Origin of the sequence: Chitinilyticum piscinae (genome assembly GCF_015223195.1) — a bacterium.
Lineage (GTDB): Bacteria > Pseudomonadota > Gammaproteobacteria > Burkholderiales > Chitinibacteraceae > Chitinilyticum > Chitinilyticum piscinae.
In genome coordinates this window covers 169377-220318 of the sequence record NZ_JADFUA010000006.1, presented here as the reverse complement: position 1 = coordinate 220318, position 50942 = coordinate 169377, and the positions used below count along the sequence as shown (strand labels likewise).

General features: G+C 61.2%; 53 protein-coding genes and 4 tRNA genes (1 of these 57 only partly in view). 27 read left to right on the top strand and 30 right to left on the bottom strand.

What is annotated here, in order from left to right; all coding sequences use genetic code 11:
* Nucleotides 1-187 precede the first annotated feature (187 nt).
* From INR99_RS12075 to INR99_RS12035, 8 genes are all read left to right on the top strand, one after another.
* On the top strand, nt 188-682 hold the full coding sequence (locus tag INR99_RS12075) for a hypothetical protein (RefSeq protein ID WP_194116586.1): 495 nt from the start codon (nt 188-190) through the stop codon (nt 680-682).
* A 374-nt stretch (nt 683-1056) separates the two neighbouring features.
* Complete coding sequence (locus tag INR99_RS12070; RefSeq protein ID WP_194116585.1) at nt 1057-1554, top strand: type III secretion system chaperone family protein; 498 nt, start codon at nt 1057-1059, stop codon at nt 1552-1554.
* A gap of 8 nt (nt 1555-1562) precedes the next feature.
* The gene (locus INR99_RS12060; protein ID WP_228098274.1) at nt 1563-2276 is read left to right on the top strand and encodes a hypothetical protein; all 714 of its coding nucleotides are present in this window, start codon (nt 1563-1565) and stop codon (nt 2274-2276) included.
* Between the two features lie 14 nt (nt 2277-2290).
* Nucleotides 2291-3115 carry a hypothetical protein gene (locus tag INR99_RS12055; protein ID WP_194116582.1) on the top strand — a complete coding sequence of 275 codons (825 nt, stop codon included), beginning with the start codon at nt 2291-2293 and terminating at the stop codon, nt 3113-3115.
* A 50-nt stretch (nt 3116-3165) separates the two neighbouring features.
* A complete protein-coding gene (locus INR99_RS12050) occupies nt 3166-4317 on the top strand; it encodes a hypothetical protein (RefSeq protein ID WP_194116581.1) in 1152 nt (383 codons plus the stop codon).
* Between the two features lie 81 nt (nt 4318-4398).
* Nucleotides 4399-5025: a hypothetical protein gene (locus tag INR99_RS12045; RefSeq protein WP_194116580.1), complete on the top strand. Its 627-nt coding sequence runs from the start codon at nt 4399-4401 to the stop codon at nt 5023-5025.
* Nucleotides 5026-5384: 359 nt separating this feature from the next.
* Nucleotides 5385-5915 (top strand): tetratricopeptide repeat protein, encoded by a 531-nt coding sequence (locus INR99_RS12040; protein WP_194116579.1) that lies wholly within the window; start codon nt 5385-5387, stop codon nt 5913-5915.
* A gap of 123 nt (nt 5916-6038) precedes the next feature.
* Nucleotides 6039-6536 (top strand): DUF4265 domain-containing protein, encoded by a 498-nt coding sequence (locus tag INR99_RS12035; RefSeq protein WP_194116578.1) that lies wholly within the window; start codon nt 6039-6041, stop codon nt 6534-6536.
* A 53-nt stretch (nt 6537-6589) separates the two neighbouring features.
* Here INR99_RS12035 and INR99_RS12030 read toward each other — a convergent pair whose 3' ends face one another.
* The 5 genes from INR99_RS12030 to INR99_RS12010 form a co-directional block, all read right to left on the bottom strand.
* Nucleotides 6590-7270 (bottom strand): Fe2+-dependent dioxygenase, encoded by a 681-nt coding sequence (locus INR99_RS12030; RefSeq protein WP_194116577.1) that lies wholly within the window; start codon nt 7268-7270, stop codon nt 6590-6592.
* A gap of 80 nt (nt 7271-7350) precedes the next feature.
* Nucleotides 7351-9501: a TonB-dependent receptor gene (locus INR99_RS12025; RefSeq protein WP_194116576.1), complete on the bottom strand. Its 2151-nt coding sequence runs from the start codon at nt 9499-9501 to the stop codon at nt 7351-7353.
* Nucleotides 9502-9575: 74 nt separating this feature from the next.
* The gene (locus INR99_RS12020) at nt 9576-9989 is read right to left on the bottom strand and encodes an ExbD/TolR family protein (RefSeq protein WP_194116575.1); all 414 of its coding nucleotides are present in this window, start codon (nt 9987-9989) and stop codon (nt 9576-9578) included.
* The gene (locus tag INR99_RS12015; RefSeq protein WP_194116574.1) at nt 9976-10647 is read right to left on the bottom strand and encodes a MotA/TolQ/ExbB proton channel family protein; all 672 of its coding nucleotides are present in this window, start codon (nt 10645-10647) and stop codon (nt 9976-9978) included. The genes INR99_RS12020 and INR99_RS12015 overlap by 14 nt, the downstream gene beginning before the upstream one ends.
* Before the next feature lie 4 nt (nt 10648-10651).
* Nucleotides 10652-11356: an energy transducer TonB gene (locus tag INR99_RS12010; protein ID WP_194116573.1), complete on the bottom strand. Its 705-nt coding sequence runs from the start codon at nt 11354-11356 to the stop codon at nt 10652-10654.
* Between the two features lie 345 nt (nt 11357-11701).
* Between INR99_RS12010 and purB the strand changes: the two genes are divergently transcribed.
* The 3 genes from purB to INR99_RS11995 all read left to right on the top strand — a co-directional run bounded on the left by purB (nt 11702) and on the right by INR99_RS11995 (nt 15234).
* Entirely contained in the window at nt 11702-13072 is a 1371-nt protein-coding gene (gene purB / locus INR99_RS12005) for an adenylosuccinate lyase (protein ID WP_194116572.1), read from the top strand.
* A gap of 207 nt (nt 13073-13279) precedes the next feature.
* On the top strand, nt 13280-14728 hold the full coding sequence (locus INR99_RS12000; RefSeq protein ID WP_194116571.1) for a YdgA family protein: 1449 nt from the start codon (nt 13280-13282) through the stop codon (nt 14726-14728).
* Between the two features lie 338 nt (nt 14729-15066).
* On the top strand, nt 15067-15234 hold the full coding sequence (locus INR99_RS11995; RefSeq protein WP_194116570.1) for a hypothetical protein: 168 nt from the start codon (nt 15067-15069) through the stop codon (nt 15232-15234).
* A gap of 98 nt (nt 15235-15332) precedes the next feature.
* On the opposite strand, the gene INR99_RS11990 is transcribed toward INR99_RS11995, so the two are convergent.
* From INR99_RS11990 to nth, 4 genes are all read right to left on the bottom strand, one after another.
* Nucleotides 15333-16703: a peptide MFS transporter gene (locus tag INR99_RS11990; protein WP_194116569.1), complete on the bottom strand. Its 1371-nt coding sequence runs from the start codon at nt 16701-16703 to the stop codon at nt 15333-15335.
* A gap of 71 nt (nt 16704-16774) precedes the next feature.
* Nucleotides 16775-17515, bottom strand: a complete 741-nt coding sequence (gene pxpA / locus INR99_RS11985) for a 5-oxoprolinase subunit PxpA (RefSeq protein WP_194116568.1) — start codon at nt 17513-17515, stop codon at nt 16775-16777.
* 170 nt (nt 17516-17685) lie between these two features.
* Nucleotides 17686-19443 (bottom strand): diguanylate cyclase domain-containing protein, encoded by a 1758-nt coding sequence (locus INR99_RS11980; RefSeq protein ID WP_194116567.1) that lies wholly within the window; start codon nt 19441-19443, stop codon nt 17686-17688.
* An 82-nt stretch (nt 19444-19525) separates the two neighbouring features.
* A complete protein-coding gene (gene nth, locus INR99_RS11975) occupies nt 19526-20176 on the bottom strand; it encodes an endonuclease III (RefSeq protein ID WP_194116566.1) in 651 nt (216 codons plus the stop codon).
* Nucleotides 20177-20260: 84 nt separating this feature from the next.
* Here nth and INR99_RS11970 point away from each other — a divergent pair, with 84 nt between their 5' ends.
* Complete coding sequence (locus INR99_RS11970; protein ID WP_194116565.1) at nt 20261-20824, top strand: DUF1415 domain-containing protein; 564 nt, start codon at nt 20261-20263, stop codon at nt 20822-20824.
* A gap of 44 nt (nt 20825-20868) precedes the next feature.
* On the opposite strand, the gene INR99_RS11965 is transcribed toward INR99_RS11970, so the two are convergent.
* From INR99_RS11965 to folD, 9 genes are all read right to left on the bottom strand, one after another.
* Entirely contained in the window at nt 20869-21591 is a 723-nt protein-coding gene (locus tag INR99_RS11965) for an electron transport complex subunit E (RefSeq protein WP_228098272.1), read from the bottom strand.
* A gap of 13 nt (nt 21592-21604) precedes the next feature.
* On the bottom strand, nt 21605-22231 hold the full coding sequence (gene rsxG / locus INR99_RS11960; protein ID WP_194116564.1) for an electron transport complex subunit RsxG: 627 nt from the start codon (nt 22229-22231) through the stop codon (nt 21605-21607).
* Nucleotides 22228-23268 carry an RnfABCDGE type electron transport complex subunit D gene (locus INR99_RS11955; protein ID WP_194116563.1) on the bottom strand — a complete coding sequence of 347 codons (1041 nt, stop codon included), beginning with the start codon at nt 23266-23268 and terminating at the stop codon, nt 22228-22230. The genes rsxG and INR99_RS11955 overlap by 4 nt, the downstream gene beginning before the upstream one ends.
* 10 nt (nt 23269-23278) lie before the next feature.
* The gene (locus INR99_RS11950; protein WP_194116562.1) at nt 23279-23821 is read right to left on the bottom strand and encodes an RBBP9/YdeN family alpha/beta hydrolase; all 543 of its coding nucleotides are present in this window, start codon (nt 23819-23821) and stop codon (nt 23279-23281) included.
* A complete protein-coding gene (gene rsxC, locus INR99_RS11945) occupies nt 23818-26070 on the bottom strand; it encodes an electron transport complex subunit RsxC (RefSeq protein ID WP_194116561.1) in 2253 nt (750 codons plus the stop codon). Before rsxC ends, INR99_RS11950 begins: the two co-directional genes overlap by 4 nt.
* Entirely contained in the window at nt 26067-26624 is a 558-nt protein-coding gene (gene rsxB / locus INR99_RS11940; RefSeq protein ID WP_194116560.1) for an electron transport complex subunit RsxB, read from the bottom strand. The genes rsxC and rsxB overlap by 4 nt, the downstream gene beginning before the upstream one ends.
* A complete protein-coding gene (rsxA, locus tag INR99_RS11935; protein ID WP_194116559.1) occupies nt 26625-27206 on the bottom strand; it encodes an electron transport complex subunit RsxA in 582 nt (193 codons plus the stop codon). It lies immediately after the preceding gene.
* A gap of 135 nt (nt 27207-27341) precedes the next feature.
* Nucleotides 27342-28370 (bottom strand): quinone-dependent dihydroorotate dehydrogenase, encoded by a 1029-nt coding sequence (locus tag INR99_RS11930; protein ID WP_194116558.1) that lies wholly within the window; start codon nt 28368-28370, stop codon nt 27342-27344.
* 2 nt (nt 28371-28372) lie between these two features.
* Nucleotides 28373-29227, bottom strand: a complete 855-nt coding sequence (gene folD / locus INR99_RS11925) for a bifunctional methylenetetrahydrofolate dehydrogenase/methenyltetrahydrofolate cyclohydrolase FolD (RefSeq protein ID WP_194116557.1) — start codon at nt 29225-29227, stop codon at nt 28373-28375.
* Between the two features lie 135 nt (nt 29228-29362).
* On the opposite strand from folD, the gene INR99_RS11920 reads away from it, so the two are divergent.
* From INR99_RS11920 to INR99_RS11910, 3 genes are all read left to right on the top strand, one after another.
* Nucleotides 29363-29439, top strand: a tRNA-Pro gene (locus tag INR99_RS11920).
* Between the two features lie 22 nt (nt 29440-29461).
* Nucleotides 29462-29538, top strand: a tRNA-Arg gene (locus INR99_RS11915).
* Between the two features lie 58 nt (nt 29539-29596).
* Nucleotides 29597-29672, top strand: a tRNA-His gene (locus INR99_RS11910).
* A 115-nt stretch (nt 29673-29787) separates the two neighbouring features.
* On the opposite strand, the gene INR99_RS11905 is transcribed toward INR99_RS11910, so the two are convergent.
* Complete coding sequence (locus INR99_RS11905; protein ID WP_228098271.1) at nt 29788-30699, bottom strand: MBL fold metallo-hydrolase; 912 nt, start codon at nt 30697-30699, stop codon at nt 29788-29790.
* Between the two features lie 134 nt (nt 30700-30833).
* Between INR99_RS11905 and INR99_RS11900 the strand changes: the two genes are divergently transcribed.
* The 4 genes from INR99_RS11900 to INR99_RS11885 all read left to right on the top strand — a co-directional run bounded on the left by INR99_RS11900 (nt 30834) and on the right by INR99_RS11885 (nt 34429).
* Nucleotides 30834-31739 carry a LysR family transcriptional regulator gene (locus INR99_RS11900; protein WP_194116555.1) on the top strand — a complete coding sequence of 302 codons (906 nt, stop codon included), beginning with the start codon at nt 30834-30836 and terminating at the stop codon, nt 31737-31739.
* A gap of 92 nt (nt 31740-31831) precedes the next feature.
* Nucleotides 31832-32254 carry a hypothetical protein gene (locus tag INR99_RS11895; protein WP_194116554.1) on the top strand — a complete coding sequence of 141 codons (423 nt, stop codon included), beginning with the start codon at nt 31832-31834 and terminating at the stop codon, nt 32252-32254.
* A 12-nt stretch (nt 32255-32266) separates the two neighbouring features.
* Nucleotides 32267-33793, top strand: coding sequence for an exodeoxyribonuclease I (gene sbcB / locus INR99_RS11890; RefSeq protein ID WP_228098270.1), 1527 nt, complete (start codon nt 32267-32269; stop codon nt 33791-33793).
* A 27-nt stretch (nt 33794-33820) separates the two neighbouring features.
* The gene (locus tag INR99_RS11885; protein WP_194116553.1) at nt 33821-34429 is read left to right on the top strand and encodes a hypothetical protein; all 609 of its coding nucleotides are present in this window, start codon (nt 33821-33823) and stop codon (nt 34427-34429) included.
* Nucleotides 34430-34488: 59 nt separating this feature from the next.
* On the opposite strand, the gene INR99_RS11880 is transcribed toward INR99_RS11885, so the two are convergent.
* The 8 genes from INR99_RS11880 to rfaE2 all read right to left on the bottom strand — a co-directional run bounded on the left by INR99_RS11880 (nt 34489) and on the right by rfaE2 (nt 41186).
* Nucleotides 34489-34983, bottom strand: a complete 495-nt coding sequence (locus tag INR99_RS11880; RefSeq protein WP_194116552.1) for a hypothetical protein — start codon at nt 34981-34983, stop codon at nt 34489-34491.
* Nucleotides 34984-35027: 44 nt separating this feature from the next.
* Nucleotides 35028-35819, bottom strand: coding sequence for an alpha/beta hydrolase (locus INR99_RS11875; RefSeq protein ID WP_228098269.1), 792 nt, complete (start codon nt 35817-35819; stop codon nt 35028-35030).
* Nucleotides 35816-36514: a hypothetical protein gene (locus INR99_RS11870; protein ID WP_194116551.1), complete on the bottom strand. Its 699-nt coding sequence runs from the start codon at nt 36512-36514 to the stop codon at nt 35816-35818. Before INR99_RS11870 ends, INR99_RS11875 begins: the two co-directional genes overlap by 4 nt.
* On the bottom strand, nt 36511-37581 hold the full coding sequence (locus INR99_RS11865) for a glycoside hydrolase family 18 protein (protein ID WP_194116550.1): 1071 nt from the start codon (nt 37579-37581) through the stop codon (nt 36511-36513). Before INR99_RS11865 ends, INR99_RS11870 begins: the two co-directional genes overlap by 4 nt.
* A 106-nt stretch (nt 37582-37687) precedes the next feature.
* Nucleotides 37688-38038 (bottom strand): RidA family protein, encoded by a 351-nt coding sequence (locus tag INR99_RS11860; protein ID WP_194116549.1) that lies wholly within the window; start codon nt 38036-38038, stop codon nt 37688-37690.
* Between the two features lie 64 nt (nt 38039-38102).
* A complete protein-coding gene (locus tag INR99_RS11855) occupies nt 38103-39296 on the bottom strand; it encodes a DesA family fatty acid desaturase (RefSeq protein WP_194116548.1) in 1194 nt (397 codons plus the stop codon).
* An 82-nt stretch (nt 39297-39378) separates the two neighbouring features.
* Nucleotides 39379-40695 carry a mechanosensitive ion channel family protein gene (locus INR99_RS11850; RefSeq protein WP_194116547.1) on the bottom strand — a complete coding sequence of 439 codons (1317 nt, stop codon included), beginning with the start codon at nt 40693-40695 and terminating at the stop codon, nt 39379-39381.
* A complete protein-coding gene (rfaE2, locus tag INR99_RS11845) occupies nt 40692-41186 on the bottom strand; it encodes a D-glycero-beta-D-manno-heptose 1-phosphate adenylyltransferase (RefSeq protein WP_194116546.1) in 495 nt (164 codons plus the stop codon). The genes INR99_RS11850 and rfaE2 overlap by 4 nt, the downstream gene beginning before the upstream one ends.
* Before the next feature lie 123 nt (nt 41187-41309).
* Between rfaE2 and INR99_RS11840 the strand changes: the two genes are divergently transcribed.
* Nucleotides 41310-42059, top strand: coding sequence for a competence/damage-inducible protein A (locus INR99_RS11840; protein ID WP_194116545.1), 750 nt, complete (start codon nt 41310-41312; stop codon nt 42057-42059).
* Nucleotides 42060-42109: 50 nt separating this feature from the next.
* On the opposite strand, the gene INR99_RS11835 is transcribed toward INR99_RS11840, so the two are convergent.
* Nucleotides 42110-42184, bottom strand: a tRNA-Gly gene (locus INR99_RS11835).
* Nucleotides 42185-42321: 137 nt separating this feature from the next.
* A complete protein-coding gene (locus INR99_RS11830; RefSeq protein ID WP_194116544.1) occupies nt 42322-43482 on the bottom strand; it encodes an iron-containing alcohol dehydrogenase in 1161 nt (386 codons plus the stop codon).
* A gap of 160 nt (nt 43483-43642) precedes the next feature.
* Here INR99_RS11830 and INR99_RS11825 point away from each other — a divergent pair, with 160 nt between their 5' ends.
* From INR99_RS11825 to INR99_RS11815, 3 genes are all read left to right on the top strand, one after another.
* Nucleotides 43643-44602 carry a substrate-binding domain-containing protein gene (locus INR99_RS11825; protein WP_194116543.1) on the top strand — a complete coding sequence of 320 codons (960 nt, stop codon included), beginning with the start codon at nt 43643-43645 and terminating at the stop codon, nt 44600-44602.
* Between the two features lie 79 nt (nt 44603-44681).
* Nucleotides 44682-45131, top strand: coding sequence for a LexA family protein (locus INR99_RS11820; protein ID WP_194116542.1), 450 nt, complete (start codon nt 44682-44684; stop codon nt 45129-45131).
* Nucleotides 45128-46393, top strand: a complete 1266-nt coding sequence (locus INR99_RS11815) for a Y-family DNA polymerase (protein WP_194116541.1) — start codon at nt 45128-45130, stop codon at nt 46391-46393. The genes INR99_RS11820 and INR99_RS11815 overlap by 4 nt, the downstream gene beginning before the upstream one ends.
* Before the next feature lie 35 nt (nt 46394-46428).
* Here the strand turns inward: INR99_RS11815 and INR99_RS11810 are convergent, their stop codons facing one another.
* Entirely contained in the window at nt 46429-47328 is a 900-nt protein-coding gene (locus INR99_RS11810) for an energy-coupling factor ABC transporter permease (RefSeq protein ID WP_194116540.1), read from the bottom strand.
* Between the two features lie 295 nt (nt 47329-47623).
* Here INR99_RS11810 and INR99_RS11805 point away from each other — a divergent pair, with 295 nt between their 5' ends.
* The 4 genes in view from INR99_RS11805 to INR99_RS11790 are tightly spaced (at most 12 nt apart) and all read left to right on the top strand, a layout consistent with a single transcriptional unit that may run on beyond the window.
* On the top strand, nt 47624-47929 hold the full coding sequence (locus INR99_RS11805) for a hypothetical protein (protein ID WP_194116539.1): 306 nt from the start codon (nt 47624-47626) through the stop codon (nt 47927-47929).
* Complete coding sequence (locus INR99_RS11800; RefSeq protein ID WP_194116538.1) at nt 47926-49836, top strand: molybdopterin oxidoreductase family protein; 1911 nt, start codon at nt 47926-47928, stop codon at nt 49834-49836. The genes INR99_RS11805 and INR99_RS11800 overlap by 4 nt, the downstream gene beginning before the upstream one ends.
* Before the next feature lie 12 nt (nt 49837-49848).
* A complete protein-coding gene (locus INR99_RS11795) occupies nt 49849-50925 on the top strand; it encodes a 4Fe-4S dicluster domain-containing protein (protein ID WP_228098266.1) in 1077 nt (358 codons plus the stop codon).
* Nucleotides 50925-50942 carry the start of an FAD/NAD(P)-binding protein gene (locus tag INR99_RS11790; protein ID WP_194116537.1) on the top strand. Its footprint extends 861 nt past the window's final position, so only the first 18 of its 879 coding nucleotides appear in the window; it begins with the start codon at nt 50925-50927; its stop codon lies off the right edge, out of view. Before INR99_RS11795 ends, INR99_RS11790 begins: the two co-directional genes overlap by 1 nt.

Below are 50942 nucleotides of genomic sequence, written 5' to 3'. Positions count from 1 at the left end.
CGCGCCCGTGCAAACGGAGATTCATTGGCCTGACCTGGAGATCGACATGCAGAGCGTACCCAAAACCGAACGTGCCAGATAGAGTCGCCAACTGCGGATGGGTAAATTATGATCCGAGACCAGACAATTAGCTCACATCACTTTCAGTATTGGTATTCTTGGATTAACCATCTGGGGATTTTTTAAATTGCTACAGTTACTCTGGACTGCTTTCTCGCAAATCAATCCAACGATCGGAGCAGGAATTATTGCTGCAGCGGCTACTGTGGTTGTATCGGTAGCCTCAATACTAGTAGCAAAACGTCTTGAATTTCGAGCAATTGTTGCGAAAGAACATCGAGAAAAGAAAACTCCATTTTATGAGGACATGGTTAAATTCATTTTCCGCATAACCTTCTCGGACAAGCTTGGCTTACCTCCGCTTAGCGAGGAAGACATGATTAAGCAAATGGCTTCGTTTACTGAAAATTTAGTTGTCTGGGGAGCTGACGATGTAATAGATGCTTGGTTCAAATTCAGAAACAACAGCATAAAAGGTGAGTCCTCTGGGATTACCATCATGTTTGACATCGAAAACTTACTACTGGCAATACGCCAAGATCTTGGGCACCCCAACAAAGGCCTGACAAAAGGAAAAATTCTCGGTCTATTCATCAACGACATTCACGATCATATCAAGTAAGTCACCAAAAAATTGAATGATTGTGCGATCAGTAAGACGGAAACTAGTAATCAAGCTAAGCAGTGAGCAAATCGGCATTCAGATACAGTGCATCCAGCCCGATTCGCATTTTGTGAAAGATCTGGGGCTTAGCTGAGAAAGTTACCCCCGCCAGATACATGTCGCGCCTTGGCGGCAACGGTCAAGTGCCCCCCTGCCTTTTCCAGTGCGCGGCGTAGCCGCCTGTGACCTGGCTCACACACGGTAGCGACATACCACTGCGCACAAAACCAACAAACCTTGTCAGCTTCAACCAGCCAAGGTATAAGCTTCAGCCTTGCCCGTATCCAGCTACGCCAGTGGCGCCTTTTTTGCACGACTGCCAAGGTTCGTTCATGCGATCAGTCCTCCTCGCCTCCCTCTGCATCCTCGCCATCCTGCCCGGCCAGGCTCTGCCCGAAGAAGCAACCGGCATCACGCCGCGCATGTTCATGGCAGAGGCCATCGAACGGGCGATTGGGCCCGACAAGGACGCGGTTACCCAGGAAGAAGACGCGCAGGGGCAACCGGTCATTCTGGTCAACCGCAAAAGCATGCCCTATCAGATCACGCTGCGCGGCTGCAAGGCGCAGCAATATTGCAAGCAGGCAGAATTTACCGCCCGCTGGCCCGCCAGCAAGGCGGTGACGCTGAACGTGGTCAACGAACACAACCTGCTCAAGGGCCGCTATGGCCGCATGCAGCTGGACAAGCAGCAACGCCCGGTGCTGCAGGCCTACTTCCCGCTCTACCCCATGATGGGCCCGGATGACATCAGCACACTGCTCTGGCACTGGCATAACGAGCTGAAGGATGCCAATTGGGTGGTGACAACCATCCTGCCCAAAGAGTAAGCCGCACCATGATCGAGCACATCCGCTACGCGCAACCTTTTCTGCGCATCTATCCGCCCGACGAGCAGGTCTTTGCCGAGCCAGTGGCGCGACAACGCCAGCATCTGATGCCGCTCGTCTCGGTCGATCTTTCGGCGGTCAATCCAGGCTGGCAAGGCTGGCTGCACGTGGTCAATCCGTATGAACCTCTGGATGGCCAGGTGGGTGATCAGACTGGCGAGTATCACAGCGGTTACGTGCAGAACAACTGGCTGGCATTTTGCGTTGATGACGCGCAGCGCTATCACTGGCTGGGTGACTGGCGCTATTTCCTGCTGGAATGCGATTTGAGCACCGACGATACCGGGCAGGCGAGCTTGCGCAATTTCCAGCAGCAACTGGCCCACCACTACGCCAAAACCGAGCGGGGCTACCAAGACCGCAAAGCCAAATATCTGGCCAAGGGCTGTCTGCCCTGCCCGTGGTCGGACGAGCCCTTCCCGCTCGTCGAGCAACTGGGCGGCACGGCGGCCTACGACAACTGGTGCTGCATGGGCCGGCGCGAAGCAGTCCCGGTGAATATCGACGACCGTGATGATGTGTATCCGATGACACCGGACGGTGAACGCTTCCAGTTCGTCTGCAGCGTCGACGCCAGCCATTACGGTGACTACGGGGCACTGATTCTGCTCTTCTATCACCCGGGCCTGCGCATTGCGCTGCAAACGTTCAACTGGTCATAAACCGGAGGCTGAGCTTGGATAATCCCTTGTGGGGCAATTTTCCGGATCTCGCCATTTTTCGCCAGCGCGAAAAACTGCACGGCTACTCGCTGGAAGACATGCGCCCCAGCCTGAGTCAGGGCTTGCCCTATCCGCCGGTTTTCGTCAGCCGCTTTCCCCGGTTGGCCGAATTGCTGGATCGGGCGCGCGTAACGGATTTTGTGCTGGATGACCAGCACAAAGAGATCAGGCTACTGGCATGGACAACGCACAGCGGGGCCTGGGTATGCTGGACGTGCTGCCCTCCACAGGACATTGCCCTCCCCGATAAGGATTTGCTCTCGCCCGAACAACAGCTGCTTCTTGAGGTTCTCGGTGGTATCCGCTTGTGCCCGGGCATCGTCAACGCGGGCGAACTGGATGGCAGCCCGGCCGACAATTTCGCGCTCAATCAGGATTTTGTCTTTTTTGCTTCCGATACTCCGCTCGATACGCTGCTATGGGTTGAAGACTATGACGATGCCTTCGCCAATCAGGACGACCGCGGCAATGACGGCGAAACCGTGCAGAACTACACCCGTTTTGCTGACGGCAGCTGGCTGGTGTTGGCGCATGCCGCCGATGGCGGCGAAGTGCTCTGCCATCGCGAGACAGGACACTTGCTGGTCTTCTCTGGCAGCCACTGCAATCCACGCTTGCAGCCACACCCGGTATATCGCTGGACAGCCCGCTACAACGGCCAGAGCACGGACTACCTGCTGCAAATCGAGGGCATTGCCAGCTGGCACGACTGGGTTGAAGCGCTGGCCACACAGTGGCTGGTAGCAACCCAAGCAGGAATATCACCTGGACAGGGCTGATCGACACCTGGATCACCATTCGCCTATTCGATACGCCATGGAAATTGAGTATGTTTGAACATGAAACAAGACAGCCACTATCCCTCACCGGTCCCGATAGCCATACCCTAATCAGGGAAGCTGGGCTGGGTTCGCTGACCATAGCCCCGGCAGAGCAATGCAAACACCGCTGTGATTTGCGCGTGAATGCCGATGACCCAATCAACTGGGATTGCTTGACCCCCTTCACCGTACCCGCCGGTTCTCCCTGGCCACGCTGGTTGAACTATGTTGGCAGCGATACCGGCGTGTTTGCCTGGGCAGAACAGCGCGTCATCGAATCACTGAGCTGGACTCCAACACGCTCGTGCGAGATTGATGCCAGTGCGGCAAACATTCAGCGGCTTTCAATTCATTTGTCCAAAGGGATTGCGCTGCGCATCAGGTTGCCAGCCGCCACCTATCTCCACCTCAGCGGTGATCTGAGTCAATTCACGGCGATCAACGCTGCCGAATATAGCGGTTCCCTGGCGTTGGCCCCCGACACAGACCGCCAAGGACCTCCACAGGTGATACCGCTTCTGGACAATTTTCTCTCCTTGCGCGACTTGACTCTTTTCAATGAACCATTGCGCCAGCCACTTGATGCAGCTAGCGCTCTGAAGCTGCCTCAGTTAAGCCGATTATCCCTGTATGGCGCGATCGCCAATTTGGGCGAGCTGGCCAAGTTAACTGGACTGGAAAGTCTGCAATTGCGTTTTATGAATGATCTCAGCGAGCTACCGGCGCCAGAAAGCTGGCCGAAGCTCACCAATCTACTGGCTTGGAATGTCGACGAAGTCGCTGGCAAAGCGCTGCGGGCATGGCATCGACGCCACCTGAAAGCGGTTGGCGAACAAGCATGCATTTCACTCAGCGCCACGCAGCTGCGGAAGCCGGACTGGTTTGTAACCGAATATGGCCTGCCTTTTGCGGATTGGACACCCAAGAATGCCAAGGCGGCTACCAAAGCCTACCGGATCGCTCAGGCGGCCATAGCCAAAGCCAAGCAAGCCGCCGAGATCGAACAAGCCCTGATTGTCTTCGGGCAGGTGCTCAATAAACTACCGGGGCTGGAAACTTGCGAACGTGATGACGCCTATAGCGCTTTTTGCATGCTGGCTGCGCATACCGAGGTTAATGATGACATCGAAGACATTTTCGGCTCGGTTTGCGATTTTTAGCCCCGCACGCATGCCGGGCGATGAGCATGCTCTCTCGGCCCCACCATCTGCGTAATCGCCAGCCATCCGGAACGTGCCTGCATGAACCACACAACACCAATCGGTCTTCTGCTGCCGTTTGCGAGGGCCAAAGTCCTGACAGATGCCCTCGCCTGGCATCCTCTGGTGCGCACGCTGGATGCACTGGTACTGGACGACACCGGTACGTCGGAACATCACCTGCTGCTGCGTCATCCGGCGCTGGCAGGGTGCGTCCTCTATCTGGTGCATGACGGCGAGAGCCGGCTGGTCGCGGAGAGCCCGGCTCAGTGGCAAACACTGCTGGCGCAGGCAATCGCGGCGGGGTGTGCGCTGGTTGAGCTACACCCCGCCCAGGCTCCCCTCGCACCCGATCAGCCGGCACTCCAAGCCCTGTTGCAGGGCGCCGAGCACCACGATAACGACAGCACCCTGCTGACGACACTGTTACCGTCGCTGGATTTGGAGCAGGCTGATCAGGGCTGGCTGAATACGCTGGCCACCAACGAGGATTTTTATCTGGGCGAAGCACTGGCACGCACCATCTGCCTGCGCCCTGCCCCAGAACTGCTACCGCTGGCCGAGCGCTGTCGTCAGCATCCACACCCGCAAGTTGCCCAAGCCGGACAGTTGGCGGTACGCGCGGTGCGCAAGGCGATGCATCAGGAGGACAGCAACAAATACCCGTAAGCCTATACAGCTAAACAGCTTTTTTTCACAAAGAATACATAAGCATACCCATACAAACGCCACTTCATCCCGCTAACTTCACAACAAAGCCCCCTTGATCCCGCAGACACAACAGCATCTGGGCCAAGCAGGGCGGGCAACTGGTATCCGTGCCTGCCACCATTCGATGCCATGACGATGGTGTCTGCACCAAAGCACCACGCCCAGCGAGAATCGGGAGCGAGATTGGAGTCGGCGCTGGAGAACTGTGTTGACGGCCACAGCGGAATGATCGAATTGCGCGGGCCTTTCATACAAGGCTTGTCAGCGTAGCCAGCCCGTGTAACAGTCCGCCTCTCTTTCAATTTCCCCTGATTCCCATGCTGCGCCAACTTGCCCTGCTCACCGCGTTCCCCGTTCTGCTGCTCACCAGCTCCGCGTTTGCCGCCCCTGGCGATGCGGAACTGGAGAAAGGCATGGACGCTTCATTCAAGGAAGGCAATTCAGCCAAGGCCCTGAAGTATTTCCAGGCCAGTGTCGCCAAAGGCAATGCGCTGGCGATGACGTATCTCGGCCAGATGTACGAGCATGGCCAGGCCGGCAAGGTCGACACCACCAAGGCGCTGAGCCTGTATCTGGCCGCGGCCGAACAGCAGGAATCCGAGGGCTACGTACTGCTGGGCTATTTTTTCCATGAAGGGCGCCCGCCAGTGAAGAAAAACTGGGCGATAAGCTGGGCATTGGCCAACAGCGTACCACCGCGCGAGGGCTATTCCACCAGTCTGCGCGATGCGGTCAACTGGCAAGCCAGCGAAGCCGAACAGCAGGCTGGCAAGCTCCTGATCGAGCGTTTCCGCCAGGAAGGTGTGCGGGCCGTGCTGCGCTCCTATCTGCCAGCCGGGGTGAAATAGAAAGGGAAAGCAAGCCTTGGGCATCATCCTTGCTCAGCAGGAACAGGCCTTGTGCTTTGCCGCGCAATTCACCGCACCGGCGTTGAAGTTGCAGGTCTACCCAGATGGCTTCTGGGGTCAAACGTGAAAGACTCGCCCTCTTTTCAGACCGTACGGATCATCGCCTTACTGGCCACGCCGGCCGAAGTGGAAAGCCTGCCGGCCAGCGTAGCAGGTGCTGGCGAATACCGGATCGAATGCGTGCCGTTCTTCTGCTACAACCTCTCCTACGGTGACGTGGTGTGCTGTAGCAGCGATGACGATGGGGAAGGCCTGTTTCTGAATCGCATTGTGCGAAAGTCCGGCCACCGGACACTGCGCATCCGCTTCGCCGGTACCGCTGGGCTGGCACATACCCAGGCGCAGTCATTACAAGATGAATTGCTTGCCGACGGCTTGCGGGTCGAACGCTTCGCACCAAGACTGCTGGCGATCGATGTACCTCCTTCCTATCCCTTTGACGCTCTTTGCGAACGGCTGAACAGTCTGGCGGCCGGACTGACAACGCTTGACTGGGAATGTAACTGGGAATGCGCAGACCCCGATCCGGAAGTTGGAATAGACGGAGCAGAACTCTACTGAAGGAGCCCATTAAATCACGTCTGCCTGCTTACCGGCCTCTGGCCGCAGCCGCGCTACACCTCGCCCCAGCGGCGCAGCAGGTTGTGGTACACCCCGGTCAGCTGCACGGCCAGCGGCGTATCGCCCTGCTCGGTACGCAACTGGCGGATCGCGCAATCGAGCTCGAACAGCTGCTGGCGCTCGCCCACGTCGCGCACCATGCTCTGCAGCCACATGAACGAGGCCACGCGCGTGCCGCGCGTCACCGGCTCAACCCGGTGCAGGCTGGACGAGGGGTACAGGATCATGTCCCCGGCCGGCAGCTTCACTTCGTGCAGACCGTAGGTATCTTCGATGATGAGCTCGCCACCGTCATATTCTTCGGGCTCGGCAAAGAACAGCGTCGCCGACAGGTCGCTGCGCACCCATTCGCCGGTGGCGGTCACGCGACGAAAGGCGTTGTCGACATGATTGCCAAAGGTTTGCCCCGGCCCGTAGCGGTTGAACAACGGCGGGAAAATGCGCTTGGGCAGCGCGGCCGAGAAAAACAGCTCGTTTTTCTCCAGCGCAGCCAGAATCACCGCACGCACGGCCTCGGCCTGCGGGTCATCATTGGGCAGCTGTTCGTTCTGCTTCACCTTGGCCGACTGGCTGCCGGCGGTGATGCGTCCGTCGACCCAGCCTGCCCGATCCAGTCGTGTCCGGCAAGCGCGGACGGTTTCGGCGTCGAGGACACCGGGAATATGCAGCAGCATGGCAACTCCATCGGGCGGGCATGCCGGCCTACCGGCATACCCATACCCCTATCAACCCCAAGGGCTTTTGGTTAAAAGGTTCAGAAGGAATACTTCGCCGTCAGTCGCGCCGAACGGCCGGTTCCCGGAACGGCAAAACCACGATACAGACCTTCGTAATGGTCTTGGTCAAACAGGTTATAGATATTGAGCTGCAGCGAGACATCCCGATGCGTCCACTCGGCCATCAGGTCAGTGCGAACATAGGATGGCAGGTAAGTGAGATTTTCCTTACTGGTGTAGCGCTTGCCGACCGCAGTAAATCCACCGCCAATTTTCCAGTTACTGTCGACTTGATAAGTCGTCCAAAGATTTCCCGTATATTTCGGCGCATTGTCCGGCATATTGCCTTCCCACTGCGGATCATCCTGAGGGCCAACCTTATCGAGCACCGGATCCATCAAGGCCACGCCACCAAAGAGTTGCCATTGACGGGTCAGACGACCGGCCGCCTCCAGCTCGATACCATCGGTATGGCGTTTGCCAGACAACAGATATGGCTGAGGCTCACCGCCCGGCTCAATGTCGGTGACTCGCTCATTGGTTTTTTCACTGCGAAAAATGGCAGTCCGCAACGCCAGGTCACCATCAAGCAAATCCCATTTGGCGCCAATTTCGAAGTTGCGGTTTTTCTCCGGCGGCGTATTGGTACCACGGGCATCGAGTGAATATGCCTCGGCCGATGGGTTGAATGAGGTGCCATAGGAGGCGTAGTAGGATTGCACGGCATCGGGCTGATATAGGAAGCCTGCGCGATAGCTCCAGACTTTATCCTTTCTGTCTCTAGCGGTTGCCTCGGGCTGCTGATCAAACTCGATACTCAGTTTGTCCCAACGGGCACCGAGAATTACTTTGAAAACGGGCGACAACTGGATGGTATCCTGCGCGTAAAAGGCCAGCGTATCGGCACTCAGATCGGAATAGCCGGATACGTGCACCGCATCGCAGCTGTAGGACTGAAAGGGGTCAGGATTGCCATAGGTAGCCGATGGCAGCTCGCAATCCGACTTGCGCGCAGTCGTCAACAGGCTTTCGCGGCTAACCTCCATACCCGCCAACAGCTGATGCCGGACTGCACCGGTATCGATACTGCCGCTAAGCTCGGTGATATTGGCCAGAATATCCTGATCGCGCATGCGCAGCTTGCGGTTGCGCTTGATTTCGGTCGCATCCGTCAGAACGCCTCCGGTGCTATCAAGATTCAGGCGCGGTGCCGATGACGACAGATCCAGCTCGTATTCGCCATAGCGGGTCATATTGCGCAGCAATACACCCGGCGCGATGTCGTAACTGATGTCTGCAGTAAACACATCCGACTTGGTTTTCTCATAATCGAACTTGTTCAGGCCATAAAAGCGGTTGGCCGGCCCCAAGGGCTTGTCCTCATAGTAAGGAACTCCGTAATCCGGAACATTGTCTTCTTCGTAGTGCAGGTAGGACAGATTGATGCGTGCCTTCTCGCCAGCCTTGATGGCAAGGCTTGGTGCCACACCCCAGCGATTCATCTCCGCACCTTCACGGAAGCTGCCGGCTTCCTGCCCCATGATATTCAGGCGTGCGGCGACGTTCTCGCTCAGCTTGCGGTTCAGATCGGCCTCGATGCGGTAATAGTCATCAGTACCAAGGGTTGCACTGATTTCATGCCAGTTGCTGAAGAACGGGGTCTTGCTGACCTGATTGATCACACCACCGGTCGAGCCACGACCATAGAGCATCGACGCCGAACCACGCAGGACTTCGACGCGATCGAGATTGAAGGTATCGCGGTTGTATTGCGCCGCATCACGGAAATTGTCCAGATAGAGGTCATTCGAGGTATTGAAACCCCGCAGCCGCACCCCGTCACCACTGGCTCCGCCTTCGGCCGCATTGAAGGTTACGCCAACCGCATTGCGAAGCGCATCCTTGAGGGTATTGGCATCCTGATCCTGCATCAGCTGCTGGGTGATCGACGTGACCGACTGCGGTACATCACGCGGTGCCTCCTTGCTGCGGCCTACGCTCACGGTCGGTGCGCTGTAGGTGTGGGCAGTACCCTGCGGATCCCGGACGACCTCACCGGTGACTTGCACCGTATCGAGAACCGCGTCTTCCGCCTGCACCTGGGCGGCGACCACACCAAACAGTGCCATTGCCGCCGGCAAGCGCGCCAGATGCCGGATCACCACTTTTTTATTGCCACTACTTCTCATTATCGTTTTCTCTCCAGAGTAAAAAAAGGCGGGGAATCTCCCCGCCCGTTTCATTCGGTACAGGACAGCGTCACTCAAGCGCCTCCGGCGGTCATCAGTCCGATCCGGCTCAGGCCGGCGCGTTGGGCCGCCGCCATGGCCTGGGCTACCGCGTCATAACGGGCCGCCTTGTCGGCAAACACATGGATTTCGGTGAGTGGATCGCGCTTGAATACCTCGGCAAAGCGTGCATCCAGTTCGGTTTGCAGCACCGCCTGCCCATCCCACTGCAGAGCCCCATCAGCGGCAATCGCCAGCCGGATTGTCTGCTTCTGCGCCAGTTGCTTCGCAGCGGTAGCCCTAGGCAATTCGACCTTGACGGCGTGATGCATCACCGGTGCTGTAATAATGAAGACCACCAGCAGCACCAGCATCACGTCGACCAGCGGCGTGGTATTAATTTCCGCCATCGGAGCCTGTTCCGGTCCGCCGAAACTACCGAACGCCATGATGAGCCTCCGTCAGCAACTGAGCATGCAGGTCGTGGGTAAAGCCATCCAGCTCCTGTCCAAAACGGCGGTTGATTCGCACGAAGGCGTTGTAAGCCACCACCGCCGGAATTGCGACTGCCAGCCCGGCAGCCGTCGCAACCAAGGCCTCGCCGATCGGCCCGGCCACGGTATCCAGCGAAGCATTGCCCGCAGCTGCAATCCCCAGCAGCGCGTGGTAGATCCCCCAGACCGTGCCGAACAAGCCCACAAAGGGCGCCACCGAACCAATCGTGGCCAGCCAGGTCAGCCCGCGTTCGAGCTGGCCGGTTTCCTGCTGCAGATGATTACGCAGCTTGCGCACCAGATAATCGTCCAGCGATACCGATTTGCCGAGGCTGCCGGCCTGATGGGAGGTGTAGTGCTGCAACCCCTCGCCACCGGCGCACGCGATGCGCGCAGCAGGCGAATCATGTTCGGCGGCCAGCCGGGTGGCGGCCTGCCAGTCGGCAGCCTCCCAAAACAGGCGCGTGAAGCGACGCTGCCGGCGCCCGGTCAGCAGCGAATGCCGCACGCGCAGCACAATCACGAACCAGCTGATTACCGACATCAGCACCAGCAGAAAAAACGTCGACACCAGTACCGGATCACCGGACTGCAGGACCAGGGCGAGATTCATCGTCTTAAGCCTTTTTGATGGAAAAATTCACCGGCACCAGTACGGTACCGGGCACAGCCTCATCACCGACACGCGCCGGCACGAAGCGCCAGCGGCGCACTGTTGCCTGGGCAACCGCATCCAGCCGGGGAAAACCACTGCTGCGCGCCAGCTCGACACTGGCTGCGTCACCCTGCGCGCTAACCTCGACCCGCAGCATCACTACCCCTTCCTCACCCAGCGACAGCGAAGCCGGGGGGTACGGGGGACGGGGATTGTTCAGATAATTGGCGTGAAAACTTGGCGCCACACGCTCGGCGACCGGACGAGCATCGCCTGCGGCAGCCGGTGCAGCAGGCGCCCTGTCCGTCAATGGACGTGCCGCTTCTGCCACCGGCGCCTCGGCGCGCTGCACGGTCAGGCTGGCAAGGCTGTTCTGATTGACGGCCTCGCGAGCCATGGCCGCCGGTTGCCGCGGCTGAATGGATGCTTCGCGAGCCTTGAGTTGCGGTTTCACGACCGGCTTGACGGCAGGCAAGGGCAGGGGCGCAGGCGGACGCGGGGCCTCCTGCCCCATTGCCAGCAGCATGGGCACGATAGGTTGCGGCGGCAGCGACTGCGGAGCCAGCCGCAGATGGGTCAGGGCATACAGCGCAGCGGCATGCAGCCCTGCGATTAGCAACAGGCAACCCGCATTCGCCGGAAGAGATGTTCTGTTATTGAGAATCATACTCGAATGCTATCAGCAACCATTCTCATTTACAATCAAAACTTACAAGACAAAACGCGCACTCGGCTTCAAGAGAACGTCGCATCACCGGCCGGGCGCACTCCATGTCTGTGGCATACCCATGCCAATAGCAACCGCAACGTCAATCCAGTAAGGCTCTGCTGGCACATACCTTCAGGCTTGCCGCCTGCGTCGGTTCTGCAGCCACCGCTACCGGCAGCAGACTTGAGCGAGAGGACCATTCATCCCGTGCAGGCGCCATGCAACCTGCACCATCCCTGTCCCGCCTGCGGTTTTCAGGTAGAATTCCGCTTTTGTTCTGCCTTGTTCTGGACTTGAGTCGCCATGGATCTTTCCGCACTGACCGCGCTGTCCCCGCTGGATGGCCGCTATGAGAAGCAGCTTGCCGAGCTGCGCCCGCACTTCAGCGAATTCGCGCTGATCAAGAACCGCGTTGCCGTTGAAGTGGCCTGGCTGAAAGCACTCGCAGCCGAGCCGGCCATTGCTGAAGTGAAGCCCTTCTCCGCCGCGACCATTGCCGAACTGGATGCGGTTGTAGCTCAGTTCAGCCCGGAACATGCGCTGGAAGTCAAAACCATCGAGCGCACCACCAACCACGACGTGAAGGCAGTCGAGTACTGGCTGAAAGAACGCCTGTCCGGCAATACCGAAGTTTCCGCCGCAAGCGAATTCATCCACTTCGCCTGCACCTCGGAAGACATCAACAACCTCAGCCACGCGCTGATGCTCAAGGGTGCACGCGAACAGGCACTGCTGCCGCAACTCGCGGGCATCATTGCCAAGGTGAAGGAGCTGGCGCACGAACTGGCCGACGCCCCGATGATGAGCCGCACCCACGGCCAGCCGGCAACCCCGACCACCATGGGCAAGGAACTGGCCAACGTGGCCTACCGCCTGGAACGCCAGTTCAAGCGCATCGAACAGGTCGAGCTGCTGGGCAAGATCAATGGCGCCGTGGGCAACTACAACGCCCACCTGTCGGCCTACCCGGGCTTTGACTGGGAAGGCTTCGCCCGCCGCTTCGTGGAAAGCCTCGGCATCACCTTCAACCCGTACACCATCCAGATCGAGCCGCACGATTACATGAGCGAGCTCTACGACAACTTCGCGCGCGTGAACACCATCCTGGTCGACTTCAACCGCGACGTCTGGGGCTACATCTCGCTGGGCTTCTTCAAGCAGAAGGTCAAGGAAGGCGAAGTCGGCTCGTCCACCATGCCGCACAAGGTCAACCCGATCGACTTCGAGAATTCCGAAGGCAATCTGGGCATCGCCAATGCGATCCTGACCCACCTGAGCCAGAAGCTGCCGATCTCGCGCTGGCAGCGTGACCTGACCGATTCGACCGTGCTGCGCAATATGGGTGTCGGTCTGGGTTACTCGCTGCTGGGTTACGTGTCCTGCCTGAAGGGCCTGAACAAGCTGCTGGCCGACCGCAATGCCATGCTGAAAGATCTGGACGCCAACTGGGAAGTCCTGGCCGAACCGATCCAGACCGTCATGCGCCGCTATGCGGTAGCCAACCCCTACGAACAGCTGAAGGCGCTGACCCGCGGCAAGAGCGGCATCACCCGCGAAACGCTGGCCGTCTTCATCGACGGGCTGGACATCCCGGCCGACGAGAAAGTCCGCCTGAAGGAACTGACTCCAGCTACCTATCTGGGTATTGCCGAGGAACTCGCGCGCCGCATCTGAGTCTGACGGCATACCTGCCCGGATGATTCATCCTGACGAGGCACAGCAGCAAAACGGGAAAAAGCGCCACAGCGGCATTTCTCCTGTTTTGCTCTGTGCCTCAAGTCTTATATGCTATCGCTGTTGCCGTGCATGCCGTGCTGCACGCGCAAGCGCCCACCGGGCGCTGATCTGCCTTACCACCGCACTACCTGGAGCACTGAACGAGTGAAACGCAAACTGTTGATCGCTGCAGGCAGCACCGCCGCGGCACTGGCCATCGCCTACCTCGGCGGCAGCTGGTACGCCGGCCAGTCCATCCAGGCCACCATGAAGAAGCAGCACGACTGGATCGCCAGCCTGCCCTACTTCATCGTCAAGAATCACAGCTACACGCCGGGCTGGTTCAGCTCGACGGAAAGCACCACCCTGCAGCTCGATCCCGGCATGTATGCCTTCCTGATCGAGCGCGAAGGCCAGCAACTACCCAAGCTGGAATTCACCTTCATCAACCACATCCAGCACGGCCCGCTGCCACTCCTGGGGCGCTTCAATCCCACGCCGTACAAGGCCGTGGTGACGACCGAAATCAAGTACAGCCCGGAAACCGAAAAGCTGCTCAAGCAGTTCTTCGGCGACAAGGCGCCGATCGAGATCGAAAACCGCATTGCCTTCAATGACGACGGCGTGATGAAAATCCGCATCCCCGACTTTGACTACTCGGAAGCCGTATCCGGCTTCAAGGCCAAATGGGGCGGGCTGGATGCCACGCTGGATTACGGCGGCGATTTCAATCGCGTGAAATTCGAGGCCGCCGCGCCGCTGCTGGAAAGTCAGGCCAAAAATGTCTTCGAGGCCAGCCTCAAGGATGTCAAGGTCGTCTTCGACAACAGCCGGGGCAAGACCGGTGTGATGCTGGGCACCTCCAGCGCCAGTGTCGGGGCCTTCGACCTCAAACTGCTGGAGGGCGCTCCGATGCAGTTGCGTCTGGAGCAGCTCACCTACGCCGGCCTGATCAAGGAAAATGGCGACTTCATCGACGCCACCGCCGACATCGGCCTGCAAAAGCTGGTGCTGGACGAGCAGCCCTATGGTCCGGCCATCCTGCAGACCGAAGCCACACACCTGCATGGCCCAACCCTGGCCAAGGTTGCAGACTCCTTCACGGCCTTGCAGAAAAAACAGCTGCCCCGCGAGAAATTTACCGAAGAAGTGATGAAGCTGGCGCAAACCGAAGGGATGCCGCTGCTCACCCACGACCCGCATCTGGCCATCCGCAAACTGGAGGTCAAGATGCCCGACGGGGCACTGCGCTTTGCCGGCGGCGTCGGGCTGAAGGGCTTCAAGCCCGAAGACCTGAACAATGGCGTGCAGTTCTTCCAGCGCCTGGAGGCCAGCGCCGACTTCGCCGTACCGCGCAAGGCCGCGCAGACCATTGCCATCTGGCAATTCCGCGCGATGCTGGGCAGCCTCAACAGCGAAGCCAATCAGGATGACATCGATTTCCTCGCGACCCAATTTGTCGAAGGCCAGATCGCCAAGCTGACCGAGCAGAAACTGCTGCTGGAAGACAAGGGCGTCCTGTCGGCGAAAGCCACGCTCTCGGGTGGCTCCTTCGTGCTCAATGGCGTTCGGGTTCCAATGCCCTGGCAGGAAGGCGGGCAACCTCAGGAATAGCATGATCAGACTCGGAGAAAGCCACCCAAGCGGGTGGCTTTTTTCATGCCGCGAACACAACAGCAATGCTACCGCACGTTGACCAACTATGGCGGCTTGAGCAAGCATCGGGCAAATTCATCCCGGGGCCGCGCATGGAGCAGCCGCCGAATCCCTATGCAGCACCAAACACCCCAGTCAGTGATTCACCAGGCGAACCACCTTCGCTCTTACTGCGCATGCTCGCCAGCCTTGGGCGCGGCGTCACCTAGGGGCTGTGCATCTGGTTGATCTATGCGTTTGTTTTTCGCCCCTTCCTGACGGATCCAGGTAGCACGTCCGGAACGAATGAAACGCAGATGCGCGCCTATCAAGAGCAACTGAAACGCTCCAATGACATGCTGGCTGAGAGTGAGCGGCAGCAGAAACGCATGGCCGAGCTTCTTGCCAAACAGGAAGAGCAGGCTAGGCGGTTGGATCAGATTCTCAGCGCCTGGGAACGACAAAGCAGCGCATCCCGCCAATAGCGGGCAGCAAAAAGCCGCAACAGCTGTTGCGGCTTTTATACACGACCACCTATCACTCCGTAGTCTTTATAACACGATGGCTATAGCCAGATACGTGCCTAGCGAACTCCGTGCATCCGCTTTTGCAGCACACCGGTGAGCAGCAGCAGCACGGCGCCGGCCACAAACGCCATCACGACAAAGAGGGTGAAAAAGTCAGCCAGATTGCTGATCTGCCAGCCCATGAACACCGGCAGCGGCCTGCCTGCTTCGGGATAGAAGCCAGCCAGAATGCCGGCAAACCAGTTGGCCGCCGCATTGGCCAGGAACCACACCGCCATCAGCAGCGAGGCAAAGCGCACCGGCGCCAGCTTGTTGACCAGCGACAGCCCGATCGGCGACAGACACAGCTCACCCAGCGTATGCAGCCAGTACATGGCCACCAGCCATAGCATCGACATTTTCACGCCGTCACCGATCTGGCGCACACCCAGCGCAATCACGAGGAAGCCCGCCGACAGCAGCAACAGGCCGATCGCCATCTTGGTCGGCGAAGCCGGCTCGCGTTCGCGCCTTGCCAGCGAGCCCCACAGCTGCGCCAGTACCGGAGCAAACAGCAGCACGAAGACCGGATTGAGCGACTGGAACCACGACGTCGGCATGGTCCAGCCAAAGATCGTGCGGTCGGTCGATTCACTGGCGAGGAAGGTCAGCGACACGCCGGCTTGCTCGAAGGCCGACCAGAAGAAAATCACGAAAAAGGACAGCACGCCGATCACCAGCATGCGGTCGAGGTCGATGGTCGTCAGCGACTGATCGACCTGGCGCTTTTCCTCGGCGCTCAGGCGCCTGGGCGGCAGCCCGATCGCCGTGCCATCCGGTGTGTGCAGATAGCGCTGTTGCAGAGAGCCGAACACCAGCAGCGACACCAGCATACCCACACCGGCGGCCAGAAAGCCCCAGCGGAAATCGGCCGGGTTGCCGGTATCGCCCAGCGTGCCACAGACCAGCGGAGCAAGGAAGGAACCCAGGTTGATCCCCATGTAGAAGATGGTATATGCGGCGTCCTTGCGCGCATCCCCGGCATGGTAGAGCTGGCCGACCATGCTGGAAATATTCGGCTTGAAGAAGCCGTTACCGGCAATGATCAACCCCAATCCGCAGTAAAACAGCGGCACGGCCAGCTGCAGATTCTGGTAGACCGAGCCGGCGAAAAACAAGGCAAACTGCCCGGCGGCCATCAGCAGGCCACCCACCATGATCGAACGGCGGTTACCCCAGAACCGGTCGGCAATATAGCCACCGACCAGCGGGGAGAGATACACCAGCCCGGTGTATTGCCCGTAAAGCGCGGCGGTGAACTGCTTGTCGAACGACAGCGCCGAAATCATGAACAGCGCCAGCAGCGCACGGTTACCGTAATAGGAAAAACGTTCCCACATTTCTGTGGCAAACAGCAGATATAAGCCGCGGGGATGTTGGGCGAGCATGCAGCCTCCTCCAGTTCAAGCCAATGTCATTGTTATGATGCGCGCCCGAGCGCCAGATTGCGTCGAACAATTTACACAGTAGAACTAATGCCGACGCCATGCCCTTCGAGCTGCAGCCGGATCGCCTGAGCCAGCCGGACTGCAGCAGGATTGTCGCCATGCAGGCATAGCGAATCGATGCGGGATGTCACCCATTCGCCGCTGAAACTGCGTACTTGTTGATGCAGCACAAAGGCCTCGGCCTGGGCGATAGCTTCTGCATCGTCCAGCACCGCACCGGGCAGATGGCGCGAACGCAGAGTGCCATCCTGTTCATAAGCGCGATCGGCAAAGCCCTCGCGTATCACCGGCAACCCGCGCTGAGCCGCACGATCCAGCAGCAAGGAGCCGGGCAAGCCCATGATGCCCGGCGCCCCCAGCACGCGGATGCTGGCATCCAGCAGCACTTCGGCGAGCTCCGGGTCCTGCATCGCCGCGTTATACAGCGCCCCGTGCGCTTTCACATAGGCCACGCGAGCCCCCTGCGCGGCAGCGATCTGCTGCAGGGCGGCGAGCTGGCTCTCGAGACTGTGCTGCAATTGACTCACTGGCATGGCAAGCGGCTGGCGGCCAAAACCGGCCCGGTCCGGATAGGAGGGATGGGCGCCGATGGTCAGCCCATGCCGGCGCGCCAGTGCGACTGTTTCGCGCATGCTGTCAGCATCTCCGGCATGCCCGCCACAGGCAATGTTGGCGGAACTCAGCCAGGGCATCAGCGCGGCATCGAGCCCGCAGCCTTCACCGAGATCGGCATTCAGATCAATGTGTCGCATTCTTTATGGGTATCAACCTATAACCCTTTGATTGTGCCAGTCATGGGGCAATACAGTCAGCAGTATCCCGCCATTTGCGCCGAGCGGTAATAGTTCACGGACACTCTTTGCTACACCATGCACAATTAACTCATGCAGGTAACGCGTTACCTCTTCATCTCTCCTCAGATCTACCTGTCAGCCACCGTCCGCGGTGGCTTTTTTCCGCCCGCCATGGTCATCTGCCAGGTATTGCCACCCCGCCCCTTGGCCTTGTAGAGCGCCATATCCGCCAGTCGGCGCAGCTCGAGCTCGGTAGTGGCATGCAGCGGCGCCAATGCAATGCCGATGCTGCAGGCAATCCGCACACTGCCATCCATCAGGTCGAATTGCCGTGCCAGCGCATGATTGAGCCGTTCGGCCACCTCGGCACATTCATGCTCCTCCCGCAGCGAGCCGAGAATAACGGCAAACTCGTCCCCCCCCAGCCGGGCCAGCGTATCAACCTCGCGTACGCACTGCTGCATGCGCTGCGCAGCCTGCACCAGCAATTCATCACCGGCAGCATGCCCCAGTGTGTCATTGATGCGCTTGAACCCATCCAGATCAATGAAGAGCAGACCAAGCTGGCTGCCATGCCGCCGCGAGAGGGCCAGCGCCGTGCCAAGCCGGTCGGCAAACAGGCTGCGGTTGGGCAGCCCGGTCAGTGCATCATGGTTGGCCCGGTGCAGGATGATGGCCTCGGCCTCCTTGCGCTTGGTGATGTCGGTATACGAGCCGACAAAACACTCGCCGGTGCTGCCGCTGGCAATCGTCGAGATGGCCAGCCAGACCGCAAAGGGCTCGCCATCCTTGCGGCGGTTCCACAACTCGCCCTGCCAGCTGCCCTCCCGCTGCAACTGCTCGCGCAACTGCGCATAGAACGCGGCATCATGCCGCCCAGAGCGCAGCAGTGCAGGCGTCTGGCCGATCAGCTCGGCCGCCGAATACCCGCTCATTCGGCAAAAGGCCGGGTTGACCCGCAGAATATGCGCCTGCGGATCGGTGACAATCAACCCTGCCGTGGCACTGTCAAAGACAGCGGCAGCGACGCGTTGCTCGTCGGCCGCCTGCGACAGCTCGCGGGTGCGCTCGGCAATCAGCTGTTCCTGATCGGCATGAATCCTGGCGACATGCTGCAGCGCGGCGCGGGCACGCCAGATCAGCAGATGTCCAAGGCCCGCCAGCGCAAAACCGACCAGCCCGAAGAGCAGCCAGATCTGGCGGTTGCGTTCACTGACCAGCACCTCCAGCCGTTTGGCTGGAATGGTTACGGAAATCCCGCCACGCACATCCCCGACACGGTAGCCCTGTGCGGCATGGCAGCGCATGCAGGCCTGCTTGACGTGTAACGGCGCCATATAGCGGTAGACCGGTCCGGGCAATCCGGCGGCCCCATCGGGAAGGAAATCAAATTGCTCGCTCGCCTCCACCCGCTCGAAACGCCCCAGGGCGGACGCCTCCCACGCATCGGGCTCATTGCCCGGGCGCAGCGGCCGCAAACTGGTGAGGTGAAAGCGCACGCCTTCGCGCGCCGCCGCCAAGTCGGCAATCTGCCGGGTCATATAGGCCGGGTTTACCAGTGTCAGCTGGCGGCCGCTCTGATCGGTGATGTCGCGCTGCGGATGATGCAGATAGGTATTGGGCTGCATGTCCGGGGTCACCGGCACATACACCCCGCCATGTCGGGCATTCCATTCGCGGCTGAGCTCGACCATCTGAAAAAGGGCGGTGCCGCGCTCATGCGCCAGGGAACGGATATCGCGATCGATCTCGCGCATGCTCACCCATGCTGGCGGAATCATGACCAGCGCCGCCAGCAGATAGATGCCGCTGACGATCAGGCGATAATGGCTAACGATGAACGCAGCCCGGCCGGGCAGTACCGGACGGGTTTCGGTAGCGGACATGGGCTCCTGCCATGACTGAATCAACTCCACCAGTGTAGAGCACAAACAGTCCCGGCGCCGTTTCCGGCGTGCAAGCTCCGCCTCAGAATCCTTTCGGCGGCGTTAGCTGCTTTGATCGATAATCGCACACATCGTTGACCACGCAACGCCAGCACTCGGGCTTTCTGGCCTTGCAGACATAGCGGCCATGCAGGATCAGCCAGTGATGCGCATTGAGCAGGAACTCCGGCGGGGTGACTTTCAGCAGTTTGTCTTCCACCGCGCGCACATCCTTGCCGGGCGCCAGCCCCGTGCGGTTGCCCAGACGGAAGATGTGCGTATCGACCGCAATGGTCGGCACGCCGAACGCCGTGTTCAGCACCACGTTCGCGGTCTTGCGCCCGACGCCGGGCAGCGCCTCCAGGCTATCGCGATCATTCGGGACTTCGCCACCGTGCTGCTCGATCAGGATGCGGCAGGTTTCCAGCAGGTGTTTTGCCTTGCTGCGGTACAAGCCGATCGTGGCAATGTAGGACTCCAGCCCTTCCTGCCCCAGCGCGAGAATCGCGGCCGGCGTGTTTGCCACCGGAAACAGCTTTGCGGTCGCCTTGTTCACGCCGACATCGGTTGCCTGCGCCGAGAGCAGCACGGCCGTCAGCAATTCAAACGGGGTGGTGTAATGCAGCTCGGTCGTCGGATTCGGGTCGAGCTCGGCCAGCCGGGCGTAGAAAATGCGGCGGGTTTCCTTGTTCATCGCGTGTAGCCTCTTCCTGCTGCCGCCATCCGCGGCGCGATTACATAGTAAAGTAGCGGGCTTGTTTCCAAGCGATCACCAGCCATGTCAAACGACGACGTCATCCAGCAAACCCGCCACTGGCTTGAGCAGGCCGTGATCGGCCTGAATCTCTGCCCCTTTGCCAAGTCGGTCTATGTGAAAAACCAGGTGCGCATCGTGGTTTCCTCGGCACGCCATCTCGACGCCTTTCTGGAAGAACTGGATCGCGAGCTGGCGTTGCTGGCCGCCGCCAACCCGGACGAAATCGACACCACCCTGCTGATCCATCCGACGCTATTCGGTGATTTCGCCGATTTTACCGACCTGCTGGCGATTGCGGATGACACCATTGCCGAACACGAGCTGGAAGGGATCCTGCAGATCGCCAGCTTTCACCCGGATTATCAGTTCGACGGCACCGAGCCCGACGACATCAGCAACTACACCAACCGCGCGCCCTACCCGACACTGCATCTGCTGCGTGAAGCCACGATCGCCCGCGCGGTGGCAGCCTTTCCCGATCCCGAAGCCATTTACGGCCGCAATATCGAAACCCTGCAGAGAATCGGGCTCGCCGGCTGGCTGGCGCTGGGTCTGCAGGAATCACAGGCCGGCAAGCAGCGCTAGAAACAACTCGCCCCGCGGCAGGCGGGGCGCAGCCATGTGCTGCGTCAGCAGTGGCTCTGCCCTTCGGAAAAGCCCACCGGCTCAGCCGGCTTGGCGGCCAGTTTCGCCTTGGCATCCGCGCGACGATCCAGCGCCATCTTGCCGGCGATCAGGAAACCCAGACCAATGAATGCGCCGGGCGGCAGGATGGCCAGCAGGAACTGGTAATGCATCTCCGCCGGAATCACATGGATCACCCAGCTTTTGGCGGCCGGCCCGAACACCAGATCAATACCGGACAAGAGCGTCCCTTTGCCCAGCAGTTCGCGTCCCGCACCGAGAATCCCCAGCACGATGGTCAGGCCAATACCCATGAAAAAGCCGTCGAGCGCCGAATGCGCAACGCTGTTCTTCGAGGCAAACGCCTCGGCACGCGCCAGCACAATGCAGTTGGTGGTAATCAGCGGAATGAAAATCCCAAGTACCACGTACAGTTCGTGCACGTAGGAATTCATCAGCAGATCAACCATCGTCACCAGCGCGGCAATGATCAGGATGAAGATCGGGCTACGCAGCTCATTGGGCACGAATTCGCGGATTGCGGCAATTGCAGCGCCGGAGACCAGCATCACCAGGCTGGTCGCCAGCCCCAGCGAGACGCCATTGATGATGTTGTTCGACATCACCAGCACCGGACACATGCCCAGAATGGCAACGACGCCCTGGTTCTGCTTCCAGATGCTGTTGTGAATGATGGCCTTGGCGTCGGCCCAGCTCATGATGCTCATCGTGCTTCTCCGTTCACGCGCCAAACAGGTTGGCGCGCTGCCCGTTTACAAAACCCAGTACATTGTGGACGGCCTTGACCACCGCACGCGGGCTGATGGTTGCGCCGGCGGTGTAGTCGAAAGCCCCGCCGTCCTTTTTCACCTTCCAGGCATTCTCCGTCGGGTTGGACAGGCTCTTGCCCGAGAACTGCTCGCTCCATGCCGATTTGGCCGCGTCGATATAGTCACCCAGCCCCGGCGTTTCCTTGTGGGCAATGACGCGCACGCCCTGCACCACGCCATCGCGGTTCACGCCGACCAAGAGGCGTATCTTGCCGGAATACCCATCGGGCGCCACGGTTTCGATCACCGCCGCCACGGCTTGCCCACCCTTTTTCGCCAGATACAGCTGGCAACCGGCCTCGACATTCAGCCGCTGGCAATCAACTGGGGCCAGCGTTTTCGCGGCAGCCAGCAGGTCATTGTCATAGCTCCCCTTGGGCAATACCTGCGCCAGCAGCGCGGTTTTGGCGTCCAGCTCGTTTTTTTGCACGATGCTGCGGGTCAGCGCATAGGTGCCGGCCATCAGCGCGGTAAATACCACGGCAAAGACGAGCAGGGTCAGCGCGCCGCGGGTGCTGTTTTTCAGCATGGTTTTCATGCTTTCGCTCCCTTCGTTTTTCTACCGAAGACCGCAGGTTGCGTGTACTGGTCGATAAACGGTGCGGCAATATTCATGATGATCACGGCAAAGGCCACGCCGTCGGGGTAACCGCCATACACGCGGATGCAGTAAGTCAGAATGCCGATCAATGCGCCATAAATCAGGCGGCCACGCGGTGTAGTCGGGCCGGTGACCGGGTCGGTCACGATAAAGAAGGCCCCCAGCATCGCCGCGCCGCCAAACAGATGGAATAACGGGGAGGTGTAGTGATTCGGGTCATACGCGTACATCCCACCGGCCAGCACGCCCAGACCGGCGAGGAAGGACAGCGGCGTCTGCCACGGAATAATGCGGCTGAACAACAGATAGAGGCCGCCGGCCAGATAGGCCAGTGCAATCCAGCCCATCTGGCTGGGCAGCATCCCGCCACTGCTGAACAACAAGCCGTGCAGCACCTCGCCGAGATTGCCATGCTGGATCAGCGCGGTCTTTACCGTATCCAGCGGCGTGGCTGACGCAATCGCGTCAAAGCTCAGCCCGTCGGGCAGGCTGCCGGTAAAGATGTAGGCGAGTTGGTCGCCGGCATCCAGATCCACCGCCGGCAGCGCCAGCGGTGCCACCCAGCGCGACATCTGGGCTGGGAAGGACACGATCATCACCGCAAAGCCGATCATCGCCGGGTTGAACGGGTTCTGCCCCAGGCCTCCATACAGATGCTTGGCCAGCGCAATCGCAATAAAAGTTGCCAGCACCACCATCCACCAGCCGCCCAGTGGCGGCATCGACAAGGCCAGCAGCCAGGCTGTGACGATCGCCGAACCATCGGTCAGGAAGGGCTTGAGCGGATACTTGCGCAGCTTCAGGCAGGCCGCCTCGGTCGCCAGCGCAGTCGCGGTGGCCAGGGCGAGCTGTACCAGAATGCCGATACCGAACACATGCACATAGACGGCAATCGCCGGCAGCAGTGCCGCGGCGACTTTCAGCATCACTACCTGCAGCGGTGTCGGTTTTACAAAAAACGGGGAAGTAATCATCGTTGGTCCATCACTTGATCACGGACTGCGTTTGCAATTGTTCCAGCAGCGCCCAGCCCTGCGGCCAGTCGCCCAAATTTGATTCGGCATTGATATGCCCCGCCTCGCCGGCATCGACCAGCTGCGCGCCCCAGGCGGCGGCAGCCGTTTCGGCGAAATCATAGCCGGCATAGGGATCGTTGCGGCTGGCCACCACCAGGCTGGCAAAGGGCAATTGCGCCAGCTCCAGCGTGGCAAAGCTCATGCAGGCTTCCGGATAATCATCGCGCCAGGGATTGGGCGGCGCCACCAGTAGCGCGCCGGCGACCTTACCGCTATCGTGCTGTGCAGCCCAGTGGGCCACCAGCAGGCAGCCCAGGCTATGCGCGACCAGATAAACCGGTGCTGCGGCCGCCTGCACGGCCGTTGTCAGCACGGCCATCCACTCGGCGCAGTCGGGCTGCTGCCAATCCCGCTGCTCGACCCGGATCAGCTCAGGGTGGAGTGCCTGCCAGCGGCTTTGCCAGTGCGTCGGGCCCGAGCCAAAATAGCCCGGCAGAATCAGTACGCTCATGCCTCGCCGCCTTCTTTGGCCGCCTTGCGGGCCTTGGCGGCGTCCATGGCCGCGCGAATCTTGGCGGCCTTATCCGCATCGATCGCTGGCTTTGCAGAGGTATCAGCAGCTACACCCTGTTCATCATTGGTTACCTCGGCATCCCCTACCGGGGTATCTGCTACCGGCGCGGCAACCGGTTCACGACCTTCCTTCCTGGCCTTGGCGGCTTCCATTGCGGCGCGGATCTTGGCGGCCTTTTCCGGATCAATCGCGGGCTTTACCGGGGTATCAGCAGCCACGCCTTGATCATCGTTGGCTAGCGCCGTATCCCCTGCAGGAGTATCCGCTGCAGAGGTCACAGCCGGTGCGCGGCCTTCCTTCTTGGCCTTGGCAGCTTCCATGGCGGCGCGGATCTTGGCAGCCTTTTCCGGGTCGATAGCCGGCTTGGCCTCGGCGGGCGTAGCGACAGCTTCTGCCGCACAGCCCTCGGCAGCAGCCTTGCGCGCCTTGGCCGCCTCCATCGCCGCACGGATTTTTGCGGCTTTTTCTTCATCCAGCGCTGCGGCTGGTTTGGCAGCCGGTGTTTCGCCATCCGCTTCAGCAGCCGCCCTGGCGGCCTTTTTGGCAGCGGCAGCTTCCATCGCGGCGCGGATCTTGGCGGCCTTGTCGTCGTCGACACTCACGGCAGGCGAAGCGGTCTCGGTAACGGGTGCGGCGCTGGCCTTCGCGGCGGCGGCGCGCTCCATCGCCGCCTTGATCTTGGCGGCCTTGTCCGGATCAACCGCCGCGGCAGCTTCCGGCTTGGGCGCGGCGCGCGCAGCAAGGCGTGCGGCCTTTTCTTCCTGCTCCCGCTCTTCGCGGAACTGCTTGAATTCGTGACGTTGCCGCGCCAGGTCGGCAGCCTTTTTCGCCGATTCGGCAGCCCAGATTTCCGACTTGGCAAAACGGTAATAATCGACCAGCTGGATGCTGGACGGGCAGACATAGGCGCACGCCCCGCATTCGATGCAGTCAAACAGGTTCCATTCCTGCGCCTTGCCGAAATTCTTGCTGCGCGAGAACCAGTACAGGTCCATCGGCTGCAGTTCCTGCGGGCAGGCCGTCGCGCATTCGCCGCAGCGGATGCACGGCATTTCCGGCTGTTTGGCGGGGAAATGCGCGGCAGAGCGCGCGATCACGCAGTTGCCCGCCTTGGTCAAACCCACCTGGGTATCAGGCAGCTCGAAGCCCATCATCGGGCCGCCATAGATATACCCCTCGGAATCACTCTGATTCCCAGCAAAATCGAGCAGATCGGCAATGGGCGTACCGATCAGCGCCTCGACATTGCCCGCACGCGCGACATTGCCGGTCAGCGTCACAATCCGGCTGATGACCGGCTCGGCATGCTCCAGCGCGCGGAAAATGGTGTAAACCGTCGCCACGTTGAAGCACTGCACACCCAGATCGGTCGAGCGCACGCCACTGGGGACTTCCTTGTTGGTCAGCAACTTGATCAGCTGCTTGGCACCGCCCGAGGGGTACAGCGTCGGCACCACCACCACATGCGCGTTGGCAATGCCGCTGGCCGCCAGCGCTTCGCGCATGGCCGCGACAGCCTCGGGCTTGTTGTCCTCGATACCAACCAGCACCTGCCGGGCAGCCAGCAGCTGCGCGACAATCGCAATGCCGGCGACAATTTCGCCAGCGCGTTCGCGCATCAGCCGGTCATCACAAGTGATGAAGGGTTCGCATTCCGCGCCGTTGATGACCAGCGTTTCCAGCCCGTCGCGGCCGCCGAGCTTCAGGTGCGATGGGAACACCGCGCCCCCCAGCCCCACCACACCCATATCGCGCAGGTAGTCGCGGATGGTCTTGCCATCGCCCTTTTCGAGCGCGGCGCGCCAGTCCAGCGGCGAACGTTCGCCCCACTCATCACGGCCGTCGCTTGCAATGGTCACGCACAGCTCGGGCAAGCCGGAGGGGTGGGCCACAATCTGGCCGTCAATCGCCACCACGCGTCCCGAAGTCGGTGCGTGTACAGCCACCGAGACCGTACCGTCAGCGGCAGCGAGCAGCTGGCCCTTTTTGACGTCCTCGCCAACACTCACCAGGCATTTGGCGCGATTGCCTATGCTTTGCTGCAGCGGCACGACCAGCCTGGCTGGCACGGGCGCGGCGGCAATCGGGCTGCCACTGGAGAGGTGCTTCATCTCCGGCGGATGCACGCCGCCGTGGAAACGGTAGACCGGCTGGGTATTGGCCGGCAGGTTCACGGGCGCGTTCATGCAGTCACCTTCAGCTTGATCACGGGGTAACGCCACTTCCAGTTCTGCACGGTTTCACCCACCGGAACCATGCTGATGCAATCCACCGGACAGGGCGCCAGACACAGCTCGCAGCCGGTGCATTCCTTGGCAATGATGGTATGCATGTGCTTGGCCGAACCGACGATGGCATCCACCGGACAGGCCTGGATGCACAGCGTGCAGCCAATGCAGGTGTTTTCGTCGATGATGGCGACGCTTTTGGGTTTCTCTTCACCGTTTTCGGCATTCAGCGGCTTGAAATCGACGCCCAGCAGATCGGCGAGCTTGCGCACGCCATCGTCACCGCCCGGCGGGCACTGGTTGATGTCGGCCTCGCCGTCGGCAATGGCCGTGGCGTAGGGCTTGCACCCCGGGAAGCCGCACTGGCCGCATTGCGTCTGCGGCAGGATGGCGTCGATCTTGTCGACCAGCGGGTCTTCATCGACCTTGTACTTGATGGCGGCCCAGCCCAGCACGGCCCCCAGAACGATGGCCAGCACGGCCATCAGCGCTACGGCAAGCAGAAAACTCATTTACTTCACCAGACCGGCAAAACCCATGAAGGCCAGGCTCATCAGGCCGGCAGTAATGAACGCAATCGGCGTTCCCTTGAACGGCGCCGGAATGTCGGCACCTTCGAGCCGCTCGCGGATCGACGCGAACAGAATCAGGATCAGCGAAAAACCCAGCGCGGAACCGAAGCCGAATACCAGCGAATCGACAAAGCCGTGCTTGACGCTGGAATTGATCAGCGGCACGCCCAGCACCGCACAGTTGGTGGTGATCAGCGGCAGATAAATCCCCAGTACCTGATACAGCACCGGACTGGTCTTGTGGATGAACATCTCGGTGAATTGCACGATGGCGGCAATTACGACAATGAACGCCAGCGTGCGCAGGTATTCAAGCTGCCAGACGATCAGCAACTGATCGATCAGCCACGAGGTGCCTGACGCCAGCGTCAGCACGAAGGCCGTCGCCAGGCCCATGCCGATCGAGGCTTCGAGTTTTTTCGACACGCCCATGAACGGACACAGGCCGAGGATGCGTACCAGCACCACATTGTTGACCAGCACCGCGCCGATCAGCAGCAAGACATAATGACTGAAATCCATGGCCTCAACCGCGCCCTTTGCGGGCATCACGCAGACAGGGCGGAATTATCCGCCCATATCCACACTTCCAGCAATATTATTGCGATCTATCCAAATAACCGATAAACCACTTCAACCTTACAACTTGATCGCGACTCAGCGCGCCATCACCGGCAGCAGCGCCTCGACACAGTCGTGCACCAGATGCGGGCCACGGTAGATCAGGCCGGAATACACCTGCACCAGCTGTGCGCCTGCCTTGATCTTTTCCACCGCGTGCTCGCCCTCGGTAATGCCGCCCACACCGATGATCGGCAGCGCGCCATCCAGCGCCTCGGCCAGATCGCGGATCACATGCGTCGACTTGGTGCGCACCGGCGCACCGGACAGACCGCCCGCCTCCTGTCCGTGCGGCAGATGCTCGACGCCGGTCCGCGACAGCGTGGTGTTGGTGGCAATCACGCCATCGATGCGGTGTTCGATCAGCAGTCGCGCGACGTCCTGAATCTGGTTGCCATCCAGATCCGGTGCGATCTTCACCGCCAGCGGCACATAGCGGCCATGCTGCTGCGCCAGTGTTTCCTGCTCGGCTTTCAGCTTGCCCAACAGGCCACCCAGCTCGTCGGCCTGCTGCAGCTGACGCAGATTCTTGGTATTCGGGCTGGAAATGTTCACGGTCACGTAGCTGGCATGCTCGTAGACGCGACGCAGGCAGACCAGATAGTCATCGGCCGCATTCTCGATGGGGGTATCGAAGTTCTTGCCAATATTGATGCCGAGTACACCGCGATACCTGGCCTTCTTTACATTCTCGAGCAGCGCGTCGACACCGTCGTTGTTAAAGCCCATGCGATTGATGATGGCCTCGGCCTCCGGCAGGCGGAACAGACGCGGCTTGGGATTGCCCGGCTGCGGACGCGGAGTAATCGTGCCGATTTCGATGAAGCCGAAACCCAGCTCGCCCAGCGCGTCGATATAGTCACCATTCTTGTCCAGGCCGGCCGCCAGCCCAACGGGATTGGGAAACTCGATCCCCATCACGGTCACCGGGCAGGCCGCTGGCTGGCTGACCGTGGCACGCAGCAGATTGGCGCTGTGCAGCGCCTTCAGCCCCTTCAGTGCCGCGTGGTGCGCCTTTTCGGCATCAAGCATGAAGAGGAAGGGTTTTGCAAACTGGTAAGCCATGATCAACCCCGGCGCTTTTCGCAAGCGTCGATGGTGTTCTGCATCAGCGTGGCCACGGTCATCAGGCCGACACCGCCCGGCACCGGGGTGATCCACGAGGCGCGCTCCTTGGCGGTGTCGAATTCGACGTCGCCGCACAGCTTGCCGCTTTCCAGACGGTTGATACCCACATCGATCACCACCGCCCCTTCCTTGATCCACTCCCCCTTCACGAAGTTGGGGATGCCTACGCCGGCCACCACCACATCCGCACCGCGTACCTTGTCAGCCAGATCCTTCGTCTTGCTGTGGCACACCGTCACGGTGGCACGCGCCAGCAATAGCTCGAGCGCCTGCGGGCGGCCGACAATATTGGAAGCGCCGATCACTACGGCATCCTTGCCGACCAGATCGATGCCGGTTTTTTCCAGCAGCGTCATCACGCCGCGCGGGGTGCACGGGCGCAGCAACGGCATTTTCAGCGTGAGACGACCGATGTTGTAGGGATGGAAGCCATCGACATCCTTGTTCGGGTCGATCAGCTCGATGATTTTGTCGCCATCCAGATGTTTCGGCAGCGGCAGCTGCACCAGGATGCCGTCCACATCCTCATCGGCATTGAGCTTCGCTACCAGATCAAGCAATTCCTGCTCGGACGTTTCCGCCGGCAGATCAAATGCCAGCGAACGGATGCCGGCGTTTTCGCACTGGCGTTTCTTGTTGCCGACATACACCTGCGAGGCCGGGTCGGAGCCCACCAGAATTACCGCCAGCTGGGGGGCCGGCTTGCCAGCGGCCACACGGGCATCGACCCGGGCGCGAACGCCAGCAATCAGTTCCTGGGAAATCGCCTTGCCGTCAAGGATTTGGGCGGTCATCGGTGCACTCCGTAAAAGATGAATATCGGTGGAAAATTGGCGCGGATTTTCGCATTTTTGCCGCGCCGACTCAATCAAAATGCAAAAAGGGGGTTGACCAGCTTCGGCGGCTGACGCTATAGTTCGGCCTCTGTTCGGGGCGTAGCGCAGTCTGGTAGCGCACCTGTTTTGGGAACAGGGGGTCGTGAGTTCGAATCCCACCGCCCCGACCAGACCAGCCTAAATAACCAGTACGTGCCCGTAGCTCAACTGGATAGAGCAACGGCCTTCTAAGCCGTAGGTTACAGGTTCGATTCCTGTCGGGTGCGCCAAAGCCTGACAAGTTGCAAAAAACGCCGGCATCGTTATAATGCCGCACCGGTTTCAGCGGTGGCTGTAGCTCAGTTGGTAGAGTCCAGGATTGTGATTCCTGTTGTCGTGGGTTCGAGCCCCATCAGCCACCCCAAGTTGAAAAGCCCAGTCCTCGGACTGGGCTTTTTGCTTTCCACGCCGCCATACTTAGGGGTATAGGCTGTCACGTCCTTATTTTTGGTGCCTGACAGCCTATACACCATCGTCAATTACGGCTGATGCCCGAGGCGAACGCGGATTTGCGGATGCCGTGCCACCAGCGCCCGCAAGGCCATAAGGCTGCTGCGGTTGCCCGGAAGATCGCGGCTAAAATCGCCCGGCTCCACGCCATTTTCCCAGCCCCAGCGTGTATGGCTGACATCGCCGGCAAGCAACACCGGTCCTTCTGGTGTGCGCACCAGATAGGCCGTGCTGCCGGCGGTATGCCCGGGGGTGGCGAGTGCAAAGACCGAAGCATCGCCAAACACATCGATCACTCCCGCCGGCCGGCCATCCGCCCCGCTGGCAAATTCCCATTCCCGCAGCTCGGGCCGGTTCGCCAGCAGCGCATCACTCGCCCCCTGGACGAAGGCATGCAGCCAGTAACGCTCATCTGCCTCGCCAGCCCCGGTGTACACGGGCACAGTCTTGTCGATGGCCGGCAGGCCGCTGATGTGATCCAGATGCAGATGGGTCAGAAACACCCCCTGCACCGGCGCACCCAGCCCTGCCAGCACCGTTTCGGTGCTCTGGCGCAGCTGCAATTGCGCAAAATTCATCGCCCGCTGCAGCATGCCGCCAATACCGTAAACCGCAGGGTCGGCCAGCAACTGCGCCGAGACTCCGGTATCCACCAGAAACACACCATAGCGCGGATGCCGCAGAACATGCAGATACACCTGGATAGGCTCGGGACGATCCTGCAAGCCGGCCGCCTTTGCCCTGGGATCATCCAGATTAAGCAGCCCCGACAGCGGCACCTGCCAGTCGGCACTGGCCACCGTCTGCAGCTCGACAGGGCCGGCCTGATCGATGACGGCCTCCAGCGCCACGGAAGAAATCGCACCTCCCTGTGCGGCGGGCTTAACCGGATGCGTAGTGCTGGCACATCCGGCTAGCATCCCGGCAAACAGCAAAGACAATAAAAATCCTAGCCTCATACCCACCCTCACATGCATAAAAATCACCACGCCAGCCACATTACACATGCAATAATCGGCCATCAATTCGCCAAATTCGGATACATCCATCCGTTTATGAATACCAAGGAGGCGCGATGGCACTGGATTGGGAAAACCTGCGCCTGTTTCTGGCCGTCGCCGAAACCGGCAGCCTCAGCGCAGCAGCACGCAAACTGCGGCTGGGGCAGCCAACACTGAGCCGGCGCATGGCGGAGCTGGAAGAAAGCGCCGGCAACCCGCTGTTTATCCGGCAAACTCAAGGCTGCGTGCTGACCTCCACCGGCGAAGCACTCCTGCCGGCGGCAAGGCGAATGGCGGAATGGGCCAGCGAGGCTGAAAGCAGCCTGATTCCCCAACCGCACCGCCCCAGTGGCAAGGTGCGTATTGCGGCGCCACCGGGCGTGGCTTTCGAGGTGCTCGCACCACTGGCCGCCGACATCCGCACGCGCTATCCCGAGCTGCAGCTCGAAATCCTGTCCGGCGTGGCCACGCTCAATCTGGCGCGCGGCGAAGCCGACATCTCGCTACGCACCCGCCGCCCAGGGGATGCCGACCTGCTGTGCCTGGCCGAAGTCCACTGCCCGGTCCGGGTTTTCGTCGCCAGTCAGTACGCGGCCCGCCTCCCCGCACAGCCGGCACTGGCCGATCTGGACTGGATCACCTGGGCTGCGCCTTATGAGCAGCTCTACAGCAAGCAGGCTCTGGAGCAGGCCATCCCCGGGCTGGTGCCCGCGTTTACGTCCGATGATTTCAACGTGCAGCTGGCGGCCTGCCGCGCCGGAGTCGGTGCGATGGTACTGGCTCGCGCTCTCCACCGGCGCTCGCTGCTGCACGAGCTGGTCGAACTCGACCTTGACCTTGGCCCTGAGGCGATCGGCGAGCTGTATCTGGTGGTGCACAAACGCCAGCAGCACCTGCGACGGGTGCAGTGCGTGGTCGAGGCACTCCGCGACGAATTTGCACGCCTGGAGCAGACCGGGTCACACGTCCCCTCGCCGTGATGATTTACATCACACCACGCAAGACATGACATTGCGAGACAGCACAGACAAGCCTAGCATCGCTGCTTCACTTACTCGCAAGGAGATTCACCATGCTGGGAACCATGCTAACCGGAATGCTGGCCGGCGCAACGCTGGGGTTTGTCGTTCTACTGATCACGGTCGCAATCGCGCAAGGCAAAAAATCGCGCGCACAAACGAGCCTCGAACACAACGGCGATCTGTGGCCGCAGATCGAGAACTGGTGCAAGCAGCATGGCTACCGGCTGCGTGAAGAAGACGGACAGCGCCGCCTGTACCAGCGCGGCAAAGGCTTCTGGCAGGCGGCCAGCCGCTTCCAGGTTACCCGCAACGGCAATACCTGGCTGCTGGAAGGCTGGCTGCACATGAACGCCCTCGTCATCACCGCCGAGCTGGCGCTCGACGAAAAAGGTGTAATCGCCAAGGTCCCGCGCGACAAGAGCAAGAAGGATTTCAATTTCCTGCTGGGCCAGCTGGGCGCGCCAGCCATCTGATGCGCCCAAGCCATGCGCTGGCAGCCGCGCAAGCTACGCGGCCACCAGCGCAACCAGTACAATACGCGGCAGTTCACCTCCCAACAGCCCGCGCGCATGAGCCTCACTTTTTTCTGGCACGATTACGAAACCTTCGGCGCAGTGCCGCGCCGCGACCGACCCAGCCAGTTTGCCGGCATCCGCACCGACGAAAACCTGAACGAAATTTCAGAACCCGTCATGCTCTATTGCCAGCCAGCGCCCGACTACCTGCCCTCCCCCGAAGCCTGTCTACTTACCGGCATCACACCGCAGCTCTGCCAGGAGCAAGGGGTGAGCGAAGCCGAATTTGCTGCGGTGATTGAAAGCGAACTGGCCACGCCTGGCACCATTGGAGTCGGCTACAACTCGATCCGTTTCGACGACGAAGTCACCCGCCACCTGTTCTGGCGCACGCTGCGCGATCCGTACGCGCGCGAATGGCAGAACCACTGCAGCCGCTGGGACTTGCTTGACGTGGTGCGCACCTGCTTCGCGCTGCGCCCCGAAGGCATCCAGTGGCCGACGCACGAAGACGGCCGCCCGTCCTTCAAGCTGGAGGATCTCAGCCGCGCCAATGGCCTCAATCATGAAGCAGCGCACGATGCGCTCTCCGATGTAAGAGCAACCATCGCGCTCGCCCGCCTGATTCGCGACACGCAGCCCAAGCTGTTCGACTTTTGCCTGAATTTGCGCAAAAAAGACCGCGTGCAGGAAGAAATCGGTCTGCCGCAGAAAAAACCCTTCATCCACATCAGCGGGATGTTCGGCGTCGAGCGCGGCTGCTTAGGCCTAGTCTGGCCACTGGCGATGCACCCGAGCAACAAGAATGAAGTCATCGTCTGGGATCTGGCCTTCGATCCGGCGGAACTGGCCACACTCGACGCGGAAACCGCGCGGCTACGCATGTTCACCAAGGCCAGCGAGTTGCCCGAAGGCATCACGCGCCTGCCGGTGAAAACCATCCACATCAACAAATCACCCATCGTCATCGGCAATCTGAAGGTACTCAGCGACGAGCGCGCCGCGCACTGGGGCATCGATAAAATCCAGGCTCTGCGTCATGCCGAATGGCTGGCCGGCAACGAACCGGCGGCAGAACTTTGGGCGCAGGTGTTCCAGCGCGACAATAGCGGGCAGAAGGCCGACGTTGACGAGGACCTGTACGGCGGCTTTGTCGGCAACAACGACCGGCGCGTACTGAATCGCCTGCTGGAACTCGACGGCACCGCGCTCGCCGCGCACCGCCCGAGCTTTGCCGACGCGCGCCTGGACGAGCTGCTGTTCCGCTTTCGCGCGCGCAACCACCCGGACACGCTCTCGGAATCAGAGACCCAGCGCTGGCAACAGCACTGCGTGGCGAAGCTCATCAATGGCGACGGCAACGCCCGCACGCTGCAAAGCTTCATGGACGAGCTGGAAACGCTGTTCGAAACCGTTTCGGAAAACGGCGACGAACGTTCTGAAGCGATTCTGGAAGCGCTGAGCGACTACGCCGAGCTGATCGCGCCGGAATACTAGAGTAGGTATTATCCTACAGCCCTTACAATGAAAGGCCTACAGAAATATACCCAAACAAAAACCCAAGCCAGGTTGAGCAACTTGCCGCGAGATTCATCTCAGCATGAATTGATCAACGATGAGGAACAATCCATCGTGCTTTCTACCAGACAGACCGTATTCATACTCGACGGCGCGGTAGCCATTCTGGCTTCTACCCTTCCCCTGTGGTTTGATTATCTGTTCATTGCCCCGCAAGTGGCGGCCTTGTGGGCACTGCTGTTGGTTGTGATACTGAAATCGAGCAGAAAAACTGATTTTGACCGGCTGACGCTGGATGAGTACTTTCTCTGGCATCTACCTTCATCGGTTTTCGGCAGTTTCCGCTTTTACCACCGTGTCAGCGCTACATCTGCCTCGCCAAAGACTGCCATTCTCGCCGTGGACAACGCCTTATCAATCGGGCTATATCTCACCGCCACGGCAACGGTCTTCATGTTTGACTACGCCTCTTCGCATGGAATTGGCTCTGCTCTGGTCAGCATGCTAGGCGAAGGCCCGACCGAAGTGCTGTTCACCGCATTGTGTTATGCCATGGCATTTTCAAGTGCGTACGGCTTCTTTCTAAAACTGGCACTCAATCGCAAACTTGGCTGAAGAAACGCATCCAGTCATCGGGCATACGCATGCCCGCGACTGCTAGCGAACTGCTTTCATCACCAGACCACACCCTCCCGGATAAACCAGAATGCAAAGGGCATCAATGTAATTGCCAGCGTCAACAGCACATCGAAAGCGCGGCGAGACCGATTCCAGAGCAATGATCGCAGATAGAGTGCGGCGGAGAACAGCGGGGCAAAGGCAAACAGCGTGACAAACGCAGACGCGCGCGCCGGAGCCACGCCCAGCAGCTCAGGCCTGTACCAGCCAAGGGCGGCAAACACCAGGCAGACCGCCGCGCCCGCCAGAACAATCAGCCCTTCGGGCATACCCAGAAATGCGGTCTTGAGAAAATCAGCCGCCGCGTCTTCCGTTGCGACATGGCGCGGCGTGGCTTCACGCCGGAGCAGGCAGCCCAAACCAAAGACTATCGCCCCCAAACCGAGCATGGCCAGCAGCGCAGCCCATTGCTGCGCACGAATCGCGACAAAAACGGCAAACAGCAGCAAGGGCAGCAGCAGCGCCAGTCCAAACCATGCCAAGTACCTCACCACGTTTCTCCTGCATTTTGCCCACCCCGGACAATGCGTTGAGCCTAGCGCAGCGGCAGTGTTTGCACCAGCAGACGGAAATACTCGGGCAAAACGTTGCGCAGATTGTGCTCGGCCTGCGGCAGGATCATCAGCCGGGCCACCCCGGGCCGGAAGGCCGCCAGCAAGGCACGCGCATGCTCGGGCGGAATCAGCCTGTCATTGCCGGCGGCAATCAGCAGGGTCGGCGCACTGATCTGCGGCGCCACGCGCCAGGATTCGAAGGTATCGTGCAGCAGCAGGCTGACCGGCACCCAGGGGTATTGCTCCTGTGCGACATTGAGCACGCTGTCGTAGGGGGTCACCAGCACCAGTTGCTCAACCGGCCGCTGCGCCGCCAGCCGGATCGCCACGCCGCTACCGAGGCTGCGACCAATGACGGTGATCCGGGCATGCTGCTGGCGCACCCGCTGGTACAGCGCCAGCGCATCGGCATGCAGCGCGGCTTCGCTGGGTTCGCCTGAGCTGCCACCATAGCCGCGGTAATGCAGCATGTAGATGGCCCGCCCCGGAAAGGCAGCGGCATAGTCGGACAGCGTCTGCGAGACATCCTCGCGATTGCCGCCAAAATAGATCAGCGCTTCATCGCCGTCATGGTGCTGCACGGCAAGCTGCAAGGTGGCATCCGGCACACGCAGCGTTTCGCGGTGCGCCGGATCGGTGCGCGCGGCGGCCACCGGAAAATACAGTAGCGCGCGCTGCTGCAGATACAGGCCCAGACAGGCCAGCAGATACAGCAGCACGCCGGTACCGGCAAACAGCAGCAAGAGGCGGTGCAGGCGGGCCTTGCGCATCATGCGCAATCTCCCGCGCTGCCGGCAACGATCAATAGCGCACCATCATCCGCTGTGATGGCGATACCCCGCCCGAGCAAGCGTGCACACAGCTTGATGGCCAGCACTTCGACTGTGGCGCGCTTCCCCTGCAGGGACAAGTGCATCTGCTCTTGAGGTAATTCCTGCTCCCAGCGGTCACCTGCCAAACGAAGCTCAACGCCCTCATGCCGGGTATGCCAGTAAAAGTCCATATCACCATTGCCGAAGTGCTTTTCAACATAACGCCAGCCCGAGACATTCAGCCATTGCGCACAGCGATCAATGCTTGCCTGCAAGTTGACAGGGCTTTTGCCCATATCAATCTTCAACGTAAGCGCCTGATGCTTATTCAGCCCTTTGCGCAGCAGGATGACTTGTCCGAACGCAGCCAGCAGCTGCCTCAGGCGCTCCGCTTCAGCAAGCCCGCCCTTTCCTGCGAACTCCACGCGAAAACGTGTATCAGGCAAGTCCTGTTCCCAGATCGAGCCCCTGAGCTGGAGCTGCACGTCACCAAGCCGCGCGCGCCAGCCAAAATCGCAATCCTGATTGGCTAGCGGGCGGAAAAAATACTCCCCCTCCTGCGCACCCAGCATGCCAAACACGGCCAAGGCGGCATCCTTGAGGCACAAGCCCGGCGCCGGCAGGGTCAATTCAACCGTGTGCGCGAGCGCCTTCATCCTTGGCCGGCCATCCCCTTGACCAAGGTATCCAGCAATTCGCCTGTCGCGTCTTCCATCAGCTCCCAGAAAAACACGCCGGCCAAGCCGCGCGCCCTGGCGTAGCGGCATTTCCAGGCCAGGGATTCCGGGTCGTCATAGCTGATGTAATGCTCGCCATCAAACAGCCACGGCGCCTTGGCATCGGCATCCCAATAGCGGGTATAGCGCCCCGAGGGAATCAGCTCGTTGACGATGGAGGTATACGAGTGGGAGGTATTGGATTTGGGAGTCCCCGGTTGGCCATGGCCGCCGTCCACATTGGCCACGCCGTGCAGGCCACGGCCGTAAAAAGCACCGCCCAGCACCATTTTTTCGACCGGCACACCAGCCCGAACAAACAATTCGATGCCATCCGTGGCGCTCCAGCCCTGCGGATCACGGCGGCTGGCGTAGAGCGGTGAATGGTGGCCAGCCTTGACGGCCCAGCCGTTGTAGAGATCGTAGGTCATCATGTTGACCAGATCGAGCTCGGCAGCCACGGCGGCCATTTCCACGCCGTCCAGATAGAACTGCTCGACGCCCACGGCGGCGGTGAGCAGATACGGCGCATTGCGCTGTTCGCGGGCAGCCAGCGCGGTCAGCTCACGGCGCAGCTCGCGCAGCATCAGGGTGAAATTCTGGCGGTCTTCGGGACGGGCCTTGATGCTGGCCATGTCGTTGGAGGGGTATTCCCAGTCCATGTCGATGCCGTCAAAACCGCGGGCATGCATGAATTCAACGGCAGAACGGGCAAAGCGGGCACGGCTTGCCGCGGTCAGTGCGGCATCGGAAAAGCCGTCAGCACTCCAGCCCCCGATCGACAGCAGTGTCTGCAGTCCGGGATTGCGGGTTTTCAGCGCCGGCAGCGCCCGGCAAATGGCTTCGCGGTGCGCCGCATCGCCCGGCTCATGTTCGGCAAACACCACTTCCCCGTCGACCACCTGGGCAAAGGCCAGGCAGAGGTGGGTGAGCTTTTCGGCCGGAATGACCTGGACATCACTGAGGCGGTTGCTGGCGACATAGGCGAGCAGTACGGGCTTGGACACGATGGGCGACTCCGGCAAATCAAGACAAGCCATCCTAAACGCCGCCTTGCGCCGGGCAAAGCGGCTTTTTCACGATTGCGGCAAACGCGCAATCGCGGACAAGTTCTTACAGCGCGGCGACCACGGTCATTTCGACCTTGTAACGCGGATCGGCCAGCCTGGCCTCGACGGTGGCACGCGCCGGGGTGTGGCCGTGCGGCACCCACTCGGACCAGGCCTCGTTCATGCCGTCGTAATCCTGCATGTCGGCCAGAAAGATGGTGGTAGTGAGGATCTTGCTCTTGTCGGAACCGACCTGCTCGAGCAGGCGATCAATGCAGCCGAGTACTTCGCGGGTCTGCTGCTGGATGTCGCCATTCAGGTCTTCGGCAATCTGGCCGGCCAGATACACGGTGTTGTTGTGGACGACGATTTCGCACAGGCGCGGGCCGACGTGGTAACGCTGGATCGAGGACATGCAGGGCTCCTTGAAAATGACAAGGGCGGACCACCGCCCGCCCGGGGTTGATGCAATCAGTGTATCAAACGGCAGCGATGCGCCGCAGCCGCAGCGAGAATTCCTGCAGTGCCTGGATGCCGCTGGCCTCGGCGCGGGAGCACCAGTCCTGCAGGTGCTGCACCAGTTCCTGCCGGGAGAGCGAGGAGCGCTCCCACAAGCGGCAGAGCTCCTGACGCATCGCATAGACTTGTTCGAGCACCTGCGATTGCGCCAGCCATTGCGCCAGCTGCTCGCGCTCGGCGGCGGGGGTATCCTTGGCATCCTGCTTGAGCCAGATTTTCATGCTGCGCCAGTCCAGTTGCGGCAGTGATGCGCTTCTGAGCTTGCCCAGCTCGGTTTCCACCGTGTCGCGCAGGCTGCGCGCGTAGCTGGCGGCAATCGCGTAGCGGTTGGCGACGATCGCCGCCAGCGCCTGTTCGTCCAGCGCATGGCTGGCTGGCTGCAGTTTCAGTCGCGGCGCCACACGGCGCACGCTGGCCAGCCGCAGCGTTTCCAGGGTGCGGATATATAGCCAGCCGATGTCGAATTCGAACCACTTGTACGACAGCCTGGCCGAGGTACCAAAGGTGTGGTGGTTGTTGTGCAGCTCTTCACCGCCGATCAGGATGCCCCAGGGAACGATATTGGTGGCGGCATCCTCGTTCTCGAAATTGCGGTAGCCCCAGTAGTGGCCGATGCCGTTGATGACGCCCGCAGCAAAGAAGGGAATCCACAGCATCTGCACCGCCCACATCCAGATGCCGTTGGTACCGAACAGCGCAAAATCGATCAGGAACATCAGCGTCGGCCCCCAGGCACTGTGCGGGGTATACAGATGCCGCTCCAGCCAGTCATCCGGGGTGCCGTGGCCGAATTTCTCCAGTGTCTCGGATTTGGCCGCTTCGGCACGGTATAGCTCTGCACCCTGCCACAGCACTTTGTTCAGGCCCAATACCTGGGGGGAGTGTGGATCATCGGCGGTTTCGCAGCGCGCGTGATGCTTGCGGTGGATGGCCGCCCATTCCTTCGTCACCATCCCGGTGGTCAGCCACAGCCAGAAGCGGAAGAAATGGCTGGGCAGCGGGTGCAGCTCCAGCGCGCGATGCGCCTGGTGGCGATGCAGAAAGATCGTCACCGCGGCAATGGTGATGTGCGTGAGCAGCAGCACCACCAGCAGATAGCCCCACCAGGGCAGATCGATAGCGCCTTGCAGCAGCGCCAGAATCAGGTCTTGCATGGTTTACCTCCGCAACGGCGGGCGCAGCGTGGCTGCGCCCTGTAAGCCAGTGTATTCCGATCCGGGCGGCCGTGCAGGCGGCTTAAAACGTTTCGGCCTGCCGTGCGTCGCCTGCCTGATGCACATAGACATCGCGGCGCGGGTACGGGATCTCGATGCCGTGCTGCTGGAAGGCCTTCCAGATGGCCATGTTCAGCTCGTGCTTCAGCCCCAGCTGGCCGTTTTCCGGATCGCGCAGGAAAAAGCCCAGCGTGAGGTTGATGCCGCTGTCGGCAAACGCGGCGACAAATCCGCCCGGCTCCGGCGTATCGCACACGCGCGGATGCGCGCGGGCGATCTCGGCGAGCAGGCGGGTGGCCAGCTCCAGATCGGTGCCATAGGCCACCTGCACCGGCAGCCCCACCCAGATAGACCGGTCGGTGTAGGACTGGTTCACCACCGTGGACGTGACCAGCGTTTCATTCGGAATCAGCGCCTCGGTGCCATCGGCCGAGCGCAGCACCACGTAGCGCGAGGTCAGCCCGCGGATGATGCCGGTGCGGTTGTCGACCTGGATCATGTCGCCAAGCTTGATCGAGCGATCCAGCAGGATGATGAAGCCGGAGACATAGTTCGACGCGATTTTCTGCAAGCCGAAACCCAGGCCGATACCGATGGCGCCCCCGAAGACCGACAGCACGGTGAGATCAATCCCCACCAGCGGCAGCGCAACAATCACCGCCAGCACCACCAGTGCGGACTGGATCACCTTGACCATCACCACTCGGACATTCATGTCCAGCGTTTCGCTCTTCATCAGGCGGCGCTCGGCCTCACGGCCGATCCACATGGCCACCAGCATGGTCATCGCCACCGAGAACAGGCCGTAGATGATGGTCAGCAGCGAGATGTGCGTCTTGCCGACATTGAACGCCAGGCTGTCGAGGTACTCGGTGATTTCCGGCAGCACCCCAATGATGTGCAGCGCATACAGCACCCACACACCAAGCGCGATGCGGCGCTCCCAGTTCTGTACCCAGCGGGCGTTATTGAATACATGCCGCAGCACGTAGACCAGCACGCGGATATTGGCCATCGCCATCAGCAGCAGCGCGGCCAGTGACAGCAGCTTGTATGGTCCGGCCATCGACTGCTGCAGCGCCAGATGGCCGATCTTGACCAGCAGGAAGGCGTTGAGCGGGAACCAGATTCGCGTCAGCCCCTCACGACCGATGCGCAGGGCCGACGAGGCGGTGTCCGCCTGCGCGGCCACTTTGCGCCGTACCTGCCGGCTGATCAGGCCAGCCACCACCAGTGCCACGGCAACCACCGCCAGCTGCCACCAGAATGTCGCGGAATGGATGCCGACGCGCTGGACATCGGCAATCAGCTCGATAACGAGATTGTGCTTTTCGATCATGAGGCCTGCCGGATTTTGTTCAACGTTTGCGTGGTCGAAGTCTGGTGCAGGAAGGGAATCGAGTGCACCTGACCGCCCCAACCCAGCACCTCGCTGCTGCCGACGATGCGGTCAATCGTCCAGTCGCCGCCCTTGACCAGAATATCGGGCCTGACCTGCATGATCAGCTCATACGGCGTGTCCTCGTCAAACCAGGTCACCAGATCAACCGCCGCCAGCGAGGCCAGCACGGCGGCACGCATTTCGGTGCTGTTGATCGGGCGGTCATCGCCCTTGCCCAGCCGGCGCACCGATGCATCGGTGTTGATCGCCAGAATCATCGCCGCACCCAGCGCACGGGCCTGGGCCAGATAGCTGACGTGACCCCGGTGCAGGATGTCGAAGCAGCCGTTGGTAAACACCAGCGGGCGCGGCAAGCTGGCCAGCCGGCCGGCCAGTTGTTCGGGCGGGCAGATCTTGTTTTCGAATTCGGGTGCGGGATAGATCATCATTCTCAACCAGTCGGATCAGTAAAACCGGAGCACCATTGTACGGATGTTCCGGCTTATCATTACAACGGAATTAGACCGGCACACCCGCGCCGGCCGCAACCCGAAAATTCACGGAGCACAGGCATGGCGCGTTTCCAGCTGCTGATCATCGGTGATGAAATCCTGTCCGGCCGGCGCCGCGACCGGCACTTTGCCGCCGCACAGGAGCGGCTTGCCGCACGCGGCCATCGCATCGCCAGCGCCCACTATCTGCCCGACGATCCGCTGGAGCTGGAGGAAACCTTCCGCCGCACGCTGGCCGCGGGCGTGAATGTGATTGCGTTTGGCGGCATCGGCGCCACCCCGGACGACCATACCCGCCCAGCGCTGGCACGCGCCGCCGGCGTCCCCTTGCGCCAGCACCCCGAAGCCGCACGACTGATACATGAACGCTTTGGGGAGGCCGCTCTCCCCTACCGCATTCACATGGCCGAATTTGCCGAAGGCAGCACGCTGATTCCCAATCCGGTCAATCAGGTCGCTGGCGCGTGGTTCCGCCAGCATGCACTGCTGCCGGGTTTCCCGGAAATGGCCTGGCCAATGCTGGAATGGGTACTGGATACGCATTTCGAGGTAGGCGAGCCGGACACCTGCCGTACGCTGATCGTTCCCGATGCCCGCGAAGGCGAGCTGGTCGGGCTGATGGAAGAGGTCGTGCTGCGCAACCCGGGTGTGGCCTTCAGCAGCCTGCCCAGCTACGGCAACGAGCGCCATCCCGGGCCCCACATCGAATTCAGCGTCACCGGCAGCGCCGAAGCCACGGCCAAGGCAATGCGCGAGTTGCAGGACGGGCTGGCCAGCCGGCAACTGCCCGCCCGTTTGCCGGCCGATTGAGCGCAGACATGAAAAAAGCCGGATTCTGACGAATCCGGCTTTTAGTGTTCTGGAGCGGGCGATGGGAATCGAACCCACGTCATCAGCTTGGGAAGCTGAGGTAATAGCCATTATACGACGCCCGCAGAGGCAGCGATTGTAACACAGTCGCGACTGAATGCCAGCACCGCGTCGAAATCCGCATGCAATATACCTACATACCGATAGGCATGGAGCCTAGCTACTGAAAAAGCTGCATGGCCATACCCTGCCAGCAGCCTGATCAGACCGACATCCGCACAATCGCGGCGCAGTCTGCCGGGGTCAGCTTGCCATGCTCGCCAACCGGCTGCGGCTTGTGCCGCGGCAGATTGGCCTCGACACGCAATGCGGCTTCGGCGGCATCAATGCCCGCTTCGGCCAGCGTCACCGGCAGCCCCATGCGCACAAAGAAATCGCGCGTCGCGGCGATCGCCGCGTCGATGATCCCGGCATCGCTGCCGGCCAAGCCCCAGACGCGCTGGCCGTATTGCAGCAACTTGCCTGCCTTGTCGGCACGGCAGTACTGCAGCAGCGCCGGCACGATCACCGACAGCGAACGCGCATGATCCAGCCCGTACAGCGCGGTCAGCTCGTGGCCGATGGCGTGGCTGGCCCAGTCCTGCGGCTGGCCGGCGCCGACCAGCCCGAACAGCGCCTGATTGGCCGCCCACATGTAGTTGGCGCGCGCATCGTAATTGCCCGGCTCGGCCAGCGTCTGCGGGCCGACCTCGATCAGCGTCTGCAGAATGCCCTCGGCCATGCGGTCCTGCACGCGCGCATCGACCGGGTAGGTGAGGTATTGCTCCAGCGTATGCACGAAGGCATCGACCACGCCATTGCCCACCTGGCGCGGCGGCAGGCTGAAGGTAAAACAGGGGTCGAGCACGGCAAAGCGCGGAAAGACGTGCTCACTGCGGAAAGACTGCTTGTCCTGCGTTTCGCGGCGGGAAATCACGCCGACATGATTGCTTTCGGCACCGGTGGCCGGCAACGTCAGCACCACACCGAGCGGGCGCGCGCTCCTGACCCGGGTCTTGTTGCCAACCAGCAGCCACGGATCAATTGCCGGATCCAGATCAAGCGCGGCAGCGATCCACTTGCTGCCGTCAATCACCGAGCCACCACCGACCGCCAGCACCCAGTCGGCCTGCTCGCGCCGGCCCAGCTCGACGGCGCGCCTGAGGGTTTCGAACTCCGGATTGGGCTCGATGCCGGCGAATTCGATCACCGTGCAATGCGCCAGTTGCGCCAGCACCGCTTCCAGTACGCCGTTGACCCGGATGCTGCTGCCACCGGATGTCAGCAGCACCCGGCTGCCGGCGGGAATTTCGCTGGTCAGCTGGCGAACCTGGTCGCGGCCAAAGTGGATACGGGTCGGGGCATGGAAGGAGAAATTGAGCACGGTGATCTCCGCAAGACGCTGGCAAAACCAGACTGTAGCAAAGCCTGGCCCCCCGGTCATTGCGGCGCAGCAAAACCGCCCATCGGGATGATGCCGGAGCGGGCTGTAAGCCAGCCTAGCCGGCAGACATACTGCAGACACATCCCTGCCGGAGATTGCCATGTCTGTCCTGCGCCGCCTGCTGCCACTGCTGTGCCTGCTGAGCGGGCCGCTCCTCGCCGCACCTGCCGGAAAAATCCAGCATGTCGGGGTAAGCGTTGCCAGCCTGGGCAACCCCTATTTCGTCGCGCTCACACACGGTGTGCAGCTGCAAGCGCGCGAGATGAATCCCGATGTCCGCCTCACTGTCCGCGCGGCCGAATACGATACCCGCCGGCAGATCGCCCAGATTCGCGAGCTGATGGAACAGGGCATCGAGGTGCTGGTCATCAGCGCCTCCAGCGAGGACGGGCTGGCCGGCGTACTGGAGGAGGCCCGGCAGAAAGGCATCGCCGTCATCGGCGCCGATGTCCGCGTCAAAGGTGCGGCACAAACGGTGCTGACCAACAATGTCCGCGCGGGCGAACTGGTGTGCACGCATCTGGCTCGCGAACTGGGCGGCAAAGGCCGGGTGCTGATCCAGAACGGGCCACCGGTTTCCTCCGTCATCGATCGGGTGGCCGGCTGCAAGCAGGCCTTCGCCGCCCACCCTGGCATCCGTCTGCTGGATGACCGGGACGATGGCAAGGGCTCAGTCTGGGGCGGCAACGCGGCGATGCTGCAGGCGCTGAAAACTCACGGCCAGATCGATGCGGTGTTTACCATCAACGACCGGCAGGCGCTGGGCAGCCTGCAGGCCATCCAGAAAGCCGGGCTGGGCCGCCCGCTAATCGGTTCGGTGGACGGCTCGGCTGCCGCAGTCAAGGCCATTTCGGCGGGCTCGCCGCTGATCGTTTCCGCGCGGCAGGATCCGGTACGGATGGGGCGGCGCGCAGTCGAGCTCGGGGTTGCCTTATGGCAGGGAGGCAAACCCGAACCGGCACTCGAGCTGCTGGAAACCACGCTGGCAACCCGGGCGAATGCCAGCCAGATCACGGCCTGGGATGCCGACAAACCGGATGCCCCCAGCAAGCAGCCTTGAGCCTTCCCGCCAGGGGGTCATCGACAAACAGAACGATCGTTCTATAATGTAGCGATTCCCCTTGCTGCCGGAGTAGCACATGCCCCCCATTCTGCTTGGCCCGTTTGCCGCCGCAAGTACCCCGCCTGCCCGCCAGTTTCCGCTGGCCGGCGTACGCGTGCCAGCCGGCTTTCCGTCTCCGGCCGAAGACTGGGCCGAAGAGCGCGTCGATCTCAACCGCCGCTACGTTCCCTGCCCGGAGGCCACGTTCCTCTTTACCGTCGGCGGCGACAGCATGGCCGGCCCGGATCCGCAGCGCTGCATTCCCGATGGCGCCACGCTGATTGTCGATCGTTCGCGCAGCGCGGCACACAACGACATCGTGATCGCCGTCATTGATGGCGATTTCACCGTCAAACGCCTGTACCGGCGCGGCCAGCAGCTGGCCCTGCTGGCAGAAAACCCGGCCTACCCGCCGATCAGGCTGGGTGACGAGCAGGAGCTGGTGATCTGGGGCGTGGTGACCGCCTGGGTGGTGAGTGCGGCATGATTGCGCTGGTCGACGTCAACAATTTCTACGTGAGCTGCCAGCGGGTATTCGAACCGGCGCTGGAAGGCAAACCGGTGGTGGTGCTGTCCAACAACGACGGCTGCGTGGTTTCGCGCAGCGCCGAGGTCAAGGCCCTGGGCATCAATATGGCCGCGCCGTGGTTCCAGCTGCAGGCACTGGCCAGGCAGCACGGCATCATTGCCTACAGCAGCAATTACGCGCTGTACGCCGACATGAGCAACCGCGTGATGCGTATCCTGGCGCAATTCTCCGCGCAGCAGGAAGTCTATTCGATCGACGAGTGCTTTCTGGATCTGGCCGGCCAGCCCGCGCCACTGGCAGCACTAGCTCAGCGCATCCGCAGGACGGTGCTGCAATGGACCGGGCTGCCGGTATGCGTCGGGATTGCCCAGACCAAAACACTGGCCAAACTGGCCAATCATCTGGCCAAGCGCCATGCCCGCTACGCCGGTGTCTGCGAATGGCCGGCACTGTCTGCCGCAACCCGGCAACAGCATCTGCGCGAGGAGCCCGTTAGCGAGGTATGGGGTATAGGCCGGAAGCTTTCGAGATCATTGGCTTCTGAAGGTATACATACCGTATTCGATCTAATGCACGCCGATCCGGAAGGGCTGCGCCAGCGCTACGGCGTGGTCGTGCAGCGTACCGCGCTGGAATTGCGCGGGCAGCGCTGCCACGCGCTGGATGAGGCGCCAGCCGACAAGCAACAGATCCTGTGCAGCCGCTCCTTTGGCCGCCCGGTGCTGCACGCGGGCGAGCTGCAGGAGGCCGTGAGCATCTACACCGCGCGCGCCGCCGAAAAATTGCGCCAGCAGGCCAGCTGTGCCGCAGCCATCGGCGTGTTCATCCGCAGCAGCCCGCACCGCGAACGCGAGCCACTCTACGCAGCCCAGCTGTTCGCCCCCCTGCCGGAGCCCAGTGACGATACGCTGACCCTGACTCGGCAGGCTTTGCAGCTACTGAGCCAGCTCTACCGCCCCGGTCCTGCCTACATCAAGGCGGGCGTGATGCTGACCGCGCTGCAGCCGGCCAGCCTGCAGCAGCCCTCACTGTTTCCCGAACTGGCCGATCCGCAACGGCGGCAGGCGCTGAATGCCACGCTGGATGCCATCAACCGGCGCTGGGGGCGCGGCACGCTCCAGCCTGCCAGCTGCGGCAAGGCACAGCACTGGCAAATGCGCCGGCAATCGCTGTCACGCAGCTGGACGACCCGCTGGCAGGAACTGCCCGTTGCACGCTGATAGGCGGCCCGTGTGAACCGCCTGCCTGAGACCAACTACGCCGCGATCCACATCCTGCGCCGGTGCAGCGGCCAGGCCAGCACCCCGCCCGCCACCGCCACTGCCAGCACACCGGCCAGCCCCGCCAGAACGGTTGACCAGAACGACTCACCCAGTGCGGCCACATTGTAGTCAGCCAGCGGGCTGACAAACAGCGGCGCACTCTCGCGCAGGAAGCCATATTGCTGCGCCACCCATTCCAGCCCGTCAGGCTGGCTGCTGGCCAGCGGACTGAGCAGCAAGGCGACCAGTACCCCGCCCAGCACGGGCAGAAGCGCCTGCCAATTGCCAGCCTCGCTTCGCTTGCCGGCAAACAGCGGCACCAGCAGTGCGGTCAGCAAGGCCTCACCCGCGCCGATGCGGGCATGCACCCCCAGCATGGCCGGCAATACGCTCGACCAGTCCGCCACCCCACCCAGCGCCAGCAGGAATGAACACATCGCGGCAGCCAGCAGCACGGACAACCAGGCGGCCAGCAGCAACGCCATGTGCTGCGAGAGGCCGCGCTGCTGCAGCCAGCGATTCAGCATCCCCCCCGCACCGGCACCAAGCAGTGCCATGACCAGCACATTGGCTCCCAGCGCGGCAAGGCCACCATCGGCAAACAGCAGGGCCTGCACACCCAGCACCAGCGCAATCGCCAGCACGCCGAAAGGCACGCCCAGCAAGGCTGCCGCCAGCACGCCCCCCAGCAGGTGACCGGATGTGCCGCCCGCCACGGGGAAATTGAGCATCTGCGCCACGAAAATCAGCGCGCTTACTGCGGCAAAACGCAGTACTCCGGGTTGTTGCGGCGACTTGCGGGCAGCGTGGGCCGCCAGCGCAATGCCGGCAATCGCAAGAGCAGCACTGACGGAACAGACGCTGCCATGAAGCATTTCAGTTGGGATGTGCATTGGAAGGCCTCCAAAAAAAGCACGTGCGGGATGTGCCTCTATTCTTCTACCTAGTCATTTTGACCTATTTGACATCGCGCAAGATTGGCGATAGGCGAATCGTTACACTGGATCGAAATAGCAATTCGCCAATCGGCAATCTGTCCCGATGCCGGGCGGAACATGAAATTGCACAAGAACACCGGACGAGTACGCAACCGGCTACTGCCCCTGCTGCAGAACTGGCCGTACCCAGTCCGGATAGAAGCTGTCAAATCAATACCTTGCAAGTTTGATTCACGCAGTGGAGGATGAGGTGTACCTGCGCAACGCCATCATGAAGGCAGCCTCGCGGCTGCCCGCAAGCCCCCTGAACCAGCCGGTATCACGGATACCGGCGGAGTACTCCGTTACGGCTTGCACGCGCCCTCCCGTTTTCCCCAGCGAAACAAATGAGATCGATTCCGGATTGAATAGCGGCCGGCAAACCGCCAATGCCGATCAATCCGGAATGATTCGCATCCATTTCACCGGATACAGCCAAAAGGCGGCGATTTATCGTCCGCCTTTTTTTATTTCCAGCAACGCCTCTGCGCAAAACAAAAGGCCCGGAGACTTATGAATCTCGTTAACTATAAGCCGTGCGTGTGCAATCTTTGCGGCACGGGTTGCGGACAGTTCCTCAAGACCGACGGGCACAAGGTCTACGGTGTCTCGCCGCTGATCGCGCACCCCGTCAGCAAGGGCAAGCTGTGCATCCGCGGCTGGCATTCCAATGAGCTGCTCAGCACCAACGAGCGCATCACCACACCGCTAATCCGCGAGAACGGCGAGTTGCGCGAGGCCAGTTATGACGAGGCCATCGCTTTGGTCGCCGCTCGCATGCAGGGCTTTGACGGTGCCGCAGGCGAGATCGGCGTGCTGGCGTCGGCGCGCTCATCCAATGAAGACAGCTTCACGCTGGCGCGTCTGACCCGCGACGTCTTCAAGAGCACGCTGCGCGGCATCGGCGCCGAAGCCGGCCACCGCAAGAGCATGGCTGCGCTGGAACATGCATTTGGCTACCCCGGCGCGCACGGCAGCCTGACCGCCATTGACCACGCCGATTACATTCTGGTCGTCGGCACCGACATCACCCGCCAGAACCCGGTGATCGGCGGCAATATCCACGCTGCCCAGCGCCGTGGCGCCCGTGTGGTCACCCTATCGAGTTCACGCACCCAGATCGCCAAGCTGTCCACCAAGCACTTCCAGGAAAAACCCGGAACGCTGGGTTTGCTGGTGAATGCGCTGGGCAAGGCTCTGATGGCAATTCGCACGGTCAACCATGACCGGCGCGCCAATATCGACCAGCTGCCGGGCTATGCCGACTACGCGGCCGCGCTGCGCAGCATTTCCTCGGTGGCCCTGGAGCGTGCCAGCGGCATCCGCTACGAGGAAATCGAGGAGGAAGCGCATCACCTCGAGCAGGCCAGATCGATTGTCATCCTGTTCTCCAGCGGGATTTCCGGGCTGGACAGACCAACCATCGACGCCATTACCAATCTGGCGCTGCTGTCCGACCGCATGGATCACCCGCACTCGGCCGTGATTCCGGTGGCCGGCATCAGCAATCTGCAGGGCAGCTTCGACATGGGCATGTCGGGCGAGCTGGGCAACAGCGTGTTCAAGGCCCTGGCAACGCCTGATTCGCGCATTCGCGCGCTGTTCGTGATCGACCACGACGACGGCATCATCCGCGACAAGGAACGCATCGCGGCACTGGATTTTGTCGTGTACGCCTGTGCTTACAAGAGCGCCTTCATGGAGCTGGCCGATGTGGTGTTCCCGCTGCCGGCGTACAACGAAACCGACGGCACCTACACCGCGTCGGACAAGCGCGTGCAGATCACCCACAAGAATGTCGACAGCCGCCATCATGTCCTGCCGGGCTGGAGCCTCTTTGAGCGCATTGCCAACACCTCGGGGCAACACTGGGGGTATCACAGTGCAACCCAGGTATTCAAAGACATTGCAGCACATACCCGTGGGTATGGCGACCTGAGCCACGAGCTGTTGAGCAAGGGTTTTGGCCAGCACTGGAATCCGAAAGGGTTTGCCGGCTGCGGGCGGCGCAAGTTCAACGCAATCAACATCGAGTACTGGGAATCCCCCACCACGCCGGAATTCCCCTTCGCGCTGATGATTGGCAAGGCCCAGCACTACTGGCACCAGAACAACCTGATGCGCAAAACCATCGTGCCGCGCCGCGAGTACGACCAGACGCTGTGGCTTTACCCGCAGGGCTATATCGAGATTTCGCCCGATGATGCCACCCGCCTGAAAGTCAGGGACAAGTGGCTGGTCAATGTGCGCTCCAGCATCGGCACGCACATGAAAATCGCCGTGAAGATCTCCCCGGATGTGCAGGACGGCACCGCCTACATCCCGTACTTCATCAAGAACATGATTTCCGACTTCCTGCTGCCGTATGAAAACGCCTACGCAGCCGGCGAGGAAAGCGTGATTCCCATCCAGATCCAGGAATAAGGAGCAGGAAGAATGAGCATGTCCATGTACATCCTGTCCTCCGGCGAAATCAGCGCGCTGGTCACCGAGCTGCAGGCCAGCTACGACGTGTACGGCCCGCAGGTCGAGCCGCAGACCAAACAGGTGTTTTTCGACCAGCTGGCGACGCCCGCCGCGCTGGATCTGGAGGCGCCGATTCCGTCGATGCCGGTGAAGGAAATCCTCTTCCCGCAGATGGAGCGCATCCTCAAATACAAGTACGACGCCGAGAACCAGAGCGTCGCGATGAGCAAGCAGTATTTCGAACGCCCCAAGGCGCTGTTCGGCCTGCGCCCCTGTGATCTCTCGGGCATTCTGGTCCTCGACCGCTTTTTCCTCGGCCAGGAGTTCGTCGACGACGTGTACCTCACGCATCGCCGCCAGTGCCTGCTGATCAGCAACACCTGTCTGCATCCCTTCCCGCAGTGCTTCTGCGTGTGCACGCACTCCGGCCCGGACGCCGATGAAGGCTTCGATCTCGACCTGACCAAATTGCAGGACGGCTATCTGCTGCGCGTGGGCAGCGAGAAGGGTCAGGCGATTGCCGACGCCCATCAGTGGCAGGTCGCGACGCCACTGCATGCCAAGGAATTCAAGGCGGTGGTCGATCGCAGCATCGACCTCTTCCCCGAAATGGCGACCGACAACAAGGCCTGGGTGGCCAAGGTGATGAACCGCATCACCACCGGTTTCGTGAAACAGGAAACCTGGGAATACATTGGCGACCAGTGCTTCGAATGCGGCGCGTGCTCCTTTGTCTGCCCGACCTGCAGTTGCTTCAACATCGAGGACACGCAGACCCCGTGCGGCGAATGCGAACGCTTGCGCATGCGTGATTCCTGTTCCTTCGAGGGCTATGCCCGCATGGCCGGCGACCACAACCCGCGCCAGCCGGTGGAAGACCGCCGCAACAAGCGCTTCTTCTGCAAGCTCTCCTACCCGCAATCGAAAAAATACCTGCGCCCCGGCTGTGTCGGCTGTGGCCGCTGCCAGTGGGTTTGCCCGGGCGACATCGGGCTGCCCAATGTCGTGCAGTACATCCGCAGAGAAATCACCGGAGGGCAAAACTGATGTCCAACTGTCACGGC

Bases quoted from the DNA above. Each gene is read 5' to 3' on its own strand.
- INR99_RS12015 (WP_194116574.1), bottom strand. From the start codon at position 10,647: ATGAATCTCGCCCTGGTCCTGCAGTCCGGTGATCCGGTACTGGTGTCG.
- INR99_RS11875 (WP_228098269.1), bottom strand. From the start codon at position 35,819: ATGATGCGCAAGGCCCGCCTGCACCGCCTCTTGCTGCTGTTTGCCGGT.
- INR99_RS11860 (WP_194116549.1), bottom strand. From the start codon at position 38,038: ATGTCCTCGATCCAGCGTTACCACGTCGGCCCGCGCCTGTGCGAAATC.
- INR99_RS11815 (WP_194116541.1), top strand. From the start codon at position 45,128: ATGATTGCGCTGGTCGACGTCAACAATTTCTACGTGAGCTGCCAGCGG.
- INR99_RS11820 (WP_194116542.1), top strand. From the start codon at position 44,682: ATGCCCCCCATTCTGCTTGGCCCGTTTGCCGCCGCAAGTACCCCGCCT.
- INR99_RS11995 (WP_194116570.1), top strand. From the start codon at position 15,067: ATGCGCGCCTATCAAGAGCAACTGAAACGCTCCAATGACATGCTGGCT.
- rsxC (WP_194116561.1), bottom strand. From the start codon at position 26,070: ATGAACGCGCCCGTGAACCTGCCGGCCAATACCCAGCCGGTCTACCGT.
- folD (WP_194116557.1), bottom strand. From the start codon at position 29,227: ATGACCGCCCAAATCCTTGACGGCAAGGCGATTTCCCAGGAACTGATT.
- INR99_RS11980 (WP_194116567.1), bottom strand. From the start codon at position 19,443: ATGTCCGCTACCGAAACCCGTCCGGTACTGCCCGGCCGGGCTGCGTTC.
- INR99_RS11970 (WP_194116565.1), top strand. From the start codon at position 20,261: ATGTCAAACGACGACGTCATCCAGCAAACCCGCCACTGGCTTGAGCAG.
- INR99_RS11800 (WP_194116538.1), top strand. From the start codon at position 47,926: ATGAATCTCGTTAACTATAAGCCGTGCGTGTGCAATCTTTGCGGCACG.
- rsxG (WP_194116564.1), bottom strand. From the start codon at position 22,231: ATGAAAACCATGCTGAAAAACAGCACCCGCGGCGCGCTGACCCTGCTC.
- rfaE2 (WP_194116546.1), bottom strand. From the start codon at position 41,186: ATGATGATCTATCCCGCACCCGAATTCGAAAACAAGATCTGCCCGCCC.
- INR99_RS11895 (WP_194116554.1), top strand. From the start codon at position 31,832: ATGCTGGGAACCATGCTAACCGGAATGCTGGCCGGCGCAACGCTGGGG.
- nth (WP_194116566.1), bottom strand. From the start codon at position 20,176: ATGAACAAGGAAACCCGCCGCATTTTCTACGCCCGGCTGGCCGAGCTC.
- INR99_RS11840 (WP_194116545.1), top strand. From the start codon at position 41,310: ATGGCGCGTTTCCAGCTGCTGATCATCGGTGATGAAATCCTGTCCGGC.
- INR99_RS12040 (WP_194116579.1), top strand. From the start codon at position 5,385: ATGCTGCGCCAACTTGCCCTGCTCACCGCGTTCCCCGTTCTGCTGCTC.
- INR99_RS12070 (WP_194116585.1), top strand. From the start codon at position 1,057: ATGCGATCAGTCCTCCTCGCCTCCCTCTGCATCCTCGCCATCCTGCCC.
- rsxB (WP_194116560.1), bottom strand. From the start codon at position 26,624: ATGAGTTTTCTGCTTGCCGTAGCGCTGATGGCCGTGCTGGCCATCGTT.
- INR99_RS11810 (WP_194116540.1), bottom strand. From the start codon at position 47,328: ATGCACATCCCAACTGAAATGCTTCATGGCAGCGTCTGTTCCGTCAGT.
- INR99_RS11955 (WP_194116563.1), bottom strand. From the start codon at position 23,268: ATGATTACTTCCCCGTTTTTTGTAAAACCGACACCGCTGCAGGTAGTG.
- INR99_RS12045 (WP_194116580.1), top strand. From the start codon at position 4,399: ATGAACCACACAACACCAATCGGTCTTCTGCTGCCGTTTGCGAGGGCC.
- INR99_RS11885 (WP_194116553.1), top strand. From the start codon at position 33,821: ATGAAAGGCCTACAGAAATATACCCAAACAAAAACCCAAGCCAGGTTG.
- INR99_RS11870 (WP_194116551.1), bottom strand. From the start codon at position 36,514: ATGAAGGCGCTCGCGCACACGGTTGAATTGACCCTGCCGGCGCCGGGC.
- INR99_RS12025 (WP_194116576.1), bottom strand. From the start codon at position 9,501: ATGAGAAGTAGTGGCAATAAAAAAGTGGTGATCCGGCATCTGGCGCGC.
- INR99_RS11950 (WP_194116562.1), bottom strand. From the start codon at position 23,821: ATGAGCGTACTGATTCTGCCGGGCTATTTTGGCTCGGGCCCGACGCAC.
- sbcB (WP_228098270.1), top strand. From the start codon at position 32,267: ATGCGCTGGCAGCCGCGCAAGCTACGCGGCCACCAGCGCAACCAGTAC.
- INR99_RS11990 (WP_194116569.1), bottom strand. From the start codon at position 16,703: ATGCTCGCCCAACATCCCCGCGGCTTATATCTGCTGTTTGCCACAGAA.
- INR99_RS12060 (WP_228098274.1), top strand. From the start codon at position 1,563: ATGATCGAGCACATCCGCTACGCGCAACCTTTTCTGCGCATCTATCCG.
- INR99_RS12020 (WP_194116575.1), bottom strand. From the start codon at position 9,989: ATGGCGTTCGGTAGTTTCGGCGGACCGGAACAGGCTCCGATGGCGGAA.
- INR99_RS12030 (WP_194116577.1), bottom strand. From the start codon at position 7,270: ATGCTGCTGCATATTCCCGGTGTCCTCGACGCCGAAACCGTCCGCGCT.
- INR99_RS11930 (WP_194116558.1), bottom strand. From the start codon at position 28,370: ATGGCTTACCAGTTTGCAAAACCCTTCCTCTTCATGCTTGATGCCGAA.
- INR99_RS11900 (WP_194116555.1), top strand. From the start codon at position 30,834: ATGGCACTGGATTGGGAAAACCTGCGCCTGTTTCTGGCCGTCGCCGAA.
- rsxA (WP_194116559.1), bottom strand. From the start codon at position 27,206: ATGGATTTCAGTCATTATGTCTTGCTGCTGATCGGCGCGGTGCTGGTC.
- INR99_RS11855 (WP_194116548.1), bottom strand. From the start codon at position 39,296: ATGCAAGACCTGATTCTGGCGCTGCTGCAAGGCGCTATCGATCTGCCC.
- INR99_RS11795 (WP_228098266.1), top strand. From the start codon at position 49,849: ATGAGCATGTCCATGTACATCCTGTCCTCCGGCGAAATCAGCGCGCTG.
- INR99_RS12010 (WP_194116573.1), bottom strand. From the start codon at position 11,356: ATGATTCTCAATAACAGAACATCTCTTCCGGCGAATGCGGGTTGCCTG.
- pxpA (WP_194116568.1), bottom strand. From the start codon at position 17,515: ATGCGACACATTGATCTGAATGCCGATCTCGGTGAAGGCTGCGGGCTC.
- INR99_RS11850 (WP_194116547.1), bottom strand. From the start codon at position 40,695: ATGATCGAAAAGCACAATCTCGTTATCGAGCTGATTGCCGATGTCCAG.
- INR99_RS12050 (WP_194116581.1), top strand. From the start codon at position 3,166: ATGTTTGAACATGAAACAAGACAGCCACTATCCCTCACCGGTCCCGAT.
- INR99_RS11965 (WP_228098272.1), bottom strand. From the start codon at position 21,591: ATGAGCATCATGAGCTGGGCCGACGCCAAGGCCATCATTCACAACAGC.
- INR99_RS11825 (WP_194116543.1), top strand. From the start codon at position 43,643: ATGTCTGTCCTGCGCCGCCTGCTGCCACTGCTGTGCCTGCTGAGCGGG.
- purB (WP_194116572.1), top strand. From the start codon at position 11,702: ATGGATCTTTCCGCACTGACCGCGCTGTCCCCGCTGGATGGCCGCTAT.